The 57,671-nt window shown below is 43.7% G+C and carries 37 protein-coding genes and 2 pseudogenes (1 of these 39 running past the window's edge); 19 read left to right on the forward strand and 20 right to left on the reverse strand.

All coding sequences use genetic code 11. From position 1 onward, the window contains the following. Positions 1-200: 200 nt before the first annotated feature. The 3 genes and pseudogenes from ED652_RS02280 to ED652_RS02290 form a co-directional block, all read right to left on the reverse strand. Entirely contained in the window at positions 201-1,448 is a 1,248-nt protein-coding gene (locus ED652_RS02280) for a tetratricopeptide repeat protein (RefSeq protein ID WP_122053364.1), read from the reverse strand. A 297-nt stretch (positions 1,449-1,745) separates the two neighbouring features. Continuing rightward, positions 1,746-2,347 (reverse strand): annotated as a pseudogene (locus ED652_RS02285) (response regulator transcription factor). Between the two features lie 11 nt (positions 2,348-2,358). Next, positions 2,359-4,229: pseudogene (locus tag ED652_RS02290) on the reverse strand (PhnD/SsuA/transferrin family substrate-binding protein). A gap of 270 nt (positions 4,230-4,499) precedes the next feature. Here ED652_RS02290 and dsrO point away from each other — a divergent pair. The 3 genes from dsrO to ED652_RS02305 are packed head-to-tail and all read left to right on the forward strand — an operon-like array spanning position 4,500 to position 9,588. Next, on the forward strand, positions 4,500-5,336 hold the full coding sequence (gene dsrO / locus ED652_RS02295) for a sulfate reduction electron transfer complex DsrMKJOP subunit DsrO (protein WP_122053366.1): 837 nt from the start codon (positions 4,500-4,502) through the stop codon (positions 5,334-5,336). Then, on the forward strand, positions 5,333-6,481 hold the full coding sequence (gene nrfD, locus ED652_RS02300) for an NrfD/PsrC family molybdoenzyme membrane anchor subunit (protein ID WP_122053367.1): 1,149 nt from the start codon (positions 5,333-5,335) through the stop codon (positions 6,479-6,481). The genes dsrO and nrfD overlap by 4 nt, the downstream gene beginning before the upstream one ends. A 14-nt stretch (positions 6,482-6,495) precedes the next feature. Further along, positions 6,496-9,588, forward strand: a complete 3,093-nt coding sequence (locus tag ED652_RS02305) for a tetrathionate reductase subunit A (protein ID WP_122053368.1) — start codon at positions 6,496-6,498, stop codon at positions 9,586-9,588. A gap of 168 nt (positions 9,589-9,756) precedes the next feature. On the opposite strand, the gene ED652_RS02310 is transcribed toward ED652_RS02305, so the two are convergent. Continuing rightward, positions 9,757-10,686: a LysR family transcriptional regulator gene (locus tag ED652_RS02310; RefSeq protein WP_122053369.1), complete on the reverse strand. Its 930-nt coding sequence runs from the start codon at positions 10,684-10,686 to the stop codon at positions 9,757-9,759. Positions 10,687-10,712: 26 nt separating this feature from the next. Next, complete coding sequence (locus tag ED652_RS02315; RefSeq protein ID WP_122053370.1) at positions 10,713-11,153, reverse strand: Lrp/AsnC family transcriptional regulator; 441 nt, start codon at positions 11,151-11,153, stop codon at positions 10,713-10,715. Between the two features lie 141 nt (positions 11,154-11,294). Between ED652_RS02315 and ED652_RS02320 the strand changes: the two genes are divergently transcribed. Beyond that, entirely contained in the window at positions 11,295-11,879 is a 585-nt protein-coding gene (locus ED652_RS02320) for a LysE family translocator (protein ID WP_122053371.1), read from the forward strand. A gap of 74 nt (positions 11,880-11,953) precedes the next feature. On the opposite strand, the gene ED652_RS02325 is transcribed toward ED652_RS02320, so the two are convergent. After that, positions 11,954-12,343 (reverse strand): DUF1294 domain-containing protein, encoded by a 390-nt coding sequence (locus ED652_RS02325; protein WP_122053372.1) that lies wholly within the window; start codon positions 12,341-12,343, stop codon positions 11,954-11,956. A 156-nt stretch (positions 12,344-12,499) separates the two neighbouring features. Here ED652_RS02325 and ED652_RS02330 point away from each other — a divergent pair, with 156 nt between their 5' ends. The 3 genes from ED652_RS02330 (at position 12,500) to ED652_RS02340 (ending at position 20,335) form a co-directional block, all read left to right on the forward strand. Next, the gene (locus tag ED652_RS02330; protein WP_122053373.1) at positions 12,500-14,272 is read left to right on the forward strand and encodes an alpha-amylase family glycosyl hydrolase; all 1,773 of its coding nucleotides are present in this window, start codon (positions 12,500-12,502) and stop codon (positions 14,270-14,272) included. Between the two features lie 351 nt (positions 14,273-14,623). After that, positions 14,624-18,325 carry a pullulanase-type alpha-1,6-glucosidase gene (pulA, locus tag ED652_RS02335; RefSeq protein WP_122053374.1) on the forward strand — a complete coding sequence of 1,234 codons (3,702 nt, stop codon included), beginning with the start codon at positions 14,624-14,626 and terminating at the stop codon, positions 18,323-18,325. Positions 18,326-18,568: 243 nt separating this feature from the next. After that, a complete protein-coding gene (locus tag ED652_RS02340; RefSeq protein WP_122053375.1) occupies positions 18,569-20,335 on the forward strand; it encodes an alpha-amylase family protein in 1,767 nt (588 codons plus the stop codon). 142 nt (positions 20,336-20,477) lie between these two features. On the opposite strand, the gene ED652_RS02345 is transcribed toward ED652_RS02340, so the two are convergent. Next, positions 20,478-21,395, reverse strand: coding sequence for a LysR family transcriptional regulator (locus tag ED652_RS02345; RefSeq protein ID WP_122053376.1), 918 nt, complete (start codon positions 21,393-21,395; stop codon positions 20,478-20,480). 194 nt (positions 21,396-21,589) lie between these two features. Here ED652_RS02345 and ED652_RS02350 point away from each other — a divergent pair, with 194 nt between their 5' ends. From ED652_RS02350 to ED652_RS02360, 3 genes are all read left to right on the forward strand, one after another. Further along, positions 21,590-23,221, forward strand: a complete 1,632-nt coding sequence (locus ED652_RS02350) for an alpha-glucosidase (RefSeq protein WP_122053377.1) — start codon at positions 21,590-21,592, stop codon at positions 23,219-23,221. A gap of 368 nt (positions 23,222-23,589) precedes the next feature. Next, positions 23,590-24,768: a maltose/maltodextrin ABC transporter substrate-binding protein MalE gene (gene malE / locus ED652_RS02355; RefSeq protein ID WP_122053378.1), complete on the forward strand. Its 1,179-nt coding sequence runs from the start codon at positions 23,590-23,592 to the stop codon at positions 24,766-24,768. Positions 24,769-24,800: 32 nt separating this feature from the next. Next, the gene (locus ED652_RS02360) at positions 24,801-27,656 is read left to right on the forward strand and encodes an amylo-alpha-1,6-glucosidase (RefSeq protein ID WP_122053379.1); all 2,856 of its coding nucleotides are present in this window, start codon (positions 24,801-24,803) and stop codon (positions 27,654-27,656) included. A gap of 115 nt (positions 27,657-27,771) precedes the next feature. On the opposite strand, the gene ED652_RS02365 is transcribed toward ED652_RS02360, so the two are convergent. From ED652_RS02365 to ED652_RS02375, 3 genes are all read right to left on the reverse strand, one after another. Further along, complete coding sequence (locus tag ED652_RS02365; protein ID WP_122053380.1) at positions 27,772-28,599, reverse strand: alpha/beta hydrolase; 828 nt, start codon at positions 28,597-28,599, stop codon at positions 27,772-27,774. Positions 28,600-28,714: 115 nt separating this feature from the next. After that, complete coding sequence (locus ED652_RS02370) at positions 28,715-29,581, reverse strand: MalM family protein (RefSeq protein ID WP_122053381.1); 867 nt, start codon at positions 29,579-29,581, stop codon at positions 28,715-28,717. A gap of 75 nt (positions 29,582-29,656) precedes the next feature. Next, positions 29,657-31,060 (reverse strand): carbohydrate porin, encoded by a 1,404-nt coding sequence (locus ED652_RS02375; protein WP_122053382.1) that lies wholly within the window; start codon positions 31,058-31,060, stop codon positions 29,657-29,659. A gap of 434 nt (positions 31,061-31,494) precedes the next feature. Here ED652_RS02375 and glgX point away from each other — a divergent pair, with 434 nt between their 5' ends. The 3 genes from glgX to ED652_RS02390 all read left to right on the forward strand — a co-directional run bounded on the left by glgX (position 31,495) and on the right by ED652_RS02390 (position 36,329). After that, entirely contained in the window at positions 31,495-33,468 is a 1,974-nt protein-coding gene (gene glgX, locus ED652_RS02380) for a glycogen debranching protein GlgX (protein WP_122053383.1), read from the forward strand. A gap of 263 nt (positions 33,469-33,731) precedes the next feature. Then, positions 33,732-35,474, forward strand: coding sequence for a diguanylate cyclase (locus ED652_RS02385; RefSeq protein WP_122053384.1), 1,743 nt, complete (start codon positions 33,732-33,734; stop codon positions 35,472-35,474). A gap of 132 nt (positions 35,475-35,606) precedes the next feature. After that, entirely contained in the window at positions 35,607-36,329 is a 723-nt protein-coding gene (locus tag ED652_RS02390) for a tRNA (adenine(22)-N(1))-methyltransferase TrmK (protein WP_122053461.1), read from the forward strand. A 110-nt stretch (positions 36,330-36,439) separates the two neighbouring features. Here the strand turns inward: ED652_RS02390 and ED652_RS02395 are convergent, their stop codons facing one another. Continuing rightward, positions 36,440-37,384, reverse strand: coding sequence for an acyltransferase (locus ED652_RS02395; RefSeq protein WP_122053385.1), 945 nt, complete (start codon positions 37,382-37,384; stop codon positions 36,440-36,442). 355 nt (positions 37,385-37,739) lie between these two features. On the opposite strand from ED652_RS02395, the gene ED652_RS02400 reads away from it, so the two are divergent. The 3 genes from ED652_RS02400 to ED652_RS02410 all read left to right on the forward strand — a co-directional run bounded on the left by ED652_RS02400 (position 37,740) and on the right by ED652_RS02410 (position 40,148). After that, positions 37,740-38,543, forward strand: coding sequence for a ferredoxin--NADP reductase (locus tag ED652_RS02400; protein ID WP_122053386.1), 804 nt, complete (start codon positions 37,740-37,742; stop codon positions 38,541-38,543). A 56-nt stretch (positions 38,544-38,599) separates the two neighbouring features. After that, the gene (locus ED652_RS02405) at positions 38,600-38,932 is read left to right on the forward strand and encodes a DUF1971 domain-containing protein (RefSeq protein WP_102299240.1); all 333 of its coding nucleotides are present in this window, start codon (positions 38,600-38,602) and stop codon (positions 38,930-38,932) included. 223 nt (positions 38,933-39,155) lie between these two features. Continuing rightward, complete coding sequence (locus ED652_RS02410; protein ID WP_122053387.1) at positions 39,156-40,148, forward strand: 2-hydroxyacid dehydrogenase; 993 nt, start codon at positions 39,156-39,158, stop codon at positions 40,146-40,148. Positions 40,149-40,439: 291 nt separating this feature from the next. On the opposite strand, the gene ED652_RS02415 is transcribed toward ED652_RS02410, so the two are convergent. The 5 genes from ED652_RS02415 to ED652_RS02435 all read right to left on the reverse strand — a co-directional run bounded on the left by ED652_RS02415 (position 40,440) and on the right by ED652_RS02435 (position 46,882). Further along, positions 40,440-41,276 carry a carbohydrate ABC transporter permease gene (locus tag ED652_RS02415; RefSeq protein ID WP_060980646.1) on the reverse strand — a complete coding sequence of 279 codons (837 nt, stop codon included), beginning with the start codon at positions 41,274-41,276 and terminating at the stop codon, positions 40,440-40,442. A gap of 2 nt (positions 41,277-41,278) precedes the next feature. Further along, positions 41,279-42,271, reverse strand: a complete 993-nt coding sequence (locus ED652_RS02420; RefSeq protein ID WP_102431446.1) for a carbohydrate ABC transporter permease — start codon at positions 42,269-42,271, stop codon at positions 41,279-41,281. 2 nt (positions 42,272-42,273) lie between these two features. Continuing rightward, a complete protein-coding gene (locus tag ED652_RS02425) occupies positions 42,274-43,374 on the reverse strand; it encodes an ABC transporter ATP-binding protein (protein ID WP_102431447.1) in 1,101 nt (366 codons plus the stop codon). A gap of 84 nt (positions 43,375-43,458) precedes the next feature. After that, positions 43,459-44,709, reverse strand: a complete 1,251-nt coding sequence (locus tag ED652_RS02430; protein WP_122053388.1) for an ABC transporter substrate-binding protein — start codon at positions 44,707-44,709, stop codon at positions 43,459-43,461. A 43-nt stretch (positions 44,710-44,752) separates the two neighbouring features. Next, complete coding sequence (locus ED652_RS02435; RefSeq protein ID WP_102431449.1) at positions 44,753-46,882, reverse strand: ADP-ribosylglycohydrolase family protein; 2,130 nt, start codon at positions 46,880-46,882, stop codon at positions 44,753-44,755. Positions 46,883-47,436: 554 nt separating this feature from the next. Between ED652_RS02435 and ED652_RS02440 the strand changes: the two genes are divergently transcribed. Further along, positions 47,437-50,001, forward strand: coding sequence for a glycoside hydrolase family 3 protein (locus tag ED652_RS02440; protein ID WP_122053389.1), 2,565 nt, complete (start codon positions 47,437-47,439; stop codon positions 49,999-50,001). Positions 50,002-50,390: 389 nt separating this feature from the next. Next, positions 50,391-51,650 carry a carbohydrate porin gene (locus tag ED652_RS02445; protein ID WP_122053390.1) on the forward strand — a complete coding sequence of 420 codons (1,260 nt, stop codon included), beginning with the start codon at positions 50,391-50,393 and terminating at the stop codon, positions 51,648-51,650. A gap of 114 nt (positions 51,651-51,764) precedes the next feature. Here ED652_RS02445 and ED652_RS02450 read toward each other — a convergent pair whose 3' ends face one another. From ED652_RS02450 to ED652_RS02465, 4 genes are all read right to left on the reverse strand, one after another. Next, a complete protein-coding gene (locus tag ED652_RS02450) occupies positions 51,765-52,766 on the reverse strand; it encodes a LacI family DNA-binding transcriptional regulator (RefSeq protein WP_122053391.1) in 1,002 nt (333 codons plus the stop codon). 233 nt (positions 52,767-52,999) lie between these two features. Then, on the reverse strand, positions 53,000-53,872 hold the full coding sequence (locus ED652_RS02455) for a patatin family protein (protein ID WP_102312584.1): 873 nt from the start codon (positions 53,870-53,872) through the stop codon (positions 53,000-53,002). Between the two features lie 230 nt (positions 53,873-54,102). After that, positions 54,103-55,554 (reverse strand): catalase, encoded by a 1,452-nt coding sequence (locus ED652_RS02460; protein WP_122053462.1) that lies wholly within the window; start codon positions 55,552-55,554, stop codon positions 54,103-54,105. A gap of 287 nt (positions 55,555-55,841) precedes the next feature. Next, positions 55,842-57,029, reverse strand: coding sequence for a glycerate kinase (locus ED652_RS02465; RefSeq protein WP_122053392.1), 1,188 nt, complete (start codon positions 57,027-57,029; stop codon positions 55,842-55,844). A 422-nt stretch (positions 57,030-57,451) separates the two neighbouring features. On the opposite strand from ED652_RS02465, the gene yiaK reads away from it, so the two are divergent. After that, positions 57,452-57,671 carry the 5' end (the start) of a 3-dehydro-L-gulonate 2-dehydrogenase gene (yiaK, locus tag ED652_RS02470; protein WP_017078567.1) on the forward strand. Its footprint extends 782 nt past the window's final position, so 220 of the gene's 1,002 nt are visible here — the first part of the coding sequence; the start codon lies at positions 57,452-57,454; its stop codon lies off the right edge, out of view.

The following is a 57,671-nucleotide window of genomic DNA, read 5'->3' on the forward strand; positions in this document are numbered from 1 at the left end:
TAGCCTCAAGGAACAATCACCACCGCCCTAGGCGGTGGTTTTGAGGAGCCAATAAAAAGGGAAGCATCAGCTTCCCTTTTTTGATCCTGTCATTCCTAACTCAGAGTGTCTCGCCTCAAATGAAGTGTGACTAAAATAAGCAGAGCTGACCTAAATGAGAGTTCAATTCACTCAAACGCTCACCTCATCAAGCTAGTGACTTAGTTTTTGTTGCTCCAATTGGTTTGGCTAAAGTCTAAAGACGCACTGTTAGGCGTAGGTGACGATGCATTATCTGAGCTTTGAGCCGTACCCGTTTGGGACGCTGCGTGTTGCTCTGGAGAATATTGTTGGTTGTGCTCTGGGTTGGAGTTCGGGGCTTTCATCTCGAAACTCATTTCAACATCGCTGCCTTGTACATTCGACTCGTCAATTTCCTCTTCTTCAGTAACCTCTTTCACCTTTTTAGGGATCGGGATGTTACGTTTGTAGAGTTTATTCAACGCCTTAATAACCGAGTGTTTGGTGACGGCTTCTTGTGTCAGCTTAGTCATTATCGGTTTAGTTAGAGCCTGTAAGCCCACGACGGCATCCACACCAAGCTCCCCACCAACTTTATCCCTCAAATGCTTTGCTTCGGAGTAACCAAAATGAGCCGATAGAAATAGCCAGATATAAGCAATAGCGTTGCCGTGTTCACCATGGTCGATCCAAGCTTCACCCGCTCTAAACATCGCTTCTGCACTGTTCTTTTCTGCAGCCGTCTCAAGCCAGTAAACAGCCTCACCATGGTTAGGCTCAACACCAACACCGTTTAAATAACTCATACCGAGTTTGATCTTGCCATCTAAGCTATTCTTTTCCGCGGCCTTTTGGTACCACTCGACAGAGCTTTCGGCAGAGTAGTCTGGGTTTTCTTTATCTAGACACCAGTCACCAATAAACAGCATCGCTTCGGTATTACCACCAGCCGCAGACTCTTCGATATAGGTATAACCCTTAGGGATGTTCTTGTCAGTTCCGCGACCAAAGACGAGCGCTTTACCCATCTCGAATTTCGCCGATACGTCATTGTCCAGGGCAGATATTGCCAACTGCCAAAAGTTGGCTTTCTCTCTTAAAATCAGGTCTTCTTTACGCTTCATACTCAAACGTACAATGCCGTACATGCCATTGATATTATCGAGTTGTGCTGCTTTATCATACCAATACAGAGCTTCTTTAATATTGTTACGTTCCGCCTCCTTCGCCAAATACAGAATCGACGGTACATGTCCGGTTTCAGCTTTGAAATGACGCTCTTTTTGCTCTTGGATGCGTGCTTTTTCAATCGCCTTTCGGTAAGCGACAGCGCGAGCCTTACGCTCTTGTTCCAAGCGCTGCTTTCTTAACGATAAAGAGATCAGCCAGACGGCAACCAGTATTAACGAAAGAGCCGCTGCACCAATTGCGATTCCCATTGTACTCATAAAATATTTTAACCTAACTCGGTTGGTATCAGCCTCGGTGTCGAGGTGCTCTCAACCTATAGTGAATGTTTCGAATTACAGGGAAAAGCGCCGTTCTTAAAACGTTCCGCCCTAAAATGAACTTAGTTCAGTATCTCAGGAATACATAGCGATAAAAAGTCTACTGAGACCTATCCTTATGCACTCCATAAATGGTGTGATCTTGCTTCAATATCGATTACTTATGAAGACCACCTTTCATCAGAAAATCAATGGTAACGTTACTGATTTTCCATCCTTAATCTCGTACAATCGTGATTAGGTAAGCTGTCCATAAATGTATGCCAACTCAGCCACCGTTTTCGCAGAAAACTTCTTCATCAAACTCGCTCGATGCACTTCAACCGTTCTCATCGCGATACATAATTCATCGGCAATTTTTTGGTTGCGTTTTCCGTCGATGATTGCTTAAGAATGTCGATTTCGCGTTCAGTCAATGATGCATACGCTTGGCGATACACATTCATATGTAAGTGCTTTTCAGAAGCCTCTAGCCCTTGCTTGATAGCCTCAGCCAATTCGCTGCCTTTAACCGGTTTTTGAAAGAAGTTCACCGCGCCCGCTTGTAAGGCTTCTACCGCCATTGGCACGTCACCATGACCCGTCAGATAAATCACCGAAAGTGGGCTCTGCGCTTTCACCATCAATTCATGAACTTGTTGCCCTCTCATTTCAGGCATTCGGCTGTCTAACACCACGCACCCAGCAGCACTCAAATCCACTGAATCCAGAAAGCTTGGGCCATCTTGATAGGCTGACACCGTGGAATCATGCTCTTCCAATAAGAACACCAATGAGTCGCGCATCGACTCATCGTCATCAACTACATAAACCGGCAACGTTTGATGAAGTTCAGACATAACAAGATTCCTTATGAATCATTTGAAAGAGAGAAAGGCAGTGTCACCGCGACATGGCAACCATGAGGAGTAAGTGAAATGATGGCCATTTGACCACTGTGGTCTTCAATCACGTCTTGGCAAATCGCAAGCCCTAAGCCCAAGCCGTTTTCTTTACTGCTCACAAAGGCTTGAGTGACTTGTTGCTCGGTAAAATCTAAGCCCGTGCCGTTATCGATAACCGACAGTATCATTTTATCCGGTTGATACTCGGTAATCACTTTAATTGTCGATGGTTCGTTATTTTTGTTACCAATATCAGACGTAGCGCTTTGTTCGCGATGCATCTGAGCATTACACGCATCAGTCGCATTGTTGATCAAATTTACAACTACCTGCTGCAATCCGACAGGGTCAACATGTAGCTTGATAGGTTTGCCCACGGCATAACGTTCAATGGTTATCTTGTGTTTCTGTAATCGAAATTGCAGTAGCTCAATGGTATCTGTAAGAAGCACTTCTACATCAGTTTGAGATTTCTCTGATGAGCGTTTTTTGATCATGTTTCTTAAGCGCTGGATGATCGCATCAGCACGATCCACTTGAGACTGAATCTTCTCAAACACAGGTTCAATATCGGTCAGTGGTTTGTTCTTCGAAATCCGCAGTAAGCCACCTTCGCTATAATTCCGAATTGCTGCTAAAGGTTGATTAATCTCGTGTGCCAAACTGCTGCCTAGTTCACCAACTACCGCGATACGTTGTGAGTGCTCTAGCTGTTCACTCTTACTTTTCAGCTTGTACAGCGTCGCTTCTAGTTGCTTTTTGCTGCGACTGAATTTGTATTCTAGCCAGAAGTGGTAAGCATTCAGCGACACCACAAGAGTAAAGAACGCCCATGCCCACTGTTGATTGTATTTGAGCCAGATCAACGCTTCTTTCCACCAAGGTTGTTGCAGTGGATGCATGTCGAGTTGTTGATATAACTTATCGATCGACAGCAGGCTTGTCGGTGAAGTCCAGCCCGATGCATTTGCTGCAATGGCTGGCGCACTGCTCTTTGGCATTGAAAACAGCACCTGACTCATTTGTTTCGCCAGTGCCGAAGACGCTCGCTCTGTTTTGGCGAACGACCAGTTGGAATACAAAGGGGTAGATACTTGGCAACGGAATCCTTCTGGAGCTTGGTTTTCAATCACTCGATATTGCCCAGCGATCAACAAACCTTCACTGATCATGCTCTCAACCAAACAAGCAGGAACGACAGCCGCTTCAATATGCCCTTCTCGCAGTTGGTACAAACTGGCATCGATAGGGAAACCTAAGAACTGAGTATTAGAGAAAAAATGGTTGGGGTTAAGCCCTTGTTGCATCACTTGGTAACGCATCGTGAGGTAACCACCAAAAGCATTTTCAGATACTGCCGCAATCGGCTTACCGCTGAGTTGTTCGAGAGATATATAAGGCGACATTCTTCTCACCACCAGAGCGGAACCAATGCTGCGGGTATTACTGGCGCCTTGAGCTTCAAAGTTATGGCTGGTCATGGTCGCCATCCAAGAAAGCGCATACTGACGTCCTAATCGAACCGCCTGACCGGGGTTGGTGATAACAAAATCGACAGTGATATCTTTTACCGCTTCGGCCATCTCTTCTAAGTTGAAAGGCTTGAGAACAAAGTGTTTTCCGGGAATGCGCTCAGACAACCAATCCATTGTCGGCTGCCAACGCTGTTGAGCTGAAAGCTTACCTCGAGTCGCCAGCACACCGACCTCAATAACCTGCTCCGACTCAACAGTGCTTGTCGTGGCAATCTCTTGCTCCGATTGAGCCGCAAAACACACTCCTGCGGTTAGGCTCAGCCCAAAAAGGCTAACGACTGCATTAGGTTTCGAACGGTCACTGAAATCTCTTTCTCCAAGCAGATTGTTTATTCAATTTATTCTCTCGTCATTTCACTTTTTCTTGAAGTTGACGACATGTTCAACGCTTAACTCACCCTTTAGAGCGCTTTAGATAAGCCTCTAAAAAAAAGCATAACAGCTAGATAGCGAAAACCACATTTGTTCTAGGTCAACTTTGATCTGGGTATGTGGAAATCCACAATACCCCGTGTGCGGTCAAAATCTGACAATGAGCCTAACAGATCGAATACCCATTTATAGGTACCTCTATGGACTCATTGAAAAGACGGTTTCTCAGCCAATTCGGTAAAGTTTCCGCCGGCGCTGCGCTCATTCCCATTACCGGAATCAACACCGTAGTCGCGAGCACAGCCATTCGCAATAACAACCAACCTGACCGCAAAGGCGAAGTAGGTAAACGCTACGCAATGGCGATTGATTTACGTAAATGCGTTGGCTGTCAGGCATGTACTGTTGGCTGTAGCGTTGAAAACCAAGCGCCGATTGGCCAGTTCAGAACCACCGTAAAACAGTATGAAGTCTCCCTCGATGATGGTTCGACTGCTCAACAAGACGTGAAATCATTCATGTTGCCTCGCCTGTGTAATCACTGTGACAACGCACCCTGCATCAAGGTTTGCCCTGTTCAAGCGACCTTCCAGCGTGAAGACGGCATTGTGATGGTCGACAACGAACGCTGCGTAGCCTGTGCTTACTGTGTTCAAGCTTGCCCTTACGATGCTCGCTTCATTAATAACGACACCCTTACCGCTGACAAATGTACTTTCTGTGCACACCGCCTTGAAGATGGGTTGCTGCCCGCTTGTGTAGAAACTTGTGTCGGTGGCGCGCGTGTCATCGGTGACCTTAAAGATCCAAACAGCGAGATCAACCGTCTGCTCAATGAAAACCAAGACGACATCAAGGTGCTTAAGCCTGAGCAGAATACCAACCCCCATGTTTTCTATATCGGCATGAACGAGCGATTCGTTAGCCACATTGAAGGCCAACCTGCGATTTATGATCCAGCCGCCATCGATAACTCATCCTCTAGCAAACAAGAATTAGCAATCGCGACACAAGGCAAACAAGGAGAGACAGCATGAATATCACTGAGGTGTTAGTTCCCGCTCAAGAGATCGCTTGGCTACCGTGGGCAGTTCAATATTTCTTCTACATCGGTTCGGCTTATGCGGCGGCTATTCTGTTTTTGATTGCACTGATATTCAAAAACTCAACCAGCCATCAATTCCGCTCTGCCCTTGTGCTTGTGATGGCCATCGGCGCGATTGTTGGGCCATTAGCATTAACCGGTGATTTGCACCAACCGGGACGTGCTTGGCACTTCTATGCCCACATCACGCCTTGGTCATGGATGTCATTAGGCTCTTTGTTTCTACCTCTATTCTCTGGTCTGGCTGTCGCGACTGCTTGGGTTTACCTGCGTGACGACATCGCACAGCTTAAGGAAAGTGAAAACCCACTTCTAAAACGTTTGGCTTGGCTGACGCTAGGTCAATGGCAAATATCGTCAAAGCTGATGATTGCGCTCGCTGCTGTGACGGCTATTTCGGGCCTAAGCATCGCGCTTTATACAGGCGCAGAGATTGCAATTTTGGCGAGCCGACCGCTTTGGCATCAACCGGCTTCTCCACTACTTTGGTTCACGACCGCATTCTTTGCTGCAACGGGTTTAACGCTGTTGATTTGGGCTCTGCTGCCTTCAAGCAAACCAAGCTTAAAACCAACAGACCTAGCTCTGATACAAAGAACCATTACCTTAACAGGTGGCCTTGCCATCATTCTCACGTCGATTTGGGCATCTAACCATGGTCACTTCAATCTCTATGAGAACAACGCTTGGGGAATCAATCTAGGCATCATGACCACCAGTATTTTGCTGTGCATGATCTTGGTTCTCCCCCTACAACGCTTATCGCAAAGCAAGCTAGGAATTATCTGTGTAGCACTTGCGACCATGATTTCAGCATGGGCGGTACGTTGGGTCACCATGATGGAAGTTCAAACCATCCCACGTTTTGATGTAGGCCCATTCCCTTATGAACTGCCTATGGGGAGCGCTGGGCTACTCGGCATCGTTGGTATGTGCGGCCTTTGGTTAGCGCTTGCGTTGTTCGCTTCTGAAATCGTGTCTACTGGATCTAAAAGCACAACTGGCTCTGCACAAAAGACAGAATCTAAGCCAAACCAAAATACACCTTCACCACTTAACCGTTCACATAGCTTGTAGTCTGAGGAATCATCATGGATAACAAACGTCGTCAATTTTTGAAAACAGGCCTTGCTGCCGGTGGTGTTGGAGCTTTTGCTGCAGGTTATGCGACAACCACAAAGCATATGGTTCACGGTGCTATTGATGGCACCGCAGGTAAGAAAACCAATCACATCCATCACGGTAACTCACTCGAGACAGAATACAGTGTCGATGAACAAGGTAAGATCTCGCCGAATCCAAACCAACGCGTTGCACCATCAATGTGTTTTGGCTGCTGGACACTGTGTGGCTTACGTGTGCGCATCGATAATCGCAATGACGAGATTTTGCGCATCTCGGGAAACCCTTACCACCCGCTATCAAGCGACCAACAGATCCCGTTCAAAACGCCTGTAAAAGACGCCTACATTGGCTTGTCTGGTGAATCCGGTATCAATAACCGCTCGACAGCCTGCGCCCGTGGTAATGGCATGTTAGAGATTCAAAACAGCCCATACCGAATCACTCAACCGTTAAAACGTGTTGGTAAACGAGGTGAAGGCAAGTGGGAGCCGATCAGCTACGAACAACTTATCTCTGAGATCACCGAGGGTGGTGACTTATTCGGTGAAGGTGACGTTGAAGGCTTACGATCGATTCGCGACATCGAAACACCACTTGATCCAAACAACCCTGAGTACGGCCCAAAAGCCAACCAATTACTTGTGACTAATGCCGGTAATGAAGGCCGTGACGACATCTTGAAGCGCTTTGCATTTAACAGCTACGGTACTCGCAACTTTGGTCACCACGGTTCTTACTGTGGCTACGCATTCCGTGCAGGTTCTGGCGCGATCATGAATGATCTAGACAAGTTTTCGCATTTAAAACCTGACTTCAATAACGCAGAGTTCATTCTTTTCATCGGTATGTCTCCGGCTCAAGCAGGTAACCCGTTTAAGCGCCAAGCAAGACAACTGGCTGAGGCTCGTACCAACGGAAAACTGAGCTACACCATAGTGACTCCAAGTCTTCCGGCTGGATCTTCAAGCCTTGCAGCAGGCGATCGCAACAACTGGCTACCGATCAAACCGGGCACCGATTCAGCATTAGTATTGGGCATGATCCAATGGATCATCGAGAACCAACGCTACAATCACGACTTCTTGTCTCGCCCAAGTGCACAAGCGATGCAAAAAGCAGGCACCACGCATTGGTGTAATGCTTCACACCTTGTAATCAGTGACGAAACACACCCACAAAACGGGCGTATGCTTCGCGTATCGGATGTGGGTTTGCTAGAAACAGGCGAACCGATGTCTGACGATGATGGATTTATCGCACTAGATGTGACAACGTCACTATTATCACCGTATATACAGGTGAATGAAGCGGCTCTGTTCGTCGATCAAGACGTAGAAATCGATGGTCAGACCGTTCGTGTGAAGTCTTCTCTACAAAGATTAAAAGAAGAAGCCTTCAAATATGACCTTGCTTACTACAGCGAGCAGTGTGAAATCCCACAAGATCAGATTATTGCACTGGCGAAACGCTTCACCAGCTACGGAACGAAAGCAGTTGTTGATACTCATGGTGGCAACATGCACACCAACGGCTTCTACAACTCGTTCTCTATCCTAATGCTGAACGCGCTGATTGGTAACATCAATGCAAAAGGCGGGGCGATGGCGAAAGCAGGTGGCTACCCAACTTCTGTTGCAGGGCCACGTTACGATTTTACTAAGTTCAAAGGCAAGACTAAGCCTCAAGGCGTATTCTTGTCTCGCAGCAAATTCCCATATCACAAGACCAGCGAATACAAGCGTCGCGTTGCCGCAGGCGAGTCACCCTACCCAACGCGTGCTCCGTGGTACCCAATCTCAGCACCGCTGTTAACCGAGCACTTATCAGCTGCGATTGATGGCTATCCTTACCGTGCAAAAGCGTGGATCAACCATATGGCGAATCCACTTTATGGCGTTCCAGGCTTAGATAACTTACTAGGCGAAAAGCTTAAGGATCCAAAACAGCTTGGCTTGATCGTCTCTATCGATGCCTTCATCAATGAAACCACAGCACTCTCCGATTACCTAGTCCCAGACACGGTTACCTACGAAAGCTGGGGCATTGCAACACCATGGCATGGCGTTGCAACTAAAGCGATTACCGCTCGCTGGCCGATTGTTGAGCCTAAAACCTCACGCACTCAAGATGGGCGCGCCATCAACCTAGAGAACTTCTTTATTGATCTGGCGAAAACACTTGGCTTGGGTGGCTTTGGCGATAACGTAATTAAAGACAGCCAAGGTAACTGGCACGGCATTCATAGTGCGGAAGATTTCTACCTGCGCTCTGCGGCTAACTTAGCATTCGTGAAAGGTGGCGTACCCAATGTAGACGCGGAAGACATAGTATGGTCTGGTCTAGAACGCCTTGTACCTGTGATGAACAAAACGCTCAAGCCAGAAGAGATGCTCAAAGTGGCGTATATCTTTGCGCGTGGCGGTCGTTTCGAAGACGCAACCAATGCCTACACCAATGAAACCATGAAATACAAATGGACCAAACCTTTGGCTATCTGGAATGAAAAGCTGGGGACCTCTCGCAACACCATCACTGGCGAACAGTACATGGGTTGCCCAACATGGTATCCACAAAAATTGGCAGACGGCACACCTTTGGTAGAGCAGTTCCCGACCAAAGATTGGCCATTTACTCTAACCAACTTTAAATCCAACATTCACAGTGCGGTGTCTAACTTGTCACCACGTTTAGAGTCGATCAAAGGCGTGAACCCAGTTTACATTCACCCGCAAGACGCCTCTTCTGCTGGTATCAAAACAGGCGACGTATTTGCCATTGAAACACCGAGTTCAACCACCCACGCGTTGGCGATGGTGATTGATGGCATCAAACAAGGCACATTAGGCTTTGAACACGGCTTTGGACACAAAGAGCTCGGTGAACGTGCACACTGGATTGGTGACACACAACAACCAGTAAAGATGAAGTCGAACGATGGCGTTAACATCAATGATATAGGCTTGATTGACCCGACGAGAGAAGGCAAAGGCGTCATGTTAGATTGGGTTGTGGGAGCAGCAGCAAGACAAGCACTTCCGGCTAAGATCTATAAGGTCTAGGCGTTACCACAACCACTAGTCTCGAGTTTTCATGAACAAGAGCGGCTAACGCCAGATATAGCTGAGGTTTACATTGTAAATCCGTATTCGCCGGAAGAATAAAAAAGAGCCAGATCGTTGAACGATCTGGCTCCTTTTTTGTGTTTAAACTATTAGAAACCCAGCTAGCTAGCCTTGCTGCATCTTTTCCCAAATCGTGGGAGAGCCAATATAATTTTGAACCGTAGTGATGAATTCTTTAACCAGCTTGGTCTGCTTACGGTGCGGGTAAACAGCATAAATAGCGGTATCAGCAGTAGAGATTGGATAGTCTGGAAGTAAAGTAACCAAGCCCAACTCTTTCATTGAGGCATACAGGTTTGATTGGTCAAGGAAACCATAGCCTAAACCATCCTTAACACAAGAGACCATGGTGCGAACATCACTCACCTTATAGTTGCCACGAATCGTCAAGCTTTGGAAAGTGTTGCCATGCGGCTCTTCACTGATACGTAGATGATCGACCGTCATATCGCCATTGGTATAAATCACGGCAGGTAACGCGAGTAGGTCTTGCGGCGTCTTAGGCTCACCATGCTGCTTAACAAAGTCATTCGACGCGACGAGCATGAAGTTACTGTCGGCAATCTTCTTTGCAATCAAGTTGGATTCAACAAGCTTACTGAAGCGAAACGCGATATCAAATTGCCCTGAGATAATATTGGCGATCTTATCATCCAACGACAGCACGATCTGAACATCCGGGTACTTTCTCATGAACTGAGTGATGATAGGTTGCAGATATTGCTGTCCAAAATAAATTGGCGATGTAATTCGCAGCACACCTTTGGGTTCAGACTGATATGAATCTGCAATGCCTTGAATCTGATTGATAGTATCTTTTAGCACGTAGGTTTGCGCGAGAATATCTTCCCCTGCCGACGTCAAAGAAAACGAGCGTGTCGAACGGTTAAGCAGCTGAACACCTAAATCTTGCTCGAGCTTTTTTACCTGCTTAGAGAGCGATGAGTTGTCCATATCATGTAAGGTTGCCGCTTTGGTAAACGACCCTTGTTGAACCACATCTAAGAACAATAACAACTGATTAGTATTTGGCACTGCGCCTCTCCTGAAATAAAACTCGACTAGCGTTCGTCTTTAGGGGTGTCCATCACAACCATGGTCGTGATGGATTGAACCTGAGCGCATTCCCCAAGCACATCGGCATGGAACTTCTTATAGCCCGGCAGATCTTTAGTTTCTACCCTAAGCAAATACTCATTGGCACCAGCAATGTTGTGGCACTCCACCACCTCTTTTTCCATACTGACGTGCTGTTCAAACTCCAACTGTGCTGCTTTGCTGTGGCTCGATAAACCAATCGAAACGTAAGCAATAAAACCCACTCCCATCAAGCCACTGTCCAGAACCGCACGGTAACCTTGAATGATCCCTTTACGCTCGAGATCCTGTACTCGCCTTAAGGTCGCTGAAGCCGACAAACCAATTCGTTCTGAAAGCTCAATGTTGGAGATTCTGCCGTCCAACTTAAGCTCTTGCAATATCCTTTCGTCAAATCTATCCATAAGTACTGATTATTGTGCATTTAGTGATAATAGAGGAAATAAAAGCACATAATTGCCTCACTTTCCACCTACTATGTTTCTCAACACGTGAAAGTCATGACCGGTCAGTCACTTCGTTCATTTTATTGCTGGAGAACCATAATGCCTTTAGAACAACTTAGCGCACTTGCCTTGTTTGCGTTCGTCTCGACCTTCACTCCGGGTCCAAATAACATCATGCTCATGACATCAGGTGCTAATGTTGGGTTTGCCCGTACGATTCCACACATGCTCGGGATAGCTTTGGGATTTGCAGCCATGCTGTTGTTGGTTGGGTTCGGTTTAATGGGTATTTTCAACGCTTATCCAGTCTCTCACCAAATATTGAAGTACCTGAGCCTGACTTACCTCGTGTACCTTGCGATTAAGATAGCTTTGAGCGGTAAAGCCAAAAGCACCGAAGCGTATAAGCCCATGACCTTCATTGGCGCGGCAAGTTTTCAATGGGTGAACCCTAAAGGTTGGTCAATGGCACTGACTGCGATTTCAGTGTACAGCAGCGGCAGTTCATGGTGGGAACTTGCCATCATCGCAGGCATCTTCACGTTAGCCAACTTGCCATCAGTGACATTCTGGACTGCGGCAGGTAAACAGCTCCAGCACTGGCTAACAACACCAGTGCGCATTAAAAGCTTTAACTACGGTATGGCGGGCTTGTTGCTAGCCTCGACGATTCCGATGCTCTAATCGAATAGTTTCTTACTTTGCGATGGTTAGTACACAAGTGCTAGCCATGGTTATGGTTATGGTTATGGTTATGGTTAAAGATATCCAATAATCTCACTTAACCAACGACCAAACATTGACTGTCCGATCGGTGTTAACGTCCATACAAACGCCGCTATATTCACAGCAACGGTGAGCCAATATATAGATCTAAACGGCTGTTTTTGCGTTTTATGACGCAACTTATCTTGAGCAATTAACGCCCCTAGCCAGCCACCAGCAGCAGACAAAATGTGCAGGGTTTTCTCAGGCACACGCCAACTGCCATTAATCGCCGCTCTTTTGTCTTTTGCATACACAAAAAACGTCACCAGCCCGGTCACTAAATACCATACCAGTGCCACTTTTGAACTTTCTACAAACAACGCAGATACAGCCGCCAACACTAGATAAGTGATGGCGATTTGAATAGATGAGGACAACATCAACTCCTTTTGGGTAACAGCTCACATACTGTAGCAATGACGACGTGTAGATTTTAATAAGGATGAGTAAGTTATATTGTAATTCGGTTAGCCTGCAAATAATAACAAGCCCTTTCATCCCTACATAACATGATGGAAGTTAAAGGAATTATAACTATGTACAACCAAAAGTACGCCATCTACCAAGTTTTTACGCGTTTATTTGGCAATAAAAACACCCAACATGTTCCATGGGGCACAGTCGAGCAAAATGGCGTTGGCAAGTTCAATGACTTTACCGACAAAGCGCTATCGGAAATCCGCAAACTTGGCATTACACATATTTGGTACACCGGAGTGCCACATCACGCCATCATCAATGATTACAAACATATTGGTATTTCAGACGATCACCCGAGCATAGTGAAAGGACGCGCAGGCTCACCTTACGCAGTTAAAGATTACTATTCCGTGAATCCTGACCTCACCGACAACCCCGAGCACCGTGTAGAAGAATTTGAGGCATTAATTAAAAGAAGCCACGACAACGGCTTAAAGGTGATCATCGATATCGTCCCTAACCACGTAGCTCGTCATTATCAAGGCTTAAATAAACCACAAGGCGTCTGTGACTTTGGCGCTCAAGATGACACAACACTCGAATATCATAGAGATAATAACTTCTACTACATTCCCGACAGTACATTTGAACTGCCAGATATAGAGCCAGCCTTTACCCCGCTAGGTGGTGAACAGCACCCGAGCCTAAGCTCCCCGTTTATCGAAACGCCAGCCAAATGGACGGCTAACGGCTCACGCTTGGCCAAGCCTAGTTTCGATGATTGGTACGAAACAGTGAAAATCAATTATGGCGTGCGCCCAGACGGCTCAAAAGACTTCCCTGATCTGCCGAGCGATTATGCACAGCGTGACCACCTAGACCATTTCCACTTTTGGAAAGATGTAGATGTGCCAAACTCTTGGGTTAAATTCCGAGACATCACTTTGTTCTGGTTAGACAAAGGTGTTGATGGGTTTCGTTACGATATGGCTGAAATGGTGCCTGTTGAGTTTTGGAGCTACCTCAATTCATCGATAAAGATGAAAAACCAAGATGCCTTTCTGATGGCAGAGGTGTATCAACCGGACTTATACCGAGATTACATCCACCTTGGAAAAATGGACTACCTGTACGATAAGGTTGATCTTTATGACGGTCTAAAAGACATCATGCAAGGCAAGGCTTCAACGGCAATCATCCCTGAGATCCAACATCAGATGATAGATATTGAACATCACATGCTGCATTTCTTGGACAATCACGATGAGCAACGAATTGCTTCCCCAGAGTTTGTTGGTGACCCAAATATCGCAAAGCCTGCAATGCTAGTCAGTGCGTTATTGAGCAGCTCACCAACCATGCTCTACTTCGGACAACAAGTTGGAGAGCCGGGAGCAGAAGATGCAGGCTTTGGACAGCCGTCACGTACATCTATATTCGACTACGTGGGAGTCCCACAGCACCAAAAATGGATGAACCACGGTGCGTTCGATGGCGGGTTGTTAAACGGCAACGAAAAACAGTTGCGATGTTTTTATCAGAAGGTCATGAACTTTTCGCTCAAGCACTCTTCAATGACGGGGGATTATCAAGACTTACACCAGAGTAACAACTTGAGTGATTCCGTTTACGCATTCCTGCGCTATGACAACCAAGAGCTAACCATTGTTGCCGCAAATTTCAGCCAGGACGCCACTGAGAGTGTTCACTTAAAGATTCCAAGCGATGTAATCAAAAACCTCAAAATAGCTGATGGCAATTACTTGCTAGATGAACATATTGAAGGCGTTCAAAAACAGGTATTAAGCGTTGAAAAGAACGTCAATAGTTTCAATATTAAATTGCAACCGCTCGCGTCTTTAGTTTGGGTATTATATTTAAATGAATAGCACGCCTACCAATATAAATTACAGAACAACCTTCCTTTAATCAAATGACAATTTACTTAATTTACAACTTAAATTAACAACATATCAGTTCGATATATTCCTCACATTAATAAGGATGAGTTCTCATCCTTATTATCTACTCCTACCCTCTACGCCTCATGCTCTTAATATTAATTAAATGTGTTATTGATCCAGGTAATTTAATGGAAAAGGAATACAAAGCGTGATACTGATACTAGGTTTCCTATATTTACTAATTAAAAATAACTTTATACATAATCATCACAAATAGTTGGCCCTCGCTAAGGCTAGGATATTCATCTTCATAAAAATGAAATATGGATATCTTACGTGAACAACATAAATATTAATAAGAGCATCACTCTACAACGCGCCTTTAATGTTACCAAAAAGAGGAGCTTCAAACGCTCTACTTTGGCTAAAGCGATTTTACCTCTCTTCACTGCGACTTTGATCGCTGGTTGTGGCAGTGATAATAATAGCGACAACGGTACGGATGCTGGCAACAGTGGCTTGTACAAAGCAGGCGAAAACGAAGTCGTTGTTTACTACAAACGTGATGTTGCGGCCGCGAGCGCTTCTGGCTCAACTTACGACGGCTGGGGATTGCACCTGTGGAACGGCGAAGGCTGTACTAGCACTGACCTAGTTGCTTTGGGTCTAAGTGAAACCGGAACCGATTGGAACAGCCCTTACGAATTTGATGGTATCAGTGATACCTACGGCGCTTACTATGTGTTGAAGGTCGATCCTGATGCTTCTGACCCGCATAAATGCATGAACTTCATCTTACACAATGGCGACGAAAAAGCGTTTGGTAGTGCCAATTCGAAAATCGAGTTAACCAAGCTTGGTGATTCGCAAGGTGTATTCGGATTCCATGGCAGCAGCGAGTTGTACTACGACCCAATCTCAGAGCGCCCGGTGAATATTGATGGACAAAAAGCACATTGGTTAGACGCTACCACCATTGCTTGGGAAGCCGCTAGCAATGCCGATTCTGTAAAACTCTTCTATGCATTAGATAACAGCATCACGATGAACGACGACAAAGAGATCGTTGGTGGCACTGCAATTGAACTAAGCAAAGTTGGGGAATTGCCTTCTGAATTGAAAGAGCGTTTCCGCCACCTTGCAAGCTTACCTGCCCTTGCTATCGACGTTGACGACAACACATTACGCACCATCTTAAAATCTCAGATAATTTTTGTTGCCTATAATGCCAATGGCAATGTTATCTCTTCAACTGAGGTTCAAAAACCTGGTGTGCTTGATGCGGTATTTGCTAGCGAAGATGCTGGTAATGCAATGGGTGAAGAACTAGGCGCGATTGTTGAAGGCAGTGCGGCTACCTTCAAACTTTGGGCACCAACAGCGCAAGATGTAGAACTCGTTCTTTACAGCGAAGATCTACAAAGCTCACAAGTTTATCCGATGACAGAAAGCACTGAGACAGGTATTTGGGCGACTGATGCTGTGTCTAATGCAGTCAACAGTTACTATCGTTACCAAGTGAAGGTTTACCACCCAACCACAGGCAATATCGAAACCCGCCTAGTAACCGACCCTTACTCACTTAGTTTGTCAAATAACTCTGCATACTCTCAAGTTATCGACCTTAATGATTCAACCTTGAAACCAACGAACTGGGACGACTACGAACGACCAACCGTAGAAAAAGACGAAGACCATGTACTTTACGAGTCTCACCTTCGTGACTTTAGCTTCAGCGATAAGCTCGGCACAGCTAACTTAAATGGAAAATACCTCGCTCTCACAGAAGCCGATCGTGAGTCGGTCAAGCACCTACAAGCTCTGCAAGAAGCAGGTTTAACTACGCTGCATATCTTACCGGCATTCGATATCGCTACCGTTGATGAGGATGAAGCGAGCCGCGTTGATATTACCGACACAGTTGGCAAACTATGCGATGTAAAACCAGCAGCAGCCTTATGTGGTAACGAAGATGAAAGCAAAACCATCGAAGATGTACTCGATGGTTATGACTCTGCAACGGGTGACGCCCAAGCCCTAATGAACGACCTGCGCATGCTTGATAGCTTCAACTGGGGCTACGACCCATTTCATTACACGGTTCCAGAGGGAAGTTACGCGACCGATCCTAATGGTTCTAAGCGTATTTTAGAGTTCCGTCAGATGGTTAAAGCGACGCACGACATGGATCTTAAGCTGATCATGGACGTTGTATACAACCATACCAATGCGTCTGGCGTGAACGATAAGTCAGTGCTGGATAAGATTGTCCCTGGGTACTACCACCGTCTTAACGTCAACACAGGTGACGTCGAAAACTCAACCTGTTGTGACAACACTGCGACCGAAAACCTGATGATGGGTAAATTGATGGTCGACTCTCTTAAGGTGTGGGCTGACGATTATAAAGTGGATGGTTTCCGTTTTGACTTAATGGGCCACCAGCCAAAAGACGTGATGGTAGAAGCTCTTACTGAAGTTCGTAAAATCGACGAGAACACACTGTTCTACGGTGAAGGTTGGGATTTCGGCGAAGTAGCGAATAACGCACGCTTCGATCAAGCGAACCAAATCAACATGGCAGGCACTGAGATCGGTACCTTCTCGGACCGTTTGCGCGACGCAGTTCGTGGCGGTAGTCCGTTCGATGGTGGCGTCGATTCAGAAGGTAATCACCCACTTCGATTCAACCAAGGTTTTGGTAATGCCGCGATTGCCAATGAAGAGACCAAAGTTGATCAAGATTCAATCAACGGTCGTTTACACAACCAAGATCTTGTTCGTTTAGGGATGGCAGGTAACCTTGCAGAATACGTGTTGATTGATTACAAAGGCGACACCAAACTGGGTAAAAACGTCGATTACAACGGTGCGCCCGCTGGTTACACCAAAATACCTTCAGAGAACATCTCTTACGTTTCAAAACACGATAACCAAACGCTTTGGGACAACAACGCTTACAAGATCGCTGCAGGCACTAGTTCTGCAGAGCGTGCTCGCATGCAGTCTGTATCGCTTTCTACCGTGATGTTAGGCCAAGGTATACCATTCATCCATATGGGTTCTGAACTGTTGCGCTCTAAGTCTATGCAGCGTGATTCTTACGACTCTGGCGACTGGTACAACCGCGTCATGTTTGATGGTACTGACAATAACTGGAATGTTGGCTTACCACGTGAAGATAAAGATGGTGCTAACTGGGGTTTGATCAAAACCATCATTGCTGACAGCACCTCTAAACCAGACGCAGACGACATTGAGCTGACTAAGCAGCAATTCCTAGAGCTATTGAAAATCCGTAGCTCAAGCGAACTGTTCCGCTTAGACACAGCAGACGAAGTCATGAAGCGTGTCGACTTCCGCAATGTTGGTGAAGATCAAGTCGAAGGCTTAATCGTGATGTCTATCGATGATGGTGTTTCAGCCGGTGCTAACCTAGATCCTGCCAACGATGCGATTGTTGCTGTTGTAAACTCAACCAATAAATCTCAATCGTTCAAAATCACAGGAGCAATCGGCTTTGCACTCCACACCGTTCAACAAAATTCTGAAGATGACATTGTAAAAGGAGCAAACTTCGCCGCTGAAACCTTCACAGTACCTGCGTTAACAACCGCAGTGTTCGTACAAGCCCAAAATGGCGACGTACAAGGAGCGGGTCTGCCAGTTGATAACTCTGATAAAGATGTGTCTAGCATTCCTCCATACGGTCAAACAACGGTTTATGTTCGTGGTGACATGAATGGATGGGGTGCAGCTGATAATTGGGCGATGAGCTTTGTTGCAAATGGAGTTTATTCTGTAACAGGCAACTTGGAGGCTGGTAACTATGGCTTCAAGTTTGCGGATGCAGATTGGGGAACACCTAACCTTGGCTGCGACTCTGTTGAACTTGCAGATGGCTCGATCAATCTTGGTACTGGTGGTAACTGCCAATTGAGCGTAACTGAAGCAGGCAGCTACACATTCACTCTGAATGCGATTCATGAGTTAAACAGCAGTGTGGATAAGGCCGTGGTTTCTGTGGCCAAGCAGTAAGCTTTACAAGACAAAAACTAGGCTTAGAGGGAGGCATTAAGCCTCCCTTTTTCTATGTTAGCCCTCATGAGATAGAATTGAAGCTAGCCTCACAGCATCCTATTTTGAGCAGCAGTTCACATACCTCAGTAACTACGCCCTAAATTTCTCAATTAGGGAGGATAAAGCTGCATTCCGATTGAGCTAGCCTCCTAGCTAACAGAACAAAGGCCTACATCTCTACTTCACAAGATGGAAATAAGTATGTACAACAAAAAACATTCAATCTATCAAGTCTTTACACGTTTATTTGGTAATCAAAATACACAGAACACACCTTGGGGCACCATTGAACAAAATGGTGTCGGTAAATTTAGCGACTTTACGGATACAGCCCTAACTGAACTTAAAGAGCTTGGCATTACGCATATTTGGTACACCGGAGTACCACACCATGCTTTGATCAACGATTACAAAAATATCGGTGTATCTGATGATCATCCTAGTGTCGTAAAAGGCCGAGCTGGCTCACCTTATGCGGTCAAAGATTACTACTCAGTAAACCCCGATCTTGCTGATGACCCAGCAAAGCGATTGGAAGAATTCGAAGCTTTAATCAAAAGAAGCCATGACAATAGTCTGAAGGTGATCATAGATATCGTCCCTAACCACATTGCTCGTAACTACGAAGGTTTGAATAACCCTGAAGGCATCAGCGATTTTGGCGATCAAGATAAAGTAGACATTGAGTATCATCGTAACAACAATTTCTATTACATCCCTAACACCTCATTCGAACTGCCAGAGATCGATCCTGCATTTGTTCCACTTGGTGGTGAGCAACATTCAGCTTTAACCTCCCCTTTCCTAGAAGCACCAGCCAAATGGACAGGGAATGGATCTCGCTTAAGTAAGCCGAGCTTTGATGATTGGTATGAAACTGTAAAGATAAACTATGGTGTGCGCCCAGACGGCTCAAAAGACTTCCCTGAACTACCAAATGGCTATGCCAAGCGTGATCACCTAGCTCACTACCACTTCTGGCAGCAAGTTGATGTGCCAAATTCATGGGTTAAATTTCGAGACATCGCTTTATATTGGTTGGAAAAAGGGGTTGATGGGTTCCGTTATGACATGGCTGAAATGGTACCTGTCGAGTTCTGGAGCTACCTCAACTCGTCAATAAAGATGAAAAACCAAAAAGCTTTTTTAATGGCTGAGGTATATCAACCGGATTTGTACCGAGATTATATTCACTTAGGCAAAATGGACTACCTGTATGACAAAGTTGATCTTTACGATGGTCTGAAAGCAATTATGCAAGGCAAGGCTTCAACAGCAATCATCCCCGAGATCCAGCATCAAATGATGGACATTGAACATCACATGATGCACTTCTTAGACAACCACGATGAACAGCGTGTCGCGTCTCCAGAGTTTGCGGGTAACCCACACATCGCTAAGCCAGCCATGTTGGTTAGTACGCTATTAAGTAGCTCTCCAACCATGATTTACTTCGGGCAAGAAGTCGGCGAACCAGGTGCGGAGAATGCAGGTTTTGGACAACCTTCTCGCACATCTATATTCGATTACATCGGTGTTCCTCAACATCAAAAATGGATGAACGGGGGAAAGTTTGATGGGGGGCAACTCAACGAACACGAAAAGCAGCTCAGACTTTTCTACCAACAAGTGATGACGTTTTCGTTAAACCATTCATCGATGACCGGAGCGTACCAAGATTTACATCAATCCAATCAGCTAAGTGATTCCGTGTATGCTTTCTTGCGTTTTGATAACCAAGAACTGGTTCTCGCGGCTGCTAACTTTAGCCAAAGCATGACGGATAATATCGAGTTGAAGATTTCTGCAGAAGTGATTCAAGAGCTGGGAATCGTAGACGGAAGCTATGCGCTCAAAGAACATATTGAAGGCGTCCAACAGCAGACGCTGTATGTGGAAAATGGTGTCGGTTACTTTAATGCGGAACTAAAACCCCTAGCCGCTTTAGCTTGGGTGTTAATCATCTAATCAACCATTCTCAAAGTAATTTATAATTACAAGATAAAGTAAGTGTACAAAGGTACTTAACGAGATACTTCTGTCATGTTAAGTACCTAAATACGATAAATAATTAGACCATCCAAAATCAAGGTGCTGGTCGTTTTAGAATCTAATCAAAATTAACCTTCTGTAAGATATCAATGAAACACTTTATTTTCAGATCTTCCGCACTCTGTTTAGCATAAAGCCCAACATTCCCCCGCTTAGAGTCATCAATCAACAACGTTTCAAAGCCTCTTTCTTTCATCCAGTCACACATTTTATGACTGTAAGGCATCACAGCATCTGACATTCTTAACATATCTAAGCTCGCAAAAAGAGAGTCAACGTCATAGACATCTCGCCCTACAGTTTCAGAGTCACGACCACCAGGTTGTGAATTTACGTGATCTGAAAGTACAGAATTATGCCTAGAGTGATCAGGAGTGACTTGAAGGATTGGAAAATCCAACATGTCACGTCTTAACAAATTAGAGTCTAAGTTTTTCTTCGCTAGTAATGGATGCCCACTTCGAACGAACACTGCTTCTTTGTCTTGAAATAATGGATAAAAAGTCACCTTACATCGTTCATGCAGCCCATAAATTTCATGACCAACAAACAAATCAATATCGCCTTGAACCAAGTGGTGCATCAAAGATAGGTTATTTCCAAACTCCAAATGTAGAGAACCCGTTGGCTCGTTTTTCTTATATTCAGCCACAGCCCCACAAACAAATTGCTCCCACCAAGCTTCCCCAGTCCCTAGCTTCAATTTACCTAATTGACGTTGCTGCATATCAGTAAAGCGATGCATTAGTGATAAATGTTTTTCTTGTTGTTCTTGCGCAAATTCACGAAACAAAAGCCCATACTCAGTGAGCTCAACACCTTTGGACTTGCGAATAAAAATAGCGACACCAATATCACTCTCTAGCTTCTTAATCGCAGCGGTCAAGGAAGGTTGGCTAATATTCAACTTTTCCGCGGCGCCTTTAATGCTGCCTGTATGTGCGACCATCAGAAAATATCGGTATAGCTTATTCATAGGATTCTCTTAGTTTGCATTCGATCACAAAATGCGAGGTTAGAATTTCAGCAAATTAGACCACTGTACACAATGCACAGCGGATAGCCTCCATGATATAGGATTTTTCTATAGAGAACATTAGGAATGCTATTTCCCACAAAAAGGGGAAATCACTATAGTAAGGACAATTAACTAATTAAGTGGAAATTGAGATGGAACAGAAATGGTGGCATGACGCAGTGGTCTACCAAATTTACCCGCGTAGCTTTTTAGATTCAAATAATGACGGTATTGGCGACCTCAATGGAATTATCAGCAAACTCGACTACCTCAAAGAGCTTGGTATTAATGTCATTTGGCTATCTCCCGTTTATCAGTCTCCAATGGATGACAATGGTTATGACATCTCCGACTACCAAGCGATTGCTAAAGAGTTTGGTAGCATGGAAGACATGAAACGCCTTATGGACGAAGCCAAGAAACGTGACATTAAAATTGTCATGGATTTGGTGGTAAACCATACATCAGACGAGCACCGTTGGTTCGAACAAGCACGTTCTTCAAAAGACAATCCATATCGAGATTATTACATTTGGCGCGATGCAAGACCGGATGGTAGCGCACCAGATGACCAAGAATCTATCTTCGGCGGTAGCGCTTGGCATTGGGATGAGCTAACACAACAATACTTCTTCCATCTGTTTTCAAAACGTCAACCAGATTTGAATTGGGAAAACCCGAAAGTACAAGAAGAAGTTCATAATATGATGAACTGGTGGATTGACCTTGGCATCGGCGGCTTCCGATTAGATGTCATTGATCTAATCGGTAAAGAAATCGATAAAGGCATTACTGGGAACGGACCAAGGTTACACAAGTTATTACAACAAATGAATCAGGCTACCTTTGGCAATAAAGATTTGTTAACAGTTGGAGAGACTTGGGGCGCAACACCAGAGATCGCGAAGCTATACAGCGGACAAGATAGAAATGAGCTTTCGATGGTATTCCAGTTTGAACACATCACCCTGACATGGGAAAACGGTGACAAATGGAACCCAATTCCTCTCGATCTTAGAGAATTCAAAAATGTTCTGACTAAATGGCAGCTAGAATTGGCAGATGGTGGCTGGAATTCCCTATTCTGGAATAACCACGATTTACCGCGCTTGGTGTCAAAATACGGTGATGACAAAAACTACCGAGTCGAGTCAGCAAAAATGCTTGCGACTTGCTTGCACTTCTTGAAGGGTACGCCCTATATCTACCAAGGTGAAGAAATTGGCATGACGAACGTCGCTTTCGACAGCTTAGATCAGTACAAAGATATCGAGACTCATAACTTTTACAAAGTGAAAACGGAATCTGGCATAACTCATGAGCACATGATGGATGCCATTCATGAGAACAGCCGCGACAATGCTAGAACACCAATGCATTGGAGTAATCAGGCGAACGCAGGCTTCTCCGGTGGAACACCGTGGATTGAACTCAATCCAAACTATCCAGAGATCAATGTTAAAGATGCATTAGCGAATCCAAATTCAATCTTTTATCACTATAAGAAGTTAATCGAATTGCGAAAAGCTCACCCAGCAATTGTTTACGGATCATTCGTTCCGGTTTTTGAAGAACATGACAAAGTTTTTGCCTATGTCCGTGAGCTGGATAGTGAACAGCTACTGGTTGTATGTAACTTCTCAGGGGAGTCACTCACTCTTGAAACGCCTGAACAATATCGCACTCAAACACCAGTTTGCTTAATCAGTAACTATGGTGAGATTCTAAGTGTCGACGCGCAATTACACCTGGCTCCGTATGAATCATTTGCGCTAAAACTCTAGCCCCTCTAAAGCTCCAGCCCCCATGTAAAGGCAAGGTCACACCTTGCCTTTTTTATTAAAAACAGCTTTGAACCTAACTTACACAGCACAAGCCAACATAAGCAATCTTCTCCCCATCAAACTATCGTCCAAACACCATCAATTTGTTTGAGCCCACCTTCACATTTCTTTTCACGTTCAACATCACAAAAGCGATCCAGCAGCCTCTAAAACTCTAGGTTCATTATCATGATATAGATTTTTACTATATCTACAGCCCATTTACCTATTTCTCAAGATGAAAGTAAGCCGATAAAATCAAGCCAGATAATAAGAACTGATCGAAGTGATTATCGTTATGGATAACCTTCTGAATATGGAATGAAACTATGAAACCTCTATTGAAAACACTGTCTATTTGTACCCTTGCTGCTCTTTTCAATGCGCCTGCTTTTGCAATGGAAGAAGGTGAAATCACGATCTGGATTAACGGCGACAAAAGTTACGCAGGCCTAGCTGAAATTGGTAAGCAATTCGAAGAAGATACTGGCGTAAAAATTAACGTTCAGTACCCAGATTCACTGGAAGCTAAATTCCAACAACACGCAGCGACAGGCGGCGGCCCTGATATCATTTTTTGGGCACATGACCGTTTTGGTGGCTATGCAGAATCAGGTTTACTTCACGAACTAAACCCAAGTAAAGAGTTCAAAGAAAAGCTCGTCGACTTCAGTTGGGATGCGGTAACAGTGAATGGTAAAATTGTAGGGTACCCTTTAGCAATCGAAGCACCTTCTCTGATCTACAACAAAGACCTACTACCAAACCCACCAAAAACATGGGAAGAGCTTGCAGCTATTCAAAAAGAAATGGCTAAACAAGACAAAAAAGCCATCATGTGGGATGTAAAAAATGCTTACTTCACATGGCCAATGATTTCTGCAGGTGGTGCATTCGCCTTCGAGAAAACAGAAACGGGTTACAACGCTAAAAGTACTGGCGTTAACAATGCAGCAGGCGTTCATGGCCTTCAATTCTTAGTTGATATGGTAAACCAAGGGGTTGTTAACCCGAATATGGATTACTCAGTCGCGGAAGCAGAGTTCACTAATGGTAACGTTGCGATGACCATTAATGGCCCTTGGTCTTGGGGTAACTTAGATAAACTTGGTGTTAACTATGGTGTTGCAGAGCTGCCGACATTGAATGGTGGTAAAGGTAACCCATTTGTTGGAATCTTAAGTGCTGGCATCAATGCTGCGAGTCCAAATACCGACCTTGCGGTAGAGTTCTTAGAGAACTACCTGTTCCAAGACGATGCTCTGAAAACCATGAATGATGACAAGCCTCTTGGCGCAGTGACGCTAAAATCATTCCAAAAAATTCTTGAGAGCGATGATCGCATCAAATCAACCATGACTAATGCTGAAAACGGCGAAATCATGCCAAACATCCCGCAAATGACGGCATATTGGTTCGCTGAAGGCGCAGCTATCGATAACGCAATGCAAGGTAAGCAAACTGTTAAAGAAGCACTAGACACAGCAGCGAAGCAAATTACCAAATAATCCTTTCTTCTTATTAATATCCTATTGTCCCTTTGGCACAGCACATGCTGTGCCTTTTTTGCTTTGGAAGTTACCTCGTTATGCAAATCCCGACTCTTTACCTAAAAGGTACGTTTAATGGTTGGGGGTTAGATACCCCACTGATTAAAGAACAAGACGGCTCTTACAGAGCAAGCATATGTCTATCTACCGATCTGTATCGTTTCAAAATTTCCGATTTAGATGGAACCAAGCAGTGGACGCTTTCAGGGCATGAAAGTAATGCTACGGCTTGCGCTCTCGAACAAGCAATACCTATCATCAACACGCAAGGTATTGGCAATGACCTGTTGCTATCACCCACAGAAGCCGGTCAATACTCATTAAAAATTCAATTCACAACCTCGACGCCAACGCTCACCGTGACCAAAGGTGAATACAGTACCTCATCAACACCTCAACGAAATCTGGTTGATACTCGCCTTATCACAGTTGAAGGGGCGTTACCTACCTGGTATCACCCTGACTTTGCAATGCCGCATGACCAATTGTTCCAAAGACTAGCCATCACTGACACGTGTTCATTTCCGTTTGCCTTCGGAGATAATGTCGATGGTTATTATCATGGAACAACCTATAACTATGTAAACAGCGGAAAGTATCGCCACCATCAAGGTTGGATTCTGGGTACCTTCGCCAGCTATATCAACGGCAAGATAAATAATAAGTTAGAGGCAAAACATGCCAGTCTGATGCCTTATGGTATTGAACATCATTATAAAAATGGCCAAGAATCACTGAGCCTTATTCAAGGTTCTAGGCTTGTGTCTTTATCGGTCTCATCAAAAACACCAAGCATTTTAAGCCTGATCCCAGAACTCAACATTCCGATTACTCATTCCAAAGCTCATACCTCTGACACAAATGTAATATTTGAGCTAAACGAACAAGTTTGCCCCGAAGGCTGTCCAAGGTTTATAGCTGTCGGTAGTAACAGTGCAATGTATGTAGAGGAGGTATCGTTAGACTCTCACCATGAACTTGACGACGTTGTTCAGCTATCAGAGAGCAACGTAAAACTCATGCTTACTACGGCGAAGAAACAAACAAAATTCCAGATCTACTTAGGATTTGCTGAAAGTCTCGACGCTGCGAGTTCATTAGTAGATCAAGCTGTAAAAAATAACGAACACGTACTACACCAACAACGCATTTATAAATTCTTAACCAATAACTACTTGTGGACTAACGACCTTGAATACAACCGATCGGTTATGTGGTCGCGCCTTGCAAGCCGAACCTTTGTTAGCCATGAGTTCGGCACGGGCATATGGGCTGGATTGCCTTGGTTCAAGGACTGTTGGGGCCGTGACACCTTTATCGCTTTGTCGGGCACAAGCTTGGTTAATGGGCTGTTTAGTGAAGCAAAAGAGATCATTGAAAACTTTGCGTCCATGCAGATGCTCGACGAAAATTCCACAAATTACGGCCGAATCCCGAATCGAGTGACCAGTAAAACGAACATCATTTATAACACCACCGATGGCACTCCTTGGATGATTCGTGAAGCCCTTGAGTACATCAACTACTCTGGCGATGTGGCGTTCGCTAAGGCCATTTATCCCACTGTCAAGCGTTTCATCACGGGTGTCGAAAAACACTACTTGAATAAAGATTGCTTGAATGAAGATTATTCGAATAAAGACAGTCTGATGGCACATCGCCACCCTGATACGTGGATGGATGCAAAAATTGATGGGATGACACCTTGGTCTCCTCGTGGGCCTAAAGCCAATGACATCCAAGCTTTGTGGTTTGAAAGCTTAAACTGCGCTATTCAACTCGCTATTCTGGTGGGCGACTCTGATTCAGAAAAGAGCTGGACAATCCAAGCAGGAAAAGTGAAAGAGAGTTTCGCCACTAAATTTTGGGATGATAAAAACCATCGCTTAGCCGACCATTTATCGCAAGGTGATGTGCCTGATTATAGCGTGCGTCCGAATCAGTTGATGACGATTTCAATTCCTCAGAAAAGTCCGCTGAATCAGAATGAAAGAGAGCAATACATCGTCAAGAACGCGGTAGAAACGCTATTGTTCCCATGGGGGATCTGCTCCTTACAACAAGAGCATGTCGATTTTCATCCTTATCACGATAATCAAGCCATGTACCACAAGGACGCGGCTTATCACAACGGGACGATCTGGGGGTGGAATGCGGGCTTTACCATTACGGCGCTCAACAAGTTTAAGCTGCAAGATCTCAGTTACCAACTATCCAAAAACTTGGCAAAACAGATCCTTACACAAGGCTGTAGAGGGACAATGAGTGAGAATTTAGACGCTTTCCAAGATAGTGACCGCGACCTTGTAGAATCAGGGACGTTTGCTCAGGCCTGGTCCGTTTCAGAATACGCTCGTAACGCGCAACAGGACTATTTGGGATATTGCCCACGCTTATTGGACAATCAGATACACCTAACACCAAACTTCCCAAGTTGTTGGAGCGAATTAGTGGCTTCGTTGCCTTTTGGTCAAGGAAACCAGCTACGACTGTCATTTGAATCTAAAAATGGGATTTCTCATTACAAGATTCAGTCAAATCTAGAAGGTACGGTAAGTCCCGAAATCACATTGGTACTTACGCTAGACATAAACCATGTGTCTGTTGCCGTAATCTCGACACCATTAACACAATCGTTGGAGATCATGACCGACAGTCACCAACAACAGGTCACGGTTAATGACAAACAAGCGCAGTTTGAGATTCAACCAAAGCCAAATAACGCCATCTTACGCGATTTACAGTTTGCCAAGCCCGACTTTGTAAGGCAACACAACAGCTTGATGAGTAAGGACTACTTGTTTAATAAACGCAATAAGCAAAAATTGTCAGCAGCCAAGGACTAGCTTGGCTGATACTAAGTCTATCGCTTTATTGACGTATAAAGTGATACGGCTATAACGTGATAAAAAAGCAGGCCTAATACACCGTTTACGAAGACAAAACGGAGTTAGGCCTTCTTTAATTATCTAAAATAAAGTCGATGAAATCCGGGAATCGCAACGACCAAGCCAGTTCATTATGTTGATGACCTTGCCCTTCTTGATAAAACAGCGTCACGTTCGGCTTTTGAGTGAGTAACGTATTCATTTCCCTTGAACCACTCAGATAAACGTCAGCAAAATCCACGCTTGTCTCTTCACGCGCTTCATTCGTTCCCATATCCATATATATTTTCATTGGAGACAGAAAGTTAAACTCTTTCATATACTCGAAGCATGAGGGTTTATTGAACCAAAACGCCGGAGAGAAGACCCCAAGCACGCCAAAGGTATTCTGGTAGAGTGAGCCGCCATACAAGCTTATTAACCCGCCCATGGAACTGCCAGCAAGGTACGTAAACTCTCGGTTCGGCTTTGTTCTGTATATTTGGTCTATATAAGGCTTCAATGTTTGACAGATAAACGCTATATACTCGTCCCCTTCACCACCAAATTTAAGTAGCTCATCACCAACACCCAACTCTTTTATCTCTTGGTTAGCGCGCCAAGGCGAATACTCATTGTAACGCTCCATGCCATCAAGCTCATGACTGCTGTCGATGGCGACAACAATTAACCCGGATAACTTACCGAGCCTTTGCATCTCATCGAGTGTCGTTTGTGCGTCCCAACACATCCCATACGTCGCTGTAGACTTCTCAAAGACATTCTGCCCATCATGCATGTATAAGACAGGATAAGCGTGCTCTGCTTGGTGATACCCCGCAGGAAGGTAAATGCGGAGCGTTCGAGTTCGATTCAACTGTGGAATAAAGAACTCATCGATAATAATCAATTCAGATTGCATAACGACCTCTAAACTTGAAGTGTCTATAAATTCAGATATAAAAAACGCCCCTTTAAAGGAGCGTTCTATCTAAGCTACAGGGTTACTCAGCCTACCAATCTATTAGGTTACTAAGCTATTTTGCGTTGACGGCTCGCACAAAGGCTTCTTGTGCACCTTCAACATTGAGAGCCTTTGCTTCATCCAACAAACTTAAGGCTTTAGGTACGTCACCAGATTTAACCGCATTTTGTATAGCAGACAAATAGAAGTCTTTTGTCTCTTGTTGTACGCGAATCTGTGTATCAGCTTTGTTATTTGTCGCTACCACAGGTGCGGCAACAGCAGTTACTGGAATTACAGCAGCTTTAGCACGGTAAGGGCGAAGTTTTAGAGTCTCAACCTCAAGCTCTAAACGGCCTCCTAGTTGATTAGTGTATACAGGATCAGTGACCATAGGCATCACTTCACCAAACTCTTTCGCCCGAACTTTCGCTGGGTGATCAACCTTAACGGCTTTTCCAAGCTCATCAGCGGGAGTGTAGATAATGATATAAGGTGTTTTACTTGCATCAACACGTAGGCGTTCAATGTAACTAGTTCGTGTAAACGCATCGGATGCCTGAACTTTAAAGTCTTCAAACTTCAATGTTTGCACTGGCTTAAAGTTCTCATCGAGAAGTATAGCTTCTGGAGCAAAAACCGAATCATCGATCATCAAGCTAGATAGAGTCACTACCATTTCCGCTGAACGGTCACTAAATCTAAACGCTGTAAAGTGACTATTGCCTGTTGTAAATGTACCAACTGGTGATCCCAAGTCGATATCAAATTTTAAATCTTCATTGTCATTCAATTGTGCGTATGGGAATTGCGAAAAATCGCTGCAGCATACTTCTGCATTGGTAGGAGCATCTAATTTAGTTTGAACCTGAGCATCAGAAGCACAACCGCTTAGCAAGGCACCTAGTACCACGGCTAACATAGAGCTTTTATTTGTCATTGTAATCTCTCTTACTATTGGTTGTTGGGGGAAACAGAAAAAGGCAGCCAATGGCTGCCTTTTACTTTAAACGGTTTAAAACCAAATTTCAGTATGTACACCGAATACAAATTCGTCATCGCCGTTATCGATGCCAATAATACCTGCGCTGGCTTCATCATCAGCTTTAATGTAACTGATGTAAGGCTTAACTTGTGGACGACCGAAGTAGTCAGAGTTCGCAGTAAATGCTGTTGCAATTTCAAGGTTTAGAACGTTGCTTTCTACAGCATCGCCAGTACGACCCCAATAGCCTTCATCGCCTTCTTCATGTCCATATGAAGCAGTTGCTTCCAAACGAACATTGTCATTAAGTTTGTAAGAAGGACGAGCGGCAACCATGTAACGAGTTAAACCTTCAGCACCAAACAGTTGGTCAAGAGCAGTAAAGTACACCACTTCTGTACCTAACTGCCATTTCTCTGAGATGTTTAGTACACCGTAAGAAGTCAAGAATAGTGATTCTTCTTTATCACCACCACCAGACCAACCACCGAAGTTTACACCACGGTTTTTCATTACACCAGAACCGTAAGCAATGGCACTTTGAGTCCAACCGTCTAGGCCGTAATAGCTTGAATTAAGCGTTACAGCTGCGCCGATACCGTCTTCATTTTCACCGCCGTTGATGTGTTGCTGACCATATTTAAGATCGAAGTCTAGGCTGCCGATACCCGCATCCACACCGTAGTAGTACAAGTCGATAGAAGAGAGAGTCTCTCTTTCTTTTGCATCATTTTTCTTCACTTTACAGTCGTTAGGATTTGTCGATGTAGTGCCGTCATCTTGTTTACAGTCAATTGCATAAGAATCTGCAGAACCCGCATCAGGATCAGCCATTACGTATGCGATACCTGCGGTATTACCACCTAACTTAGTTTGAATACCAGCACCAATACCAGATGATTGTTTCCAGAACTCACCCGATAAGATACCTGCAGCACGATTTAGGTAACGTTGACCACCCCAAATAGAAGTGTCTTCACCTAGAATGCCACCTAGCTCAACGAAAGCTTCTTTTACTTCGAACTGAGAATCATCATTCTTCTTTTGCCCGCCTTCAGAAGAATATGCATAAGAGTTGCCATTACCATACTCAGTACGAAGAACATAATCAGCCCAAACACCATTTTGGTATTCAGAATGCTTCTTAATTACGAATTCAACTTGGTTTGTACTCTTGCCGTGAGTACCAGCCGTTTTGTAATCTGGCTTACCGAATTCAGTGTCTACTGTTTTACCGTCTACTACACGAACGTTAGAAGACATATAACCATGTACTTCCCAACCGTCGGCGATAACGTCAGTAGGGTTTTTTACCTCTACTTCCATTGCCGAATCACCGCTTGTTACATCTAGTGCAACTTCATTCTCAGCGAATGCAGAACCAGCCATAAGTGCAGTAGTCACCGCTGCAGCAATCAAACTTACTTTTTTCATTCTTAACTCCATTAAGGACGATTTATTATTAGGTTTTATATTTTTGCTCTCTTGCGACAACCAAAGGCAGTTATGGCGGACGTAAGATAGAGAGGTTTAGGGTTTCCCCTGATTCGTTTCAACGGAGCCAATATTAAGAGGGGATGACAAGTTTGACTTCCTCCGCCCTGAACTAAATTAAGGGGGATGAGAAGGGAGTAGAATTTATACGGAACGGTGTTTACAGGAGTTAGATCACTTAATCTAGGAGGAGTAGGCAGCACACAGATCTAATTATTCATATTAAATGAGATCTAGTTCAAATATATAATTCGAACCTAATCGATTAATTATTTTTTTAACAATAATTAATCTGTGAAGTTGCTTGACCTTACTGTGACAAAGCTTTTTACTAATAGTTCACTGATGTTGATAAACGAACAAGAAATCAAGCAATGACTAGAACGCTCGCTCGCCCTTATCCGCTAGGCGCAACGCTAGGTAACACTGGCTGTAACTTCTCTATTTATTCTCCTGACTGTAAATCCCTCTCCCTCGCATTATTCGATGAGAATGACGAATTTGTTACTTATAAACTAAACAACGAATACGCTGATATTAGATATGTGTTTGTTGAAGGCATAAAAGCAGGACAAAAATACGGTTTCCTTGCTGAAACTGATGAAGGCCCGATCCTGCTTTCAGACCCTTACGCTAAAGCAATCAGCGAACCACTCGATTACGTCACGCCATATAGCAGTGAAAAGAGCTTTTCGATGGCAAAATGCCTGGTTGTTGATGACACCTTTGATTGGCAAGACGTAGAAAAGCCACGTATCAGCCGAGAAGATACTGTTCTTTTTGAAACCCATGTAAAAGGCCTCTCTCAACTTCACCCAGAGGTAGCAACCAATACCAAAGGTCGTTACATGGGCTTGGTTAGCCCTGAAATGCTAGCGTTCTACAAACAGCAAAACATCAACTCTCTACAACTTTTACCTATTGCTGCGTGTATGCATGAACCTCATCTTCTAGACATGGGGAAAGTGAACTACTGGGGCTACAACCCATACCTGTTCATGGTGCCAGATCCTCGTTATGCCGAGAAAGATGCCGTGACCGAGCTAAAGACCGCGGTTCGCGAGCTACACCGTAATGGTATTGAAGTCATTCTCGACGTGGTCTACAACCACACGGCTGAAGGCGGCGAAGGTGGTACCACCTTCAACTTAAAAGCTCTAGATAGCCGCTACTACATTAAGCATGGTTGTCATTACGCAAACTTCACTGGTTGCGGTAATACGGTCGACCTTACTCACCAGCCAGCACTGAACTTAGTCATGGATACCCTTCGTTACTGGGTTAGTGAGTTCCAAATAGACGGCTTCCGTTTTGATCTGGCAGCAACGCTGGGCCGTGAAGGCGATAATTACAATCCTGAAGCGGCATTTTTCAAAGCCGTTGCTCAAGATCCAGTACTCAAAGAAACCAAGCTCATCGCCGAACCATGGGATATCGGCCCGAACGGCTATCAGGTGGGTAATTTCCCACTCGGTTGGAATGAGTGTAACGACAAGCTCAGAGACATCACTCGCAGCTTCTGGCGCGGTGATCAAGGCTACCTGAAAGAGTTTGCAACTCGCTTGATGGGATCTCGCGACATCTACAGCGCCGCACATTGGCCATACAAGCTCACCGTCAACTACATCACGTATCATGATGGTTTCACCATGCAAGACCTTGTCTCTTACAAGCACAAGCATAATGAAGAGAATGGTGAGAACAATCGTGATGGACATGGTGACAACCGCTCAGACAACTATGGTGTCGAAGGGGAAACTGAAAACCTACTAGTGATTGCGACTCGTGAAAAACAAAAGCGCAACTTTATGGCGAGCTTGTTATTCGCCTTTGGTATTCCACATATTCTGACCGCAGATGTACTGTCTCACTCTCAAAAAGGCAACAACAACGCTTACTGCCAAGATGGTGTAACCAGTTGGTTAAACTGGGAAGACTCAGAGCGTAAAACCTACTTCAAGAGTTGGTTGTCGGAAATGATTGCGGCACGTCAACAGTACATGGTGCCATTTATTAAGGCATTCAGTGGCGAAAAGCGTAACTCTAACCGCATCTTCTGGAGCCGTGTTGATGGCACACTCATGGAACATGATGATTGGAACCGTTTAAGCTCCGTCGCGTTGCATTTAGGTATCGGTAAAGATGGCGATGAGTTGATTTACTTAATCAACCAAACCAATGCACCAGCTCGCTTTACGTTACCAAGTGATCGAGACCAAAACTGGGTGACCATCTGTGATACCAACTTACGAAACGTAAAACCGGGTCATGCTGAAGGTGAGATGCTGCTATCCCCGACTTCAATGGCGATTCTGCACTATTCACCAGACAAGACTGATTTGATTTGATTTGATTTAAATTAAAAGCTCAGTCAGCTTAATAAAACATCAAAAACCATAGGAGCCAGTTATATTTATAGCTGGCTTTTTTGTTAGCTGAATATCACAGAAATCATCCTTTTATATGGAATCATTTGCATTGATGTGATTACGAAAACTGTTTAGTATGGCCGTACTATAAAAATGAATCTATAACGTCTTTGGATATCATGGCTTTACCTAAAACACTTATTCGGCTTTTCAAACCTTACGTACTCTTATTAACCGGAGGAATGCTCTATCTCGCAGCAACGCAATTGAGCCAAGCAGAGAACTCAGCAGAATCTCAATCATCTTCAAACATCCGCATTGCCACCTCAATTATCAAGTCCAATATCGAAGCGACCTTCGGCAAATTGTATTTCTTAGAAACTAGCCTTGGTGACATAAAAACAGGGGCAGTAAACAGCGATAAATTTGTTGAATTAAGTGAAAACATTCTAAAAAGAACACCTAACTTTGCCGATATTATTCGTTACCAACCTCAATCTAAGCATTACATCTCGACTCGGGGCATCCCACTCTCGGCAAGCCAAATATCAGCGATTGAATGGCAACCTTTAGATACCGTCGTCGATGATTTCTATATCTCTTCTATTTACCAAAAGCCTGATGACCGCTGGGTGTTCGCAGTCAAACATACCGTGGCTAAGCTCAATGAAGAAATATGGATAGAATTTGATTTGCTGCATACCACACAAGGCTTAAGAGACTTAAAAACACTCGATAACGGCTACGTGTTTGTTGTTGATAGAACCACAGAACGACTCGTATTCCACCCAGACCCGAAACGCGTGGGCTCCAAATCGATCAGCTATCATGCAGGGATCAGTCACTTACTATCTTTAGGTCAACTAAAGGGCAATCATGAGTACTACTATCAGGATAATTTCAAAGTCTCGGTGTTTGACGCTGACAACAGCCTCAATTGGGTATTCATTGCCGGTACGGATAGAAAAGACATTCTAACCAGTTCACACCAGTTTACTCTGACCGGTATTGTTATCGGATCGCTTATGCTGCTTTGGGTTGTAGCCAGCTATCTGATTCACCGACTTAATTCTGCACTATCCTCGCTAAATCGAGTGAACGATCTGGTGAGTTTTAAAGCGCAATTAAAATCGATAATCAATAGCTTTACCTATCACAACGGTATTCAGTTTTGCCTGTATCAAGCCGAGTGTCACTCGTTCTGCACCATTGATTATCACGGTAATAAGTCAATTGTTCACATAGACCAAGCATTTGCAGACAGCTTCTTTCCAGAGCAGTTAACCTATCAAAATGGCAAATACGCTGATGTATTGGCGCGAAAACTCAAGATCCACCAACGCCACTATTGCATCCCACTTCATGCTCGTAAGCAGCTTATCGCGGTGATTTACATCAACAGTCGATTTCCGATCAATAAATCTATTCTGCGAATGATCCGTAGTTACGCCGAAGTATCGTTATCTAATTTACTGATCCACCTACAAGTTAGCTGTAAAGACTTGATGACCCAACTCGACAATAAAGCGCATTTTGATGAAGCTTTACGGGTACATTCGTCTGAACCCGATACCTACGTTGCTCTGTTAGATATCGATAATTTCGACCACATAAATCGAGCTTATAGTGAGTCGATTGGCGACAAAATGATCAAGCTAACCGCAGAAATCTTACGTTCCCATTTCCCAAAACCCAAAGGGATCTGTCTATCTCGCTTAAACGAAAAAGAGTTTGGGATCGTATTCAAGGCCAATAGTGCGCAAGACGCGAAACATCAGCTTGATCAGTGTCGATTAAGCATCGCAGCCAAAACCATCGAAGCGCCTGAGATAACACTCTCACTCAGTGCGAGCATTGGATTTTCGCAGGTTGAAGGGGCCGTCGATACCGCCTTAGCCTTGGCTGAACAATCTAAATTGATTGCACAACAGCTAGGAAAGAACCGAGTGGAAGGCCATATTAGAGCCGTCGCGCAAGCTTCATAATCTGCCGCAGATTCACGTGCACACATAAAGCACCTAGGATTTAACCTCTAGGTGCTTTTGTTTTTGTATAAAGTCATTACAATGCGCCTTCGATACGACAACGCCCTATCACTTTCTAACGACACGAATCTTATGAAGCTCAGCAACCGACTGCAAACTCTCCACTCTCTTGTCAGCAATGACTACCAACACATTTGGGATTGTTGCTGTGATCACGGCTTCTTGGGTGTTCAATTGTTGTCGGATAACAAAGCCCCTCAGATTCACTTTGTCGATATCGTCCCGTCTCTGATGAACGAACTTGAAGGCAAGTTAACGCGTTATTTTCCTCAAGATAACAACGTTGAGCAACACAAGCAGAGTCAGTGGACAGTCTATTGTTTAGATGTCACAGCCATTCCGCTGGATAAGCACACTGGCAGACACCTCGTTATTATTGCAGGTGTAGGTGGCGATCTAACTCAAAAGCTCGTCGACGACATTCATCGCCAACATCCAGACAAAGATATTGATTTTTTGCTTTGCCCAGTGCATCAGCAATTCGAACTAAGAAGCCATTTAAAAGCGCTCAAGTTCGGCCTTATTGACGAAGTGTTGATTGAAGAAAACCGTCGTTACTACGAGATTTTATTGGTGAGTAATAACCAAGGTGATGCAGAAAAAAGCCAAAACGTTAGCGAAATATCAAACGTCGGTGACAAGATCTGGACACCATGTAGTGATGAGAAAATGAAGGTATCACAGCAATACAAAGCCAAAACATTGCAGCACTACTTACGTATCCATCAAGGACAAGAGAAGCAAGGTAAGCCTAGCGAAGTCAAACACATCATTAATGCTTACCAAGCGATTTGACTGTAGTAAGTACTAACTTTATCGCTTACCTCTAATACACCCAATGCAATAAAAAAGCCGATAGTTCAGTGAACTATCGGCTTTTTTATTGCTATCAATTTGGTTTGAGCTTACTGCTCTTGTTTCTTGTGAACCGCATCAGGCTCATCAATCGTTTCAACCTCGCAGGGCGTATCAACCCCATAAACCGTATCGAGATACTCGTCTTTCTCTTTCCACGTGTTGTTCAACCAACTGTGGAAACGGCGCTTAAACGCTTTGTCTTCAAAGTAATTGCCGTTGACGTTCTCATCCATTGGGTGCAATTTAATACGCACGACCACCTTCTTCATCTTACCTTTCAGCATGTCTTCAAACGGAGAAGTCTGATTCTCTGGGTAGGCCAAAGTAACGTCGACAATACCATCTAATATTGGGCCCATTGCAGATAGAGCAAACGCCACACCGCCGGTTTTCGGTTTTAGTAGGTGTCGATAAGGAGTCTTCACTGTCGATAGCTTCTCGTGGTTAGCACGCGTTCCTTCAACAAAGTTAACTAATGTTGTCGGCGCTAGCTTGAACTTAGTACACGCTTTGTTGATTGCATCGAAATCATCGTTACGACGCTCTGGGTTGCGTAGCAAAAACTCGCGTGAGTGACGTCGCATGAATGGCATATCCAAGCCCCAGCAGGCCAAGCCAACAAAAGGCACGTACAACAGCTCGTGCTTAAGGAAGAACTTGGTCATCGGCATCTTGTCTTTTAAGATAGAAGACAAAATCACAATATCCGCCCAACTTAGATGATTCGACATCATCAAATACCACTGCTTGGTCGAGATATCTTCCCCGCCTTCAACTTGCCACTCGATATCGTTATTAACGTTAAGCATCCATAAGTTAAGAGAAGCCCAGCACCAGAACGTAAAATTGGCTAAACGAGTACACACTTTTTGAACCGGATGTATCGGGAGAATCAGTTTGATGAGGCCAAAGAAACTGACGGTAAAAGCCGTCATAGCAGTATTGATTGTCACGAACAAAACGTTCAAGACCATACGAAGATTATCAAGCATAAAACAAGGCTATATTGAGATCGAAAGCCGCCATTATACTCATCTGTAAATTATTCTCTTCAGTTATTGGTGGAATCGTTCAAGGGTCAAACCACTCATTGAGTTTGATCAAGCTCAGTTAAAAACTAGCCATAACCAAGTCACCACGACCCAACCTTTAAATGAAAACAAAAAGACCACTAAGAGTCATTAGGACACTTACCTATACAAGTACTTTTGACTCTATTGAAAGTAATTCCCTTTACAAATACAGTATTGATAACCATTCTCATTATTGGCATGGTACATGCAACTCCAAAAAGTAAGATAGTTGAGTATCCTTAATGAGATAACTTCTCTAAATAAAGGTGATGATATGACAGATATTCCTCATGGCTTAGTAACCGGAAAAGTCGTACACAAGACCGAATGGACGGAGCAACTGTTCTCTCTTCAAGTCAGTGCGCCAGTCTCGCCCTACCAAGCAGGGCAGTTCACTAAGCTGGGATTACTTAACAGTGAAGGTGAGTTTGTTAGACGTGCTTACTCAATGGTGAATGCGCCAGAGCACGAACACGGTCATCAGTCGCTTGAGTTTTTAATTGTTAAGGATCAAAACGGTCAGCTCTCTCCTCAACTTCATCAATTGAAGGTAGGCGACGACATCTTTGTCGGTAAAGACCCAAGTGGGTTCATGACATTAGAGGAGATCCCAGAGATCGCAGATGATCTATGGATGCTTTCAACCGGAACGGCCGTAGGCCCTTTTATCTCTATGCTCGAAAGCCTGTTGATAGAACAACAAGGCAAAGTAGATTTCAAAAAAACAACGTCGTTCAACAACCTTGTGCTGGTTCACGCTGTAAGAACAGAGCAAGACCTCACGTATCAAGATCGAATCAATCAACTCGTTGAACACTTTCAGGGGAAACTTAAGTATGTGCCAATTATTTCTAGAGAATCAGTCACCGGAACTTTGCGCGGACGAATCCCAAGCTTGTTACTTGGAGGCGACCTTGAACGAGCCTCGTCTATCACTATCAACCAAAGACATAGTTTCTTCTATCTTTGCGGTAATCCCCAAATGGTTCGAGACACGAGCGAAGCACTAATATCATTGGGATTACAAAAACACTTACGCAAGAAGCCAGGTCAATTTAGTAGCGAAAACTATTGGTAATCCTGACTGTTAATTTCAATACATAAGTAAAAACACAGTTCGAAAAGAGGTTTTATATGAGTCATTTACGTATTCCGTCACACTGGAAAATTCAACGTTCAACGCCATTTTTCACCAAAGACAACATACCGGCTGCATTGCTTAATCACCACAACACCGCAGAAGGCGTATTCGGCCAGATCTGCGTAATGGAGGGGACGGTCACCTTCTATGGTTTTGCTGATGCCGACGCAACAGAACCAGAAAGTGTGACCAAAATCCAAGCTGGGCAATTTGCCACCAGTCCACCTCAATATTGGCATCGAGTGGAACTGAGTGACGACGCGCAATTCAACATTAACTTTTGGTCAGAAAAAGAGACCAAGAAGATGTTCAACACCCGAAAGTAAGATCCATTCAATATTGATGAACTTATAAGCAAGCTACTTCGTAGTGTGATTTCCGATGTTCAAAAAGTGATGATAGAAGACCAAATAACCATAGTAATTACAGTGACTAATGGTGATAGACAAGACAAAAAAACTCTAGCACACTGGACAAAGTTATTAGTTTTAATCCCGTTTCAGATAATGAATAAGTGGATTATTTATATTTTAGGTAAGAGAGGAAGCCATGCTCAACATTGCTTTTTTTAGCTCAAAATCATACGACGAAAAATCATTTGAACTTGCAAAAGGCGAACTCAACGCCGAGTTCCATTTTCACGATTTTCGACTCACTACAACAACAGCAAAAATGGCGCACGACAACGAAGTGGTTTGTGCGTTTGTAAACGACGACCTATCTCGAGATGTGCTAGAGATTCTAGCGAAAGGCGGCACTAAGCTGATTGCGATGCGCTGTGCAGGTTTTGATAAAGTCGACCTAGACGCAGCCAAAGAGTTTGGCCTTCAAGTGGTTCGCGTTCCGGCTTATTCACCAGAATCGGTAGCAGAACACACGGTCGGCATGATGATGTGTTTGAACCGTAAACTACACAAAGCATACCAACGCACTCGTGATGCGAACTTCTCTCTTGAGGGTTTGGTTGGCTTTAACCTCCACGGTAAAACGGTCGGTGTGATCGGCTCTGGCAAAATTGGTCTAGCAACCATGCGTATTCTGAAAGGTCTAGGCATGAACATCCTATGCTACGACCCGTACCCGAACCCATTGGCAAAAGAACTGGGCGCGAAATACGTAGAACTCGACGAGCTTTATAAAGAGTCTGACGTGATTTCTCTGCATTGCCCAATGAGTAAAGAGAACTACCACCTGTTGGATGCAACGGCATTTGGCAAAATGAAAGATGGCGTGATGATCGTCAACACCAGTCGTGGTGAGTTGCTTGATTCAACCGCTGCAATTGAAGCGTTGAAACAAAGTAAGATTGGTGCGCTTGGCCTTGATGTTTACGACAACGAGAAAGAGCTGTTCTTCCAAGACAAATCTAACGATGTGATTGTCGATGACGTATTCCGTCGCCTATCTGCTTGTCACAACGTATTGTTCACTGGTCACCAAGCTTTCTTAACTAAAGATGCTTTGTTCAATATCGCCAATACAACGCTAACTAGTGTTGATGCCTTCTTTACAGGCAGCACCAGCTGCAACGAACTGGTTTAATAGCTGAGTTGCTCTTAGATTAAATATGAAGCCACGCTAGCCCAAAAAATGAACTCGCGTGGCTCTTTCGTCTATTTAATACGTCTTAGTTCACTGTCTTCAAATGTCTTGACCTTCTGATGATAAAACCAATCATTTGGTAGCGCTTCACAGTGCTTTTTCAACTGAAAAGTCGTTGTAATGACATTATTCAGATAGTAAAAAATCTCACCTATTTATAGTCTATTGATAATAAACAGAACAAGTTTTGTACTTAAGTCTATATTGTTACTCCAAATCAAAACTGAACTTCTAGCCTTTGACAGCACCGGACGTTAGACCTGCAATCAGCTGTCGAGAACTGATAGCAAACAAGATCATCAATGGTAAAACCGCGACCGCAATACCAGTAAACATCGCGCCGTAAGGGATAAGCGCCGTACTGCCTTGCAGTGAACGAAGGGCTAGTGGAAGCGTGAACATCTCCATGTCGTTCATAACAACAAGTGGGCCCATAAAGTTGTTCCATTGGCCAATGAATGTCACCAGACCTAATGTTCCCAATGCTGGTGTGATCAAAGGAATAATGATTCTGAAGAAAATCGAGAATTCACCACACCCATCCATACGAGCCGCTTCAATCAACTCTCTTGGAATTGCAGAGCTGATGTATTGACGCATAAGGAAGATCCCCATCGCACCCACCGCCATTGGAATATATAGCGCTTTTGGTGTGTTCATCCAGCCTAACCAAGACATGATCAAAGCGGTAGGAATCATACTTAAGAACGCTGGCAGCATCATCGTAGCCATTACAAACACGAACAGACGGTTCTTATGTTTAAACTCGAACATTGCGAACGCATAACCTGCCAATGAACAGAACAGTAGATTCAATATCGTCGTAATCAGTGCGATGTAGAATGACCAACCTAAATTCTTCCAAAAGTGCGGAAGATAACCGATCAGAGCGTTAAGGTTCACGCCCAGCTGATCACCAAACCACATTGGCGGTGGGACAGAAAGAATCGCTTGGTTATCGTGAGTCGCAAAGATGAAGATAAAGTAAAACGGTATCAGCATCATCAACGCGCCCATTATGACAAATCCGTACGCGACAAGCTCACTAAGTGTAAATTTGATTTTCATGATTAGCTCTCGCTCTCTTTATCAGCAAAGATTTTGTTATTACCCCACGTAAGGGCCGCAATTATTAAGAATAAGAACCAAGATATTGCTGACGCTGTACCAAAATCACCCTCTTGGAATGCAGTGATGTACATGTGCATCGCGGCCGATTTTGCAGCTTGGTCGATACCACCAGTACCATCGGTAATAATGAATGGTTCTTCAAAGATCTGTAGGCTACCGATAATGGAAAGCGTAACTGCAAAGAACATCATTGGCTTAAGCATAGGCAGCGTAATGTAGAAGAACTGCTTAAGCTTGGTTGCCCCATCAATCGTTGCTGCTTCATAAAGATCTTTAGGAATTGTCTGCATTGCTGATAAGTACAAAATGGTATTCCAACCAACATAGCGCCAGAAAACAACAAACGACACCATCGTCTTAGTGTATTCAGGCTGATTCCAGTCAATATTTTCCGTTGGGAATAAGATCGCAAACGGTTGGAAGTCACCAATGCTGATCGTACCAATAGAGGTCAACATCATGTTGATCAAGCCATAGTCACGAGAGAATAGCGTAGTAAAGATCATCGCTACCGCTACCGTCGAAGTAATGTATGGCAAGAAATACAAACCCATGATGGTATTACGACCACGCTTGAAAGCGGTATGGATAAAGAATGCTAAAGGAATCGCCACTAAGTGCTGTGGAATACCCGAAGCAAGTGCCATCCAAAACGTGTTGTATAGAGATGTATGGAACCAATCATCACCAAGAGTAAAGATGTAGTTCTCAAGCCCTACCCACTCCATTGCACCAAATCCTGCTGCTGGCTCCCAGTAGTGGAACGATAGAAACAGAGAGAACAACATTGGGAATAAACCAAAAATTGCAAATACGATAAAGAATGGGCTGATGAATACGTACGGTATCCACTTGTGGCTATTGGCCTTTAGCTTCTCTATCCGAGAGACAGTTTGTACAGGCTCACTTTTAGTTATAATAGCGTCAGACATAATTACCCCTGCGCAGTGCCAGTAATTGTAAGACCTTCTAGGTCAAACAGGTGTGTACGGTTTAGGTCGAAGTAAAGTTCGATTTGCTGATTTTCTAACTCTTCTAAGCCCGTTGGAGATTCAACTTCCGCCAGAATATTTTGTCCGTCCAAAGAACAGTGAAGGTGGTAATTTGAACCCAGAAGCTCAACCATATTAACGGTGACTGTTAAGGTACCAATATTGTCAGACTGAACCGTTTGACGATTTAGATAGAAATCACTTGGGCGAATACCATATTCGATATCAAATGTTGGCAAATCGTGTGTTTTATTTAACGTAACGGTTTGCTCACCCACTGTCACAATCGTGTCATCTGATGACGTTGCTCGTGCAGAAAGAATGTTCATCTCTGGCGCGCCAATGAATGTCGCCACAAATTTACTGCAAGGCGATTCAAAGATTTCTTTTGGTGTACCTACTTGCGAAACATAACCATCTTTTAAGATAACGACTCGGTCAGCTAAGCTCATTGCTTCAACCTGATCGTGAGTAACATACAGTGTCGTAGTTTTAATCTTCTTATGCATTGCTTTAATCTCAGCACGCATGGTTCCACGAAGTTTAGTATCAAGGTTAGACAGTGGTTCATCAAACAAGAATACCGATGGCACTCGAACCATTGCACGCCCCATAGCAACACGCTGGCGTTGACCACCAGAGAGTGCTTTTGGGTAGCGCTTCAACAAGGGGGTAAGCTCTAACGATTCAGCTACTTCTTTAACGTGTTCAGCGATGACTTCTTTTTTAACACCGGCCATTTTCATTGGGAAACCGATGTTTTTTTCCACTGTCATGTGCGGATACAGCGCGTAGCTTTGGAACACCATCGCAGTGTCGCGATCTTTTGGATGAAGATCATTCACCAAACGATCACCAATTCGAATATCGCCTGAAGTAATGTCTTCTAGACCAGCAAGCATACGAAGTGTCGTTGATTTTCCGCAACCAGATGGGCCAAGAAAAACCACAAACTCACCATTATCGATATGAAGATCGAATTGCTTAACTACTTGCGTTTGACCGTACGCTTTTTTTACGTTTTCGAAAGTAACGGAACTCATTATTTGTACCTTTAGAAAAGTGGAACTTGCTAGCGAGAAACGCGGCTACAAGAGTCGTAGCCGCAAAGTTTATTTATTTTTAAATTAACGACGAGCGCGACGCTTAATCAATTTAGCTGCATCTGACAACGCTTTATCGATATCGACGTTATGGTTAATCACTTTTTCAAATGCATCATCAATAATGCGCTCTGCAATTGGGTCGTGACGGTGAGCTGAAATAGCAGGAATACGCTCTGCCGATTCACGCCAGATCAAGCGCGCTTTCTGATTACCAAGAATGGTCATCTCTTCGTTCATTTCAGGCGCTTGTTGCGCTTCAACAGAAGAAGGGAATGTACCGAACTCTAGTGCTGCAACCTGAGTTTCAACGCGATCAGACATGTACTTAATGAATGTCCACGCTTCTTCTTTATGCTCAGCTCGTGCTGGAATTGATAAGAATGTTCCACCCCAGCTTGCGTAAGTGCCACCTGGTAGTTGCGCAGTACGCCAATAATCAGTATCAGGAGAGATAAAGTCACGAATGTGTCCAACAAACCAAGACCCGAACATTTGAGTCGCGATATCACCACGGCGCAGACCTTCGTTCCACTCGGTACTCCACTGGTTTACTTCTGCAGACAAGTCGTTACCAAACAGCTCTTTGCCGACACGGAACGCTTCTTTGAAACGGTCACTTTCAACTAAGATCTTATTGTCTTCACCAAAATAAACGGACTGACCTTCGTCTAAACCGCTTCGTAGTACAATTTTCATTGCTGTCGAAGCGTTATCAACAATGTAGCTGCCGTTGTTCTCTTTTAGCTTTTTGCCCATTTCGACAAAGCTATCCCAATCTTTCAGCATCTCTTCAGCGCTAATTCCTGCTGATTCCAACACATCAGAACGGTAAAAAATCGTGCCCGGACCAATATCCACAGGAATAGCCACTTGCTCACCGCGGTTATTTTTACCTAGTGGTACAGTAAATGGTGAGAATCTCTCGGCGAAACTACCCGCATTATAAGGGGCTTGGTTTAGATCTTCTAAGCCACCAGCATTTGCTAAACGACCAATGAAGCCCACTTCTAGTGCAGCAACATCAGGTACGTTAGCGCCTGTAGACAGTGATGTTGTCAGAGCGGTGTGGTGATCTTGGAACGACAGCGATCGTAGGTTAATTTTGATGTTCGGATATTGTTTTTCAAAATCAGGCGTAATCAAGCGAACAACTTGGTCATAGTTTGCAAATGCAGCGACATTAAGTGTCACTTGCTCTCCAGCAAGCGCAGCCGTAGAAAATAGAGCCGCAGCGATAACGCCAGATACAGTGCTTAATTGTAACTTTTTCATACCTATCCTTATTGTTTGTAGAGTATTCGGCTTTAACACCGTATTAGCTATTAAGAGCGTCAACAGAAATAATCTTCATATCAGTAAAGTGAACAGGGCCTAATGAGTTATAGAACCCAATTCCACCGCATTTGAATGTCTCTGGCATCGCTGCGTCTTTAACACTAAAGGTATCAACACCATTTATTGAACATTCAAAATGGTCATCTACAGCCTTGACCTTAAACTCATAAGCATTATGCGGTTGCCACTCAAACGGGGCGACAGCGATAATACGAGATTCACCAAATGATTCATGCATCAAAATAGCGGTGTCATCTTTTGTCAGTTCTATTCGGTAATAACGTGTGAGGCCGAGGTAGCGAACGATAGGACCAAACGCATTTTTTGTTTGCGGTACCAAGCGAATGCTCAGTTCATAGTCTTCAAAATCTTGGCTACCAAATGCGAATACACCAGGGTCTGTGATGTCATCATTTACGAAACGGTAGATGTCTTGATTATCAAACTTGATTTTGGTGTCCATCGTATTAATGAAACTACTTTCCCAAATTTCATGGTGCGGCGTATTATCAAAACCAATCGTCTGAGTCGGCGTACCTGTCCAGTCTAGAGAGTGAAGCTTGATTTGACCGTGTTGCGAGCTTTCTATAGTACCGGTAATCTCGATGCCAATATTCGCAATCATCTTGAAGTTAGCCTGAGGAATCGCCCATTGAAGGCTATTTCGCTCACCAGCATTTAATCGCACAAACTCGCTTGAAACTGTCGTGATGTTTAGCGCTGTATCGTACATTTCGATAAACAAACGAACATCGACGTCAGCATTTGCTTCTTTTGTAAGTTCAAGTTCCGCGACAACATCTTGACCAGGATAAAGCGTTGGGCTGCCAACAACATGGTAAGATGATTCGTTAACCTTGCATTCTTTGTCTGTATGCGTGGCTGTTTTGACTTTCAGTGGAACACCGGAAATCAGATTTTTGTAATCAATCGTCAATGCACTATCTGGATTAGACAGTGCCGCTGTTCTTACATGGTTATGTTTGCTGTCTAATTGGAAGCCTTGGACTGCGCCCGGAAGAGAGAAGTGGAAACGCGGTTTTTTCGGTAGTGTTTCACCGGTATGCCAGCGGACAACCAATTCCATCATTTTGTCTGCTTCACGCAGCGCATCTGAAATATGTTCATGAATGTGAGCTGTAGGTAACAAGATACGATCAGCAACAGGACCACGCCAGTCATAACCGTCATTAATACTGTCTAGGTCTAAACGAATGCCGTTAATACAACCAACGTTTGCTGCATTACAGTCTGTATCCCACCCTGCGGTATTAACAATCATCATCGCTTTGTGGAAGTTGTCTTGTCCATAAAGTAGAGAAAGGATGATCAATCCATGATTAGGAACAACATGGCATGTACCGTCAAATTTATCGTAGCCATACTTTTCGCGAAGTTGAGTAAAAGCGTAGCGCCAATCCTGTGGGTTTTCACTGTGCCATTGGCGCACATCTGCAATGACTTTTTGGATGATACTGTCTTGGCTAATATGACTCAGTGCCGAATCAATCAATGTATCTAGATTCGTTTCGTTAAATGCTAAGGATTCGATCACAGCAATAACAACTGCAGCGTCAACCGAAGCACCATCGTGGCTAACTAAACCAGCTTCACGAGCCATATTTGCTGCTCTATCCGGCATATTTGGGTTAAGCATTCCCCAACCGTCAATGAAGATTTGAGCGCCAATTTGCTCCGCGACTGTTTGTCCGTTCGTTTTGATTGAACCACTTTTTGGGGCTGGAATACCATTTTTTAGATTTTGCCAAGCTGTATGCTCAGTTGATTGACCATACCCGCCCCACCAAAGAACGGTTTTCCCTTTGATCAGGATATCTAACCAAGTTTGACCGATATGTACTGAAGAGAAGTCCTTACGAAATAAATGATCTTCTAGAGCATGAGTGAACATAAATGTACCGGTAATATCATCATCGCTACAAATCAAAGGGTGATTGACTTCTTCGTTTACATAGCAATTGATATCGCCAAAGGTTTTACTTATTTGACTATAATCCCAACCCTCGAAAGGCCTTCCAACATATACACCGACAATCTTACCTAGTATTCCAGAATATATTTTACGGTATAAACCTTTGCTATACATCATACCTCCAACGCTATTAATATTATTGTTACTTTATATTTAAGGAAGCAATAAAGAACTTCTCATCTGATGCGGATGATACAGAGTTATACCTATATAAATTGTGATCCAAGCACTAAAAGTTATTCTCGAGCCATTTACACCATCAAAAAACAATTCACAGTAAACAACTGATAAATAACAATTAAAATCAATTAAAACTGAATGATTTCACGCATTACTGGTTGAAAACGATTTACGTCACGCTAATACGGCCTATATTTGAACAAAATTCATACAACTTCATAATTCACATCACTCGCAATTATCCACCATCGCTAACCTCGTACTAGAAGAATAATAAATTTCACAATAAATCACTGAATTTATATAAAAAAATATTGATAGCATAAAAACAATTCATGGAATCATACTAAAATGTGTACCGAATTTAGTTTTGAGTAATATAAAACCTTGAGTCATAAGAACAAGATCACGATCACAAACAAAAGGGGAATTTCAAAGGTAGTATCCGCCGTATTAGAAATCCATCAATTTATATTATTTAGGTGTTTATAATGACAATTAAAAATAGTCTTCCTTATTTTAAGGATTGGCCAACGATTGAATCAGCTATTAAGAAAGATCCTATTATTGAAGATAAAATAATTGAAATTCTTCAACAAATGACACTAGAAGAAAAAGTTGGACAGATGATCCAACCTAACCTGCGTGAAGTGACACCTGAAGAAGTGTACGAATATAAACTCGGTTCGATTCTTAACGGTGGCGGCGCTTGGCCAAACGAAAACAAACATGCTTCTGCTCAAGATTGGGCTGATTGCGCAGATACGTTCTGGGAAGCAACAGAAAAAATGTTTGAAGGTCGTGGCTTTAGAATACCTTTTGTATGGGCAACCGATGCGGTTCATGGTCACAACAACGTATTCGGGTCAACAGTCTTTCCTCATAACATCGGATTGGGATGTGCTCGAGATCCTGAACTAATCCATAGTATTGGTGAAGTAACCGCTCGTGAAGTTGTAGCAACCGGCCTTGATTGGACATTTGCACCAACCGTAGCAACACCACGTGATTATCGTTGGGGCCGCGTTTATGAAGGTTACTCTGAAGATCCTGCAGTGACCTTCGAGTATGCCGCGAAAATGGTACAGGGCTTACAAGGTGACGCGGAGCAATTAAAAAGCGAGGAACGTGTTCTTTCAAACGTTAAGCACTTTGTCGGTGACGGTGGTACACGCACAGGTATCGATCGTGGTGTAAATGGCTACAGTGAAGAGCTCCTGATCAACATCCATGCGATGGGTTACTTTAGTGGCCTAGAAGCAGGTGCACAGGTGGTCATGTCTTCTTTCAATAGCTGGGAAGATAATGCGAACTATGACCATTCACCTGAACAAGGTGAAGAATACAACCTAAAAATTCACGGAAGTAAGTACCTGCTTACCGACGTACTTAAAGAAAAAATGGGCTTTGATGGCCTAATTGTTACCGATTGGAACGGCCATGCAGAGGTAAGTAAGTGTACCGATACTGACGCCGTTTACGCGATTAATGCGGGAAATGATGTTCTTATGGTTCCAGTTCGTGAACACTGGAAAGGGGTGATAAAATCAACCTTGTCAGCAGTAAATAGCGGCGTTATTTCTATGGCTCGTATTGACGATGCCGTTACCCGCATTCTGCGTGTGAAAATGCGTGCTGGATTATGGAATAAGCCTCGCCCTAGCCTACGCCAATTTGCTGGAAAACAAGCGCAACTTGGTGCTCAATCTCACCGTGAGATTGCCCGTGAGTCTGTGCGTAAATCTCTTGTCTTGCTTAAAAACAACAATGATATTCTTCCTCTATCTCGTGACCAGAAAATCATTCTAACCGGCAGCGCTGCTAACGATTTACAAAAACAATCCGGTGGTTGGAACCTAACCTGGCAAGGGGATGAAAATACACTCGACGATTTCCCTGGTGCAACAACCGTTAAAATGGCACTTGAAGCTGAACTTGGAACAGAGAACGTAACCTTTGACCTAGATTTAAGTTCAGATATTAAAGCAGGTGATGTCGCTGTCGTTGTGTTTGGCGAAGATCCTTACGCTGAAATGATGGGAGATATCAAAGCGTGGCAATCGCTGGAGTTTTCAAAGCTCAAACGCAGCTATAGATCGGATTGCGAGAAAGTCGCTAAATTAAATAAGCAGGGCGTTAAAGTCATTAGCATTTTCTTTAGTGGTCGTCCTCTTTACCTCAACGAAGAAATCGCTCAATCAGAAGCATTCGTAGCCGCTTTCCTTCCTGGTAGCGAAGGCATGGGTATCACCGATGTCCTCATTCGTGATGAAAATGACAATATTCGTTATGACTTTGTTGGTCAACTTTCATACTCTTGGCCAAACAAAAAGCGCAGTGTGACAGTTAACCGCATTCCACAGCACATACCTAACTATGTTTGCCCAGAGAACGAGCAAGATCCAAACGGTGAACACGCTCCACTGTTCGAATACGGATACGGCCTTAACTATACTGATCGTAAGCAAACACGCGACCTTGATAACATTGAACTGGATATTGATGTTGTAAACCAAACAGAAACGGCAACTGAATCTAAGCATCTGTACGGGGTTCGTTCAAACATTGGCGACTACAACTTAAAAATCTCAGACCTCGGACATTGGATCGGTTCTGAAGTTTCAAGAAACAACCCAATGGCGATTGAAGCGATTAACACCGAACCCTATAACTATGAACAGCAACAAGATGCGATTAAGGTCAACTTTAATGAGCAATTTGGCGCGACGTATATCCAAGTCGGAGACGGTTCGGTAGAAGATTTCTCTCAATATCGTAACGGGTCAATTACCTTTGAAATTAAAGTAAAAGAGGCACCAACCGAGCCTGTTAAATTGTCACTACAGAAATGGACTAAGAACGAAGAGCCAATTGGAGTCGCATCTGTTGATATTACTGAGCTATTAATTGAAAGCGATGATTTTATTAAAGTCTCTGTTCCTTGTCAGGCCTTTATCGACCAAGGTGTTGACTTACGATATTTAGATACACCATTTATGCTGTATACAAAAGGTAAGCTTAATGTTGTCCTTGCAAATATCTCATGGAATGCCTAATAATTTAATTTCTGTCACATGTAATTTTTTATAATTAAAAAAAAGCCCACAAAAATACGTGGGCTTTTATTTTCCTTGACAAAAAAATAGAAAAAACAGTTCAATAAATATATTGACCCTCATCTCACATAGAGAAACAGTCATGAAACCAAGCAAGGGAGATTTAATTTATTCCAATAAAAACATAAAGTTAACCATGAACCGTTTTGATATGGTAAATATAAAGCCATTTTAAAAACTCTATTCTCCTCACATTAAACTACCTATAACAAAATATAGAATACTTCCATCCAATCAGTAGGGTTAGCCGATAAAAAAACAGGCTTAAACACTGACAATAATTAATAAAATCTTTTATTAATTAGTCCTTTAATAAATATAGGTATAAAATGAAATTTAAACCAACTAAAATAGCCTTAGCTTGTGGTGCAATGCTTTTCACATCAAGTGCAATGGCAACCTCTGATATTGATTTCTTTGGTTACATGCGTGCTGGTGCTCATATTTCACCAAACAGCAGTAACGGAAATGGTCACCCTGATTACATATCCGCTGAAGGTGCCGCGGGTAAATATCGCTTAGGTAACGAAGACGATTGGCTAGAGTTTGGTCTTAAATCAGATCTTTTCTCTGAAGGTAGTCAACGCGGAGAAATTGGCGTCATGATAGGTTCTTGGCATGATGTTCAAGAGTTTGGTGGTGGCATCTCTGACTCTTTCGATGTGATGCAAGTTTGGGGACAACTGCACGGTGTGTTCGGCAGCGACGTAACAAGTATGTGGGCGGGTAAACTCTACCCACGTTCTATTGCTGATGACATGCTAGATTACGAGTATTGGGATAACTACGGCCGTGGCTTTGGTCTTCGTGACATCGAATTGCCAGGTATGTTGATGGATGTCACTTATAACTACAACAACGGCGAGATGACAAACCCCGGTGATACACCAGCAGAAGATGAGCGATTCATTACCGCTGTCCACCTTCCAGAGCTACGTGTTCATAACATCGAAGTACCGGGCGGTAAGCTAGCACTTGGTGTTAACCTTGCTAGTGTCGTTGATGATGAAGTTTTAAAAGAGACCGTCACGAACGCTCAAACGACCGGTTACATGTTAACGGCTTCTCACCGCGGTAACTTTGCGGGTTTTGATAACATCTTAACGTTGCAATATACCGACGGTATTGGTGTTGCTGGTTGGTCTGGAACTCAGATCGTTAACGTTGAAGCACCTGGCAGCAGTGTTCGACTGTTTAACCACGGTAACTACACATTCAACGACAAGTGGAGCGCTGGCTATTCTATTGCATTCGAAGACATTGACATGGACTTTGATAACAAAGATGGCAAAGAATGGTTCAATGCGGGTATTCGCCCACGCTACAACTGGAGCTCGTTCACTCAAACTGAGGTAGAACTTGGTTACCAACAAGCAAAATCAAAGACTTATGATGGTACAAATACATCAGCTAAAGCGACACTTTCTCAAAAATTCCATTTTGGTGATGTACCTCATATCCGCTTATACGTAACATACGCAGAGAAAGACACGCATTGGAGCGAAGTCTCTTTTGGCGAGCACTCTTCCGTAGCAAACGACAAGTTCGACTCTGTTAGCTTCGGCGCTCAGTTTGAAGCTTGGTGGTAATAAGTAACCCCATCTTGATTTTCTGCCTAGTCCATAGGGCATATTAAAAAGAAAAGGCAGCTACTTTTCTAAGTAGCTGCCTTTTTATCTCTGCCAAAGTCTAAAATATTCAGTCTAGGTGGACTCTCGAATAATAAGCTGTATTGTTGGCATCTTATATTTCGGTTTATTACCTGATATCAGATCCAATATGTATGCTATGGATAACTCGCCCATTTTCTCAAAAGGTAACCGAACAGTGGTAAGCGGTGGAACGGTATAACTTGAAAGTGGCATATCATCATACCCTATTAGAGCCACATCTTTAGGTACGTATAGTCCCTCTCGATAGAGACCGTGCATGGCACCAAATGCACTTTCATCATTACAAGCAAATATTGCTGTGAACTCATGATTATTAGAGACAAGTTGACGAACAGCTTGGCTACTTTTTTCTGAGTCAAAATCACCCCAAGTGACTAAATCATGCTCCACTGAAAGCCCTGCACTTTCCATTGCCCTAACAAAACCAGAGTAACGAGCATCTGCATCGCTGTTATCTTTCGGCCCTCTAAGATGTACGATATTTCGATGACCTTTTTGAATCAAATGGTTTACAGCTAAATAGGCTCCCAGTTCATTATCCATACTTAATTGCGGTAACTTTTTTTTGCCATGATTATTTGTCGATAATGCCGGTGTTCCAAAGATTAATGTTGGAGCACCTTTTAATAACTGACTTATTTCCTTCTCGCTTAGAAATGAGCCAATAACGATCATGCCATCCACTTTTTTAGCAACCATATCTTTAAGGATTCGACGCTCACGATCAATGTCGTAATTACTCACTTCTACATTAATTCGATAAACATGTTTTGATACCGCTCGATTCATTCCTGAAAATATACTGGTTACGTGATTGCTATCGTAACTAGGTGAAAGCACACCAATAACCATTGTTCGAGCCGCGGCTTGAGTATGAGGTTTCTTTTGTTCATATCCAAGTTCACTCATTGCATTTTCAATAGCCTGAACTTTTTCCTTTTCAATAAATGAACTGCGATTAAGGTATCTCGAAACAGTACTAGGTGAAACGTTAGCGTGCGTAGCTATCATTCTAGATGTTACTTTTCCCATATTTTCATACCCCTAATAAATCATTAGTACCAACACACTAATCGTTATAGATCATATTAATATTCACTCCATAAAATCCAATCCAAAATCACAAAATATAGTTCTCTGACAAATAAATGACTTTATTTATTTTATAAAACAAATAAAGTCATAAACCATATAAATGCTTAATTAGGATTATCGCAATGCCAATGATAAAAAGTCGATTATTTATAACTTAATCGACGCGGCAGCTAAACGCAGAAATGACAATCCTCGGAATCCAAACCGTAAACGCCTTTGCGAATGGCCAGATGCTCTGCACCTGCCTTCACGCCCATATGATAACCTGCGTCCAGAACAGTTTGATCCATGGTTAATCGCTTAACCGCGAACGCTTCCGGTGGCGCAATCACCTTGATGGTCGCATCTTTTGGAGGGTTACGAATGAACTCTAAAGATTGGTTGTAGTTTTCAGCACGTACCGCCATCGATTCCGCAATGTTTGGGAATTTCTTTAACAGTTTTTTCAGCATCCACTGATACTTCTGCGGCTTCATTCGGTAGCTTAATGGGTGCGAAAGAATCACGGTAATGTCTCGCGCACCACGACGATATGCTTCGCGAACCGGAATAGAGTCGGCTACGCCACCATCGGTATAGCAACCACCAGAAAAGCAAGGTGTTTCACGGTAAGCGATAGGTAGAGCCGTTGTTGCTTCAACCACGTTAGAAAGGTTTTCAGGCTTGATATGATAGTAATCGGCACTGCCAGTATCGACGTTAGTTACAGCAGCAATTAAAGGAACACTTGAGAACAGCTGACCGCAATCAAGCGGATAACGTTGGTTAGATTCATCCCACAACCACTTAACGTCGACCAAATTGCCACCTTTAGCAAAGCGAGCAGGGTTAAAGAACGTCTTATCGGTCGCCATAGTGGTGATCACGTTATAGCTGCGTTTAGGCGCTTGAGATAAGTAGCCAACCAGATTGGACACACCTGCAGACACGCCAATGGCAAAATCATAAGGACGGAAATCGTCTTGCATAAAGGCGTCCAAAACTCCGGCAGCGAAGATGCCTCTCATAGCCCCACCTTCAACGATTAATGCGCTTTTACTCATCTCAAACTCTATTACTTTATAAACTGATGGCTGTAGGATAATCCCGTCCATTTTATAAAGATAATGGGATGTGTTTATCAATTCGATAGGTAAAAACTATCAATAGAAATGATGCTAATTTTCAAGTAATTAGTACTACTTACATGGCTCACCTAATACACAGCATGATCAAAAAAGACCATTGAGTGATTCACTCAACGGCCTTTCATTTAACTAATCAAACTTATTGATTACGACTTAAATTCGCTTACATCGATTTCAAGCAGTTTACCAATGCCTTCACCGTAAGCTGGATCGGCTTTGTAACAGTGTCTTAAGTGACGCAGTTGAATCTCTTTAGGCACGCCACCTAAGTTACGCGCTGTGTTATCAAACAGAATCGCTTGTTTCTCTGGCGTCATCAGGCGGAACAAGTCACCCGGTTGCGAGAAGTAATCTTCATCTTCGCGGTGATCCCAGTGCGCTGCAGCACCATCTAGGTTCAATGCCGGTTCTGCAAAGTCTGGTTGCTCTGCCCATTGGCCTTCGTTATTTGGTTCATAGCCAAGTGTGCTACCAAAGTTACCATCGACACGCATCGCACCATCACGGTGGTAGCTGTGGACAGGACAACGAGGTGCGTTCACTGGGATATGCTGATGGTTAACACCCAAACGGTAGCGCTGTGCATCACCGTAAGCAAACAAGCGACCTTGCAGCATCTTGTCTGGTGAGAAGCTTATACCCGGAACCACATTTGCAGGGTTGAATGCAGACTGCTCAACTTCAGCGAAGAAGTTTTGTGGGTTACGGTTCAATTCAAACTCACCCACTTCAATCAATGGGTAATCTGCGTGTGGCCAGATCTTAGTAAGGTCGAACGGGTTGTAAGACACTTTCGCTGCGTCCGCTTCTGGCATCACTTGTACTTTCAACGTCCATTTAGGGAAGTCTTGGTTGTCGATGCTGTCTAGTAAATCACGTTGGTGGCTCTCGCGATCATTACCGATCACTTGTGCCGCTTCTGCATCAGACAAGTTCTTAATACCTTGCTGAGATTTGAAGTGGAATTTCACCCAGAAACGCTCGTTGTCTGCGTTAATAAAGCTGAACGTGTGGCTACCAAAACCGTGCATGTGGCGGTAAGTAGCAGGAATACCACGGTCACTCATCACGATGGTAATTTGGTGAAGCGCTTCAGGCAGAGAAGTCCAGAAATCCCAGTTGTTTTTCGCGTTGCGCATATTGGTGCGAGGGTCACGCTTAACTGCATGGTTTAGATCTGGAAACTTAAGAGGATCACGAAGGAAGAATACTGGCGTGTTGTTACCCACCATGTCCCAGTTACCTTCTTCAGTATAAAACTTCAATGCAAATCCGCGGATATCACGCTCAGCATCAGCGGCGCCGCGCTCACCGGCAACCGTTGTAAAACGTGCAAACAGGTCGGTCTTTTTGCCTATTTCAGAAAACAGTTTTGCCTTGGTGTATTTGGTAATGTCGTGCGTAACAGTAAATGTACCGTAAGCGCCTGAACCTTTCGCGTGCATACGACGCTCTGGAATGACTTCGCGGTCAAAATGCGCCATTTTTTCTAAAAACCAAACATCTTGAAGAAGTTGAGGACCGCGCTTACCCGCAGTTTGAACATTCTGGTTATGAGCAACAGGACAACCCGCAGCTGTAGTTAGTTTTTTACTCATGATCAATTCCTTATTACCATTTAGGTACAGCATCTTTGCTGCACCTTCACTTCTGTATGGTGGTTATTCATCACACAAAACCACGCAGCAATTAAGGATATAGAATAAGCCTGACTCAAAGTAAAATATAATCGTTTGTAATTATCGTTATCATGGATAAAACCTATCAAATTAATGATCTAAATCATAATCATTCAACATTGATAATAATATTTATAATATAATAATCATAAGGTTAGGTAACATCACAACCAAATTTTGAATTCACTCACTCTTATAACAACTCACTATTTTTGCGATATTTTGTGACCTAACCGTAAAGTCGCAGCGATATTTCTTGCCGTTCTTGTTAAGTTAAGCTCCGACTCTTGTAATACTTTTGCCAAAGTTTGCGGCGATCTTACCGTTCCGAACAAGCTGCTCATTTCACCATATAAGGCTTCGACTTCTGTGCCTAATGACCCTGCAATGCCTATAGTCGGAATGCCCTGTAAACTCGCACGTTTGGCAATGCCGTAAGGTGTTTTTCCTTGTAGAGTTTGATTGTCCATCTGCCCTTCACCGGTAATCACAAGGTCTGCGCCTTTCAACACGTCATCGGCTTGCAAAACATCGAGAACCATCTCAATGCCAGGTTTAATCTGCATATTGAATAGCAAACCAAGTCCCATCGGCGTGCCACCAGCCGCGCCATAACCCGTGCGCTTGTTAATGGGTTCATCGCCACCAACACAACCTTGCGATTCAGCAATTTTTGCAAAGTTCGCAAGCGCCTTATCAAGCATCAAAACTTGCTCTGGTGTCGCCCCTTTTTGCGGGCCGAATATATGGCTAGCACCGTTATCACCACACAGCGGATTATCCACATCGCACGCGACGATCAGCTCGATACCAGCACAACGTGAATCTAGGTCTAAAAGGTCAATAGATGTTAACTCCGTTAACGCAGCACCACCTCGGCTAAGCTCACGTCCTTTACTATCTTGCCCTTTGCTAACTAACAAGCGTCCACCTAACGCTTGTACAATGCCTGCACCACCATCGTTGGTCGCACTACCACCCAATCCGAGAATGATCGTTTGAGCACCCTGCTCTATCGCTTCTAAAATCAACTGCCCAGTGCCAAAAGACGAAGCAATCAACGGATCACGCTGCTCTGGCGTCAGCAAATCCAAACCAGATGCGGCAGCAATTTCAATCAATGCCGTTTTGTTGGGATTGCGATCGGATGGTTCAAGCATCGCCCATTCAGCATTAACCAATGCGCCCAATGGCCCTTCCACTTGATGGGTTCGCTTTTGTCCTGCTAAACCTTGTAGCAATACATCTACTGTTCCTTCACCACCATCAGCCAAAGGTAAAGTCACATAGTCAGCGTCAGGAAAGATTTCACGAAAGCCCTTTTCAATACAAGCCGCCACCGATACCGCTGATAAAGATTCCTTAAACGAGTCTGGTGCAATAACAATTTTCATAGAGGTTGATCCGTAAGTGTTACCAATGAGCTTAAAAAAGAGAAATCACACCAAATAGTATAAAAGCTCCCTAATTAGTGCGCCCCAAAGCTGCCATTTGTTGTGACGTCCCTTTTAGTTTTGACGACGGTAAAAGCGAGATCCGTAAAGTTACTGTTCCTTAATATCTCCACATTTTGCAAAGTTGGGACGAAACAACAATCAATTGACCACAGATATTTGATTGAAATCCAATATGGATCACACCATTTGTTCCACATTACGGAATTTATCAGTCTTTTTGTTTCACTTTTTAACCAGTTAACAGTTATTAGAGAAAAACTTAATAAGGAAATATTTCGTAACTTTGCTCACAGAATATTTTCGGAATAACAACAATAATTCATTCCGTATTATGGAATTCAACTTATCGGAGAACACAGATGCCTTTAGTATCAACTGAAAAACTACAACAAGAATACGAACGAATCCTTTTGGCTCGCGATATGAAACCAGAGATGGCAACCAAGCTTGCGGCCGGCTTTGTTGAAATGGCAAACGAGGGTACTTACTCACATGGCATCAACCGTTTTCCTGTGTTCATTGACCAAGTAGATAAAGGTCAAATCAAATTAAATGCAGAACCTGAATGCGTTAACAGCA

The sequence above is a fragment of the Vibrio sp. Evd11 genome, from assembly GCF_900382755.1.
In the GTDB taxonomy this organism is placed as follows: Bacteria; Pseudomonadota; Gammaproteobacteria; order Enterobacterales; family Vibrionaceae; genus Vibrio; species Vibrio lentus.

Bases quoted from the DNA above. Each gene is read 5' to 3' on its own strand.
- ED652_RS02400 (WP_122053386.1), top strand. From the start codon at position 37,740: ATGACAGATATTCCTCATGGCTTAGTAACCGGAAAAGTCGTACACAAG.
- ED652_RS02375 (WP_122053382.1), bottom strand. From the start codon at position 31,060: ATGAAAAAAGTAAGTTTGATTGCTGCAGCGGTGACTACTGCACTTATG.
- ED652_RS02415 (WP_060980646.1), bottom strand. From the start codon at position 41,276: ATGAAAATCAAATTTACACTTAGTGAGCTTGTCGCGTACGGATTTGTC.
- ED652_RS02435 (WP_102431449.1), bottom strand. From the start codon at position 46,882: ATGATGTATAGCAAAGGTTTATACCGTAAAATATATTCTGGAATACTA.
- nrfD (WP_122053367.1), top strand. From the start codon at position 5,333: ATGAATATCACTGAGGTGTTAGTTCCCGCTCAAGAGATCGCTTGGCTA.
- ED652_RS02325 (WP_122053372.1), bottom strand. From the start codon at position 12,343: ATGTTGTCCTCATCTATTCAAATCGCCATCACTTATCTAGTGTTGGCG.
- malE (WP_122053378.1), top strand. From the start codon at position 23,590: ATGAAACCTCTATTGAAAACACTGTCTATTTGTACCCTTGCTGCTCTT.
- ED652_RS02450 (WP_122053391.1), bottom strand. From the start codon at position 52,766: ATGGGAAAAGTAACATCTAGAATGATAGCTACGCACGCTAACGTTTCA.
- ED652_RS02455 (WP_102312584.1), bottom strand. From the start codon at position 53,872: ATGAGTAAAAGCGCATTAATCGTTGAAGGTGGGGCTATGAGAGGCATC.
- glgX (WP_122053383.1), top strand. From the start codon at position 31,495: ATGACTAGAACGCTCGCTCGCCCTTATCCGCTAGGCGCAACGCTAGGT.
- ED652_RS02445 (WP_122053390.1), top strand. From the start codon at position 50,391: ATGAAATTTAAACCAACTAAAATAGCCTTAGCTTGTGGTGCAATGCTT.
- ED652_RS02305 (WP_122053368.1), top strand. From the start codon at position 6,496: ATGGATAACAAACGTCGTCAATTTTTGAAAACAGGCCTTGCTGCCGGT.
- ED652_RS02410 (WP_122053387.1), top strand. From the start codon at position 39,156: ATGCTCAACATTGCTTTTTTTAGCTCAAAATCATACGACGAAAAATCA.
- ED652_RS02280 (WP_122053364.1), bottom strand. From the start codon at position 1,448: ATGAGTACAATGGGAATCGCAATTGGTGCAGCGGCTCTTTCGTTAATA.
- ED652_RS02395 (WP_122053385.1), bottom strand. From the start codon at position 37,384: ATGCTTGATAATCTTCGTATGGTCTTGAACGTTTTGTTCGTGACAATC.
- ED652_RS02440 (WP_122053389.1), top strand. From the start codon at position 47,437: ATGACAATTAAAAATAGTCTTCCTTATTTTAAGGATTGGCCAACGATT.
- ED652_RS02385 (WP_122053384.1), top strand. From the start codon at position 33,732: ATGCTCTATCTCGCAGCAACGCAATTGAGCCAAGCAGAGAACTCAGCA.
- ED652_RS02370 (WP_122053381.1), bottom strand. From the start codon at position 29,581: ATGACAAATAAAAGCTCTATGTTAGCCGTGGTACTAGGTGCCTTGCTA.
- ED652_RS02420 (WP_102431446.1), bottom strand. From the start codon at position 42,271: ATGTCTGACGCTATTATAACTAAAAGTGAGCCTGTACAAACTGTCTCT.
- ED652_RS02345 (WP_122053376.1), bottom strand. From the start codon at position 21,395: ATGAATAAGCTATACCGATATTTTCTGATGGTCGCACATACAGGCAGC.
- ED652_RS02465 (WP_122053392.1), bottom strand. From the start codon at position 57,029: ATGAAAATTGTTATTGCACCAGACTCGTTTAAGGAATCTTTATCAGCG.
- ED652_RS02390 (WP_122053461.1), top strand. From the start codon at position 35,607: ATGAAGCTCAGCAACCGACTGCAAACTCTCCACTCTCTTGTCAGCAAT.
- ED652_RS02320 (WP_122053371.1), top strand. From the start codon at position 11,295: ATGCCTTTAGAACAACTTAGCGCACTTGCCTTGTTTGCGTTCGTCTCG.
- ED652_RS02315 (WP_122053370.1), bottom strand. From the start codon at position 11,153: ATGGATAGATTTGACGAAAGGATATTGCAAGAGCTTAAGTTGGACGGC.
- dsrO (WP_122053366.1), top strand. From the start codon at position 4,500: ATGGACTCATTGAAAAGACGGTTTCTCAGCCAATTCGGTAAAGTTTCC.
- ED652_RS02425 (WP_102431447.1), bottom strand. From the start codon at position 43,374: ATGAGTTCCGTTACTTTCGAAAACGTAAAAAAAGCGTACGGTCAAACG.
- ED652_RS02460 (WP_122053462.1), bottom strand. From the start codon at position 55,554: ATGAGTAAAAAACTAACTACAGCTGCGGGTTGTCCTGTTGCTCATAAC.
- ED652_RS02340 (WP_122053375.1), top strand. From the start codon at position 18,569: ATGTACAACAAAAAACATTCAATCTATCAAGTCTTTACACGTTTATTT.
- ED652_RS02365 (WP_122053380.1), bottom strand. From the start codon at position 28,599: ATGCAATCTGAATTGATTATTATCGATGAGTTCTTTATTCCACAGTTG.
- ED652_RS02350 (WP_122053377.1), top strand. From the start codon at position 21,590: ATGGAACAGAAATGGTGGCATGACGCAGTGGTCTACCAAATTTACCCG.
- ED652_RS02330 (WP_122053373.1), top strand. From the start codon at position 12,500: ATGTACAACCAAAAGTACGCCATCTACCAAGTTTTTACGCGTTTATTT.
- ED652_RS02405 (WP_102299240.1), top strand. From the start codon at position 38,600: ATGAGTCATTTACGTATTCCGTCACACTGGAAAATTCAACGTTCAACG.
- ED652_RS02430 (WP_122053388.1), bottom strand. From the start codon at position 44,709: ATGAAAAAGTTACAATTAAGCACTGTATCTGGCGTTATCGCTGCGGCT.